The sequence below is a fragment of the Geotalea toluenoxydans JCM 15764 genome (assembly GCF_001311985.1).
Taxonomy (GTDB): Bacteria; Desulfobacterota; Desulfuromonadia; order Geobacterales; family Geobacteraceae; genus Geotalea; species Geotalea toluenoxydans.
In genome coordinates, this window is record NZ_BBCJ01000011.1 from 1 (window position 1) to 56,530 (window position 56,530).

Below are 56,530 nucleotides of genomic sequence, written 5' to 3' on the forward strand. Positions count from 1 at the left end.
ACAGGGTAGAGGGGTAAAGCAAGGCGGTAGATGAGGTCAAGGAAGGAGTCGTGCCGGTTTTCCTCTAGAAACAACGATCCGTACTGGTTTACCGGGCCGTAGAGAAATGCATCCTCCATGACAGCTTCGTCTTCACTGTAATATGGCATGAGCATTTCCAGGGCAAGGCAGAGGCCCTGCCCGGTGGCATCCTCAGCCAGATAAACCAGCACCTCGTCCTGTCCGGCCCCCCCATGTTCATCGCTTTCAGGGCAGACGACACCCGCCGGAATGACGATGACCTGCCCATGACGGGGGTCGAGGCCGTAAGGCCATCCCCTTTCAACGAGGAAACTTTCGATCTCCCTGTACCCCTCCGCTTGCAGCGGTTCCAGATCCCGATAAAACTCCACCTGGAAAAGCTCCCGGTTGGCAGCCAGCTCCTGAAAGGAGATAAAGTCATCCTCGCTGGCAGCAGGACGCTGGTTCCGCTTTTCCGTATTGTTTACTACCAGCCTCAGTTGAGGTCTATTTTCGTTATTGTCCTTGCTCATAGAGTGTTAATCCCGTTTGTTGGTAGTTGTCGCCTTTCAGACCATACTTTTTATATGTCACGGTGTCAAGCCGATGTAACCGGATGGGGATGGGAGAGCAAAAAGCGGGATGGTGGTTGAATTAGTTTCCTCTCATATTATACTATCTACAGTTTGGAAACGAGAGGATCATTTCTATAAATACCAGATAGATGCCGAAAAGGGGGATGATTATGAAAGGAAGCGATAAGGTCATCGAACACCTGAATGCCAGGCTGGCCGAGGAACTTACGGCCATCAACCAGTATATGGTCCATGCGGAAATGTGTGAAAACTGGGGGTATGACCGGCTTTACAAGGCCATAGAAGGCCGTTCCATGGTCGAGATGAAGCATGCGGAAAAGCTGATAGCCCGGATCCTTTTTCTCGACGGAAGGCCGATCGTCAGCAATTTGAACAAGATGAACATCGGCGCCGAGGTGGAGCTGATGCTGCGCAACGACCACGCTTACGAATTGGAGGCGATTCACGGATATAACGACAGCATCAGGGTGGCTGTGGAAGAAAAGGATAACGGCACCAGGGATCTGCTCCAGTCCATCCTGGACAACGAGGAAGAGCATATCGATTGGATCGAGGCGCAGCTGGATCAGATTCAGCAGATGGGACTGCAGCAGTACCTGGCCGAACAAACCGCCTGAATTTTTAACTTATTAGTCTAAGAGAAATTTCACTGTCCGTAAATGCCGTTGCATTTATGGACTTTTTTTGTTCCGCCTCAGCCGCTAACGTTCCAGCAGGATTTCTGAAACAGCCTTGTCAGAAGCGTTTCACACCCAAATCATTTTTTTGCAGGAGCTTTACAAGGCAGGGTAAAATGGTAAAATCGTATTTAATAAATTTTTAATAATTAAGTGAATGCTGACTGAGTTTGGGGAGGGAATTAAAGCAAGATTTGATTTCGCCTGACACCCCATTTAGACCAGGATTTCACGCTGCACTACCCATTCATTGCCCACACGTCTCTCCAAAATCCGTACCGCAGATAGTTTAGCCGGCTGTCAGAGGTTTGTGGAATGGTGGTTCTTTCAGCAATGAAAGAACCTCACCAATATTGTGGCTGATTCTGCAAAAAAAGTGGAGACGGGATGGGTTTGTCAACCATGCCGCAGATATAAACGAAAGGAGCTGTTATGGGCAAATTGGAGGCGAAAGAACGCGTAATTTTGAAGTGGCCGAAGTTCCTGATTTTCATGCAGTTAATGCTGATTGCCGCAATTGTGTCCTTTGGATCGGATCCAAGCGGCGCGCAAACGGATGTACCCGGTAATAAAAGTTACGACAGCGCAAGGGAACGCCTGCGAGAGCGTGCCGTGCGGGTGCAAGAGCACAGGAAGGCACGAGTGACTCAGGCTCAAAGGGAAGCTGCGGCAACTCGGGCTAAGGCGGCTCGCGAGAAAGGGTCCTCCCGGAAGAGAGCCCCTGTCCAGGCGCCTCTAGAGCAGGGCGGAAAGGGGGGCGCAAAATGAAGAAGCTCACTTTTGTTTTGCGGACCATCCTGACCTTGGCCATAGCCGTACTTACCACCCCGATGGCCCTCGCCGCATCCGATGCCCCCCACTACTTCAGCCACCCGAACTATGCCAACAGTCCGTTGCCGATCATCCCGGGGACATGCTCGGTTGCAGCGACCACCTGTAACGCCGACTCCGATTGTCCAACCGGCGAAACCTGCAACGGTGTGCTTGTCTCCGGCGGAATTCGAAAGTTCAAGGACCGACTGCCGGGCCTGGGGGCTGACAAGGCTAACAATCTGGGCCAGTACATCCCCGTGGCCGTCCCCGACACCACCACCTATCCCGGCTCGGATTACTACGTTATCGAACTGGTTGAATACACCGAGAAGATGCACACAGACCTACTCGCCACCAAGCTCCGCGGTTACCGGCAAGCCAATGCGGCAGGCGGACCGACTCCGCCCCATTACCTGGGACCGGCGATCGTTGCCACTAAAGACAGGCCCGTGCGGATACTCTTCCGCAACCTGCTTCCCATTGGTGCGGGGGGCAACCTGTTCCTGCCGACCGACACGACGGTCATGGGCTCGGGGATGACGGCCGAAGGTCACATGATGGGGCCGGAGGCGGACCCGCAGAACCCAATGTGCAGCGAGGGTGGGATGATGAAAGCGCAGATGGTCGCCGACGGCCATTGCTATGCGGAGAATCGCGCCACGCTGCACCTGCACGGCGGCATCAGCCATGGATCAGCGACGGCACACCGCACCAGTGGACCACTCCTGCAAATGAGAATACACAGTATCCAAAGGGGGTCAGCGTCGTTCCGGTTCCCGATATGCCCACTCCCGGTCCCGGCGAGATGACCTTTTTCTACACCAATCAGCAGAGCGCCCGGCTCATGTTCTACCACGACCATGCCTGGGGGATCACCCGTCTGAACGTCTACGCTGGGGAAGTCGCTTCCTACATCATCACCGACGATATGGAGAAGAAATTGCTTCCTGCTGCAGTGGGCAACCCTGCGGGGCTCGGGATACTTCCCGGAGCGGCCGAAACCATCCCCCTGTTCATCCAGGATAAGACTTATGTGCCGAATGCAGCACAGCTCGCCCTGCAGGACCAGACCTGGGACACGGCCCGGTGGGGGGGGGAGGGGAGTTTCTGGCTGCCGCACGTCTACTCGCCCGCTCAAAATCCGGGCGACAGCTCGGGCGTCAATCAGTATGGCCGCTGGGCCTACGGCCCCTGGTTCTGGCCACCCACCAGCATCGAGCACGGACCGATTGCCAACTCCTACTTCGACCCAAACTGCAACCCGGACGAGACGTGGTGCGAGCCGCCGCTGATGCCCGGGGTCCCGTACCTGTCCATGGGAATGGAGTCGTTCCATGACACGCCGGTCGTTAACGGCACGGTGTACCCGACGATCGAGTTAGACCCGAAAGCCTACAGGTTCCGGGTTCTGAATGCCGCCAACGACCGCTTCTTCAACCTGTCCCTCTACAAGGCTGTCGACGCCAACGGTGCTCTGTGCAACATTGCCACCAATCCCACTCCGGCAGCCGAGAGCACAGGTGTGGCGTGCACCGAAGTCGCCCTGAATCCCACCGAAGTGGCCGCCGCTCTGGAAGACACCACGATCTTTCCGACTCCCGTCGCGGGGACGGAAGGTCCGAACTGGATCCAGATCGGTACGGAAGGGGGCTTTCTGCCAGCTCCGGTCGTCATCCCTCCGCAGCCGACCACTTGGGTGAATGACCCGACGGTGTTCAACGCCGGAAACGTGGACCAGCATTCGTTACTCCTTGCACCGGCCGAGCGGGCGGACGTGGTAGTGGATTTTTCCCAGTTCGCCGGTCAGACGCTCATTCTGTACAACGATGCACCTGCAGCCTTTCCGGCGCGCGATCCGCGTTACGACTACTACACCGGCAATGCCGACCTGACCGATACTGGCGGGGCGCCTTCCACCCTTCCCGGTTACGGCCCCAACACCCGCACTGTCATGCAGATCAAGGTAAAACCAGGAACCGGAACACCTTACAACCTGACCGCGCTCGAAACGGCGTTTAAAGCTGAGAGCCTGGGAGGAATCGGGGTATTCAGGAACGGCCAGAACCCGATCATCGTCGGGCAGGGGGCCTACAACTCCGCATATGGCGCCACGTTCCAGAACAACGGGCCGAATGCCGGCCTGGTACAGATCTTCGATACCTCTTTCAGCTTCAAAACTTGCGGGAGGAGCTGCCGGGCTTTCACTCACCTTCCCGCTGCAGCCGAAGATGATCCAGGACGAGATGGGCGAGGCCTTCGATCATGAATACGGGCGCATGAGCGGCTTCCTGGGAGTCGAAACGCCCAACGCCCAGGCCGGACTGCAGAACATGATCCTTTACCCCTACACGAGCCCGCCGACGGAAATTCTCGACGGAGTCGAGCTGCCGGCCGGGGCAGAGGTTACTCCCATCACTACAAACAGTGACGGGACGCAGATCTGGAAATTTACCCACAATGGGGTGGATACGCACCCGATCCACTTCCACCTCTACGACGTACAGCTCATCAACCGGGTCGGCTGGGACGGGATCATCCGGAAGCCTGACCTCAACGAACTCGGCTGGAAGGATACCGTCCGGATAAGCCCGCTGGAAGACACTATCGTGGCATTGAGGCCGATCATTCCCCGTGTCCCCTTCGATCTCCCCAACAGCATCCGTCTTATCGATCCGTCGATGCCGGAAGGGGCGTACCTTGCCAACACGACCGCACAGGAAGCGGCCGGTCTCCCCATCTTCGCTTTCGACCCCAACGGAGAGCCGATCGACATCATCAACCACCCTGTCAACTTTGGCTGGGAGTACGTCGTCCACTGTCACATCCTGAGCCATGAAGAGATGGATATGATGCACTCCGTAGCTGTGGCGGTAGCGCCGAAGGACCCGTCCACTCTGTCTGCAGCAGTTGCAGGCGCCGGCAATGGACGGCGCGTGGATTTGAGCTGGTCTGACAACTCCGCGAACGAGACCGGCTTTATCGTTCAGAGAGCCGCCAGCAGCGGTGGTCCCTGGGCTACCGTGGCAACGGTGGCGTCCCCGACCGGCTCAACAAAGGGTACGGCGACCTACTCGGACATCATCGGCAGCATGAGCGGGACGTTCTTCTACCGGGTGCAGGCCGACAACGTGGTGGGCGACACCTGGGACTACACGGATCCCGCATTGAACGAAGGAGCCGCCTTCCCCACCAAGACCGTGTACTCCGGATTTTCGAACACGACGAGCATCATAGTAGCTCCTGCGCTGGCGGCGCCTACCAACCTCACGGCGGCGATCACGTCTGCAACGCAGATCAGGCTGAACTGGACCGATGCATCAGATAACGAGACGAGCTTCGCGGTCTGGCGTTCCGTCAATGGCGCGGCTGCCACACAGATCGCTACCGTCACCCGAACTGCAGCCGAGTCCACGGCGACGGGTGGCGCCGTAACATTCTACAACAGCGGGGTGACAGCCGGAAACACGTACGCGTACTACGTGACAGCCGTAAATGCTGCAGGTTCGTCGGCCCCATCGAACACGGCCACCGTGAACTTCGCCGCTCCGGCGGCTCCGGCAGGTTTAACCGGGGCGGCAGTAAGAATTACAGGCAACAACACGCAGGATAGTGTCACGCTGAACTGGACAGACAACGCCGACAACGAATCGAGATTCCAGATCCAACAATCACTTTCCTCCACATTCGCCGGCGCGACTACCTTCACTGTCGGCGCCAACGTGACGACCTTCAGCCAGAACGTGTCACGAGCATTAAATTACTATTACCGCGTCCGGGCGACCAACGTCGTCGGTAACTCCGGCTGGTCGAATGCAGTGTTCGTAACAACACCATAGGGTGTGCCCCAGGGGAGGGAGCAATGCCCTCCCCTGGGATTCCCGGCTCGGGTGCAGTCGGGTGGCACTGGTTTTTTTCCATGAAGCAGAAGAGGAGCTTCCGGTTCGATCCGAAGTTTTCTGACCTTAAACGGGACGTACAGCTTATCAAGGTCGATCTCAGTCTCTCGTCGTCAAGCTTTTAAGATCGGTGAAGAATCTGGCCTCATCAATCCTGCCAAGGCAGGAAATTCGAAAGGAGGTAACCGAACCAATGGTCGAAAAACCAAGATTAAAAGCAGCTGTCGCCATGGGAGCATTGATTTTGCTCCTGCAGGGAATCGCCTATGCCCAGCCCGATCCTGTCAGCACGCTTCTGGATCCAACCACCATCCCGAAATACGTGACTCCACTCGTCATCCCGCCGGTGATGCCGAAGAGTACCACCCAACCTGGTTTTCCCGCCGCCGACTACAACATCGCCGTGCGGCAGTTCAAACAGCAGGTCCTGCCGGCTCCATTTCCCCCGACTACCGTGTGGAGCTATGGCCGGGCTCAGGATGTGCTGCCCGTGGATTTCGTCGCCCCGGTCCCCCGTTCCAGCAACATTTCCTTCAACTACCCTGCCTTTACCGTCGAGAACATCTCGGCAGCCTGACCAAGGTGCGCTGGATAAATGATCTGGTGGACCCGGAGACGAAAAACTTCCTGCCGCACCTGTTCGCCGTCGACCAGACCCTGCACTGGGCCAATCCCCCGGCGGCAGGGTGTACGATGGGCCCCAACCGGACCGACTGCAATACGGACAATCCGGCGCCTTACACCGGTCCGGTGCCGATCGTTACCCATGTCCACGGCTCCCATGTGAACATGGAGAGCGACGGCTATCCCGAGGCATGGTGGCTGCCGGCAGCGAACAATATTCCGTCTACTTATGCCAGGCAGGGTTCAAAATTCAATCAATTTAATAGCTTGAACCGTGTGCCGGGTTCGGCTTACTACGGCTATGAAAACAATCAGCCCGCCGCCACCCTCTGGTACCACGATCATGCTCTCGGCATGACGCGAAACAACGTCTATGCCGGCCCCGCCGGTTTCTGGCTGATCCGTGGCGGTGCAAACGGTGACGCCAAGGTCAGGGATAATCTGGGGAACCTGGCCAAACTGCCGGATGCGGCCCCCAGAGGCAACGAGGACCCGAACTTTGACAGCCAGGTCCGTAAGAAGGTTCGTGAGATCCCGCTGGCGATCCAGGACCGCTCCTTCAAAGCTGACGGCTCCCTGTTCTACCCGGATTCGCGGACCCTCTTTGACGGTTTCCCCGGTCCATTCATTCCCGACAATGGCTCCGACATTTCTCCCATCTGGAACCCTGAAGCATTCTTCAACACCATCGTGGTCAATGGATCTACCTGGCCGCAACTGGAGGTGGCACCAGCCAGATACCGGTTTCGCCTGCTGGATGGCTGCAACTCGCGAACTCTCAACCTGAGCTTGTTTATCGTGCAACCCGACGGGACAGTAAATATGGATCCCATCTATGAGATCCCCTTCTTCCAGCTCGGCGCCGAGCAGGGGTTCCTGCCCAAGGTGGCGATGATCAAAACCGGCTACGCCACCCCACTGCCCGGTGACGGCAATATTCCCGAGACTCTTGTTCCCGCCCCCGACCCACAGCAGGCCTTGCTGCTGGGCCCTGCCGAGCGGGCCGATGTCATTGTCGACTTCACCGGGCTGCCGGAAGGCACCGTGGTGCGCATGATCAACACCGCTCCCGATGCCCCCTTCGGCGGTTTCCCGGATACTCCTGCGGACCCGGCAACCACCGGCCAGGTGATGCAGTTCGTGGTGAAGCACGCATTAACCACGTTTTCCGACAGTTTGACTACTCCCCCGAAGAATCTGAAGCTCCCGGCGGAAGCTCCCCTGGGGGTAGCGACCAACACCCGTCCTCTCTCCCTGAATGAGTTGAGTTCACAGGTGGTCTGCGTATCTGTAGACGGAGATGGCAATTTCATTTTCAACGGAGAAATCGTCGTGGTCCCCCCCAATGCCCCTTGCCCTGAAGGCACTGCCCCGTTCGGCCCCCGTCAGGCACTGCTGGGCATCCTGAGCACTGAAAACGGGATAACCGTCGCCGTGCCGAAAATGTGGAGTGAGTCCATTACTGAAACTCCGCTGCTGGACAGCACGGAGGTCTGGGAAATCTACAACACCACCGTCGACGCCCATCCCATTCACCTTCACCTGGTGAGGTTCGAGGTGGTCAACAGGCAGGACTTTGATGCAGACTTCAATCCGGTCGTCGGCACGGTGACTCTGCCGAATGCCGGCGAGACCGGGTACAAGGACACGGTTTTAGCCTATCCGGGGCAGATCACCCGCATCAAAGCTAAATTCGACGTCCCTGGCGAGTACGTATGGCATTGCCACATCGTCGAACACGAGGATAATGAGATGATGAGGCCTTACCTGGTAAGGTTCGATCCGGATTTCCCGGATTTAAACCGAGACGGAAAGCTGAGTTTTGCCGATCTCGTTCCTCTTCTTGCCGAATTTCTCAAGCCGGTCAGAAATCCGGCATTTGACCTCAACGGTGATGGCAAGGTAGACCAACTTGATACCAGGTTTTTAATGGCTGCTATCCTGAATTGCTAGTATTTACGGCGGGCGACTCCAATTAGGAGTGCCCGCCGGCTGAATACCTTTGGGTAATTGCAATGCGTTCAGGAGAGTAACTAAAATCGTTGCCGATTACATGATCAGTCGCCTGAAGTCTTCGGCCGGTATCGGCCGGCTGTAGAGAAAACCCTGCATCTGATCGCAATGGTTTTGGTGTAGAAATTCCAGCTGATCCGCATCCTCCACCCCTTCGGCAATTACCTCCAGCTTGAGATTGTGGGCCATGGCAATGATGGTGGCGACTATGGCCTTATCGTTGGGGTCGGTATTGACGCCGAAGATGAAGGATTTGTCGATCTTCAGCTTGCGGATCGGCAACTTTTTGAGGCAGCTGAGCGAAGAGTAACCGGTGCCGAAATCGTCAATGGCAAAACCCACCTCCATGCCGGTCAGAGTATTCAGGCTGGGAATGGTATACTCTATATCCTTCATGGCTGTCCCCTCGGTGATCTCCAGTTCAAGGAAACGGGGGGGCAGGCCTGTGGCATTCAAGACCCTCCGTACCTGGTCCACCAGGTCCGGCCTGCGGAACTGCTTGGACGACATATTGACCGTCACATTGAAAGAGCGGTACCCCTGATCCTGCCATGCCTTGTTCTGTGCACATGCCGTTTCAAGCACCCAGTCGTCGATATCGGTTATGAAACCTATTTCCTCTGCCATGGGAATGAAGTTACCAGGTGACAGCAGCCCCAGTTCCGGGTGCAGCCAGTAGACCAGTGCCTCCGCACCTGTTACCTGTCCTGTATCCATCGCTACCTGGGGCTGGTAAAGTACGACCAGCTCATGCCGTTCCAGTGCTTGCCTGAGCCTGTTTTCCAGGGTCACCCTTTCCAGAGTCCGCGTATTCAAGGCAGGATTGTAAAACTGGTAGTTGTTTCTTCCCTGTTCCTTGGCATGATAGAGGGCGATGTCCGCATTCTTGAGCAGCGTCTCCGCATCCTCTCCGTCCGTGGGATAAAGCTGATGCCGATACTGATGGTTATGTGCAGCTGGTGGCCTTCTATGGCAAAGGGTTTGTTCATGGAAGAGAGAATCTTGTTGGCAATGGCCGTGGCATCTTCCGGATGGGCCATTTGAGTGATGAGGATATTGTATTCATCTCCCCCGATGCGAGCAACCGTGTCTGTTTCACGTACGCATTCCTTCAGACGTCCGGAGATGAGCTGAAGAATTTTGTCTCCAGCAGCATGGCCCAGGGAATCATTGATGGATTTGAACCGGTCCAGATCCAGGAACATCACCGCCTGGATTTCGTTGTAGCGATGCCCCTGGCTGATGGACAGGGCCAGATGGTCCATGAACAGCATTCTGTTTGCCAGGCCGGTGAGGATGTCATGGGTGGCCTGGTAACGGATCTCATCCTCCATCCTTTTGCTTTCGGTAACATCCCTGACGATGTGAATGGAACCCATGACGTTGTTCCTCTCGACGAAAGGAGAAGAGCTTATTTCCACATCCAGGGAATACCCCCACTTAGTACGGATGTTGGTGCTTAATTTATCCAGGGCTTCCATGGACTCCCTTTTCTTCAGTTCCCCCTGGATCCGTGGAATTTGTTCTTCCGGCACCAGGTCCACCATGTTCATGGCTACGAATTCGTCAAGCCCATAGCCGAACAGGTCCATGGCGCGCCGGTTCACATTGATGAATTTCAGCTCCCTGTCGATTATGAAAATGGGGTCGTTGGCATTCTGAAACAGGTAACGGTAACGTTCCTCCGATTTCTGCCGTTCCTCATAAAGGAGGTAATTTTTCAGTGTCATGCTGAGGGTTTTTGCCACTTTGTGGGCGAAGTCGTACTGGCTGTCGCTGAACCAGGAACCGGGGCTGTGGTAGTGGAGAGAGACGGCGCCGATGATCGAGTCACCGGAAGTTAAAGGCGCCTCGATCAGAGACCGGATATGGTAATCGTTAATGAAGCGTCTGTTTGTCTGCTCGGTGACCAGAATATTCTGTTGCCCATCCAGTTGAAACCTTGAGAATGCCATTTCTTCCGGATCGTAGATCTCGCCGATAACTATTCTTGGCAGCCCCCAGGACGATATGATCTTCCATCGCTCATTTTCCAGCTGGTAAATGACTGCTGAATCAGCCTTTATGGCATGGCCGGCCTTTTCCAGGATGCGCTCCATGATGACCTGGAAATCCAGGGACAGATCCACAAGCTCATTTATCTGGTTGATCGCCTCACTGAGTTCCTTTGCCTTGCGGATGGTTTCCTCGGCTCTTTTCCGTTGAATGGAATAGCGGATGGATCGAGTCAGAAGGCTTGCATTGAACTGCCCCTTGATCAGATAATCCTGTGCCCCCTTTTCCACCGCCTCAAGTCCCATTCCTTCATCATCCAGCCCGGTGAGGAGGATGACAGGGGTGTCGACATTTTTCTCCTGTATTCGTGCCAGGGTAGCGAGCCCCTGGCTGTCCGGCAGCCCCAGGTCAAGCAACACCACATGAAACTGTTCCGCAGCAAGTACCTTGATGCCTTGGGCGAGACGTCCTACCTGCTTTACCGAAAATCGGGTATCTTCCCGTTCGGCGAGCATTTCCTCGATGAGGGCCAAATCGTAAGGGTTATCCTCGATCAGCAGAATTTTTATTTTTTCCATAGAAGACCCATGGCTGAAAAATTAGTGTCTGAAAGGAAGCTTTACCGTTGTAAACCAAAAATCTTCTATTGCCTTGACCACACCCATGAACTGTTCGAAATCGACCGGTTTCGTCACGTAGCAGTTTGCATGAAGGCTGTAGGATTTAAGTATATCCTCCTCGGCTTTGGAGCTGGTGAGTACGACGATGGGAATCCATTTCAGGTCAGGGTCCGATTTTATCTCTTCGAGTACCTCTCGCCCCCCTTTCCGCGGCAGATTCAGATCCAGCAGCACCAGATCAGGGAGTTGCCGATCGGCATACGAGCCCTGCCGGCGCAGATAGTTCAATGCCTGGACCCCATCACGAACCACATTCAGGATATGGCGGGTGGCGCCGGTACCTAGTGCCTCACGCACAAGTTCCACATCTCCCGGGTTATCTTCCACCAGCAGAATATCGATGGCGCTGCCGATATCTTTTTTCACCTGACCCTCCAGTCAGTGCGGACAAACGGGACCATCGCTCTCCCGGCAGGCTTTTGCATACGAAGTTTCACTTGTATTGACTCGGCCTTCGGCTGCCACTTTCGAGGAGCCTCGTTTCCTTCAATGATCCATGACAATTGTTCGTCAGCCTGCCAGCGTATATAAATAATATTAGCACAACTTAACGTTTTGACAGGAAGAGGGTGGTGGGGAAATGGCGCTGTGATAATATTTTTATAGGACTTTGGACAGAGGAGCAAAAATGGATGGTAATTCTGCCTGCATATTGTTGATTGAGGATAACAGTGGTGACGCACTCCTTATTATCGAAATGCTCTCGGAGTTTCCCGGTCGTTATGAAGTGACCAGAGCAAGCCGCTTCTCGGCAGCCTTCGAACTGTTGGAAAGAAATAGCTTCGACCTGGTGATCATGGACCTCAATCTGCCGATGGGAACGGGATTGAATCCATGGGCAGAATCAGGGAGAAATCGGCGCTGCCGGTCATAGTCATGACCGGCTTTTTTGATGAACGACTGGCTGCCAGGGCTGCCGCCGAAGGGGCAGGATCATTTATCGTCAAAGGCAATGTTGACGCCGTTGAGCTTGATGTCACCATTCAAAAATGTCTGAAAAAGAAGGACCATTCCTGAAAAGCTCATTTATGCAGAATGCCCTTCATGACTGGGATAGTGAATAAAAAGGTCGTCCCTTGGCCAAAGACCGACTCAACCCAGATCCGGCCGCCGTGGCGCTCGACGATTCTTTTGCACAGCGCCAGGCCGATACCGGTTCCCGAATACTCGTCACGGCTGTGCAATCTCTGGAATATCTGGAAAATCCGTTGGTAATGTTCCGCTTCGATGCCGATGCCGTTGTCTTTGACGGCAAACAGCCATTCCCCATGCTGCTTCTGAGCCGAAACGGTGACGACCAGCGGGATATCCCGCCTGCGGTATTTGATGGCGTTGCCGATCAGGTTCTGGAACAGCTGCAGCAGCTGGATTTCGTCACCGAAGACGGTCGGCAGCCCTTCTCCATGTACAGCTGCGCCGCTCTCCTTTATGGATGCATCAAGGTTGGCAAGGGCCTCTGAAAAGACTTTACCGGTGTTGACCGGGCTGAATACTGCCCCGCGGGTTATCCGCGAATAGGCGAGCAGCCCTTCGATCAGACGTTGCATCCGCTTGGCGCCGTCCACGGCATAATGGATGTAGGAGTCAGCCTTTTCGTCGATGTTTCCCCGATATTTATTTTCCAGCAGTTGCAGATAGCTGGCGATCATTCGCAGCGGCTCCTGCAGGTCGTGGGAGGCCACGTAGGCGAATTGGGCAAGCTCCAGGTTGGAGCGGGACAAATCGGTCATGGTTTTCCTCAGGTCTTCTTCAGCCCGCCTGCGGTCGCTCATGTCAAGGGTGGTGCCGATCAACCGGAGCGGACCACCTCTGTGGTCATAGAAAACCCTGCCACGGACCGCTATCCAGCGTTCCCTGCCGTCCTGGAGCCCGAGCGTCCTGAATTCCGTGCTGATGCTGGTTTCCTGCTCCAGCGACTGGCGGATCAGCTGGTCTACCTTTGCCCGATCCTCCTCGTGTATTCCACTCAGAAATATCTCATAGTCGACGGGTGCATTGCAGGGAAGGCCGAAATGGCGTCTGGTGGTTTCCGACCAGCGCAGCACCCCTGTTTCCGGATAAAAATCGAAGGTGCCGATGTCGGCAGATTCCACGGCCAGATTAAGGGTGGCCACCTTGTAGTGAAGCTCTTCCTCCACTACCTTTTTCTCGTTTATATCCAGCACGTAGGTCAGAAAATGCAGCGGCTTACCCTGTTCATCGGTTACTATGGAACAGTTCAGATACCCCCAGACGATTTTGCCATCTTTGCGGATGAATCTCTTTTCCATTTGGAACGACTCGATCTCGCCGCTTTTGAGGCGCAGAACCTGCTTCCAGTCCTCCTCAAAATCGGCCGGATGGGTAAAATCCCTGAATGGCCGCCCCAGCAGTTCCTCTTCCCGGTAACCGAGGAAACGGCAGAAGTTGGGTGTGACCTTCTGCCAGCATCCCTCCAGGCTCACATGCAGCGGCATTACCAGGGCGATTTTTTCTGCCTGGGCAAGCCGCTCATAGGTCTGACGCAATGCCTGTTCCGCTTTTCGCCTTTCGGCAATCTCCTCTTCTGCCTGCTTGCGGCGGCGTTCTGCCTCCTGGGCGCTGGCCTCGGCCATGGCCTGCGATCTCCGGGAGATATGCCCGATGCCGGTGATCAGCAGAGAGACACACAGAAAGCCGATGCTTCCTACCAGAGGGATGGTCCAGCTTGAATACAGGGATATTCTCGGTTCGATGAAAAGCCAAACCGCACTGACGAAACTGAGGAGAATTGCGATCAGTGATGGTCCTGGACCGGCAAAAAACGCTGTGGCGGTAATGGCCACATAAAATGTGGAAAAAGGGAATTCCCTGCCAGGCAGGGATCGAGCGCCAGTCGGACAAGCAGCGCTGCAAGTGTAAAGCCGACGGCAAGACCGTATCTTGCCTTGGAAGTCTTCGCATATTTGGGCATATCTTTCCTGTAGTGCAAGGTTTTTCAGGAATCACCAAGGGTAAAGTAAAAGGTAGCACCTTCTCCTTCTGCCCCTTCGGCAGACACCCGGCCGCCATGACGCTGAACTGCTTTTTTGACGACGGCGAGGCCCATGCCGGTGCCGGGAAACTCGGATTCCAGGTGAAGCCGCTGGAAAGGTTGAACAGCCGGTATAGCTGATCGGCGGCGAAGCCGGCGCCGTTATCCTGGACAAAATAAATGGTCCTGTCCCCCTCCTGTCTTGAGCCGAAGCGGATAATCGCCGGCTGTGCGTCTTTGGTGAATTTCCAGGCATTGTCCAGCAGGTTCCTTAGCGCTGCCTGCAGAAGCTGACGGTCGCCGATAACTTTAATCTCCGGGGCCACTTCCACCTGTGTCTGTCTCTCTGGCTGACTCTCCTGAAGTTCCTGGAGAATAGCTGTAGCCATAGCGGAGAGGTCAACCGTCTCTTTCTTCATTTCAAGCCGGCCGATCCGGGACAGAGTGAGGAGGTCGTCAATCATGCGCCCCATCCGCGCCACTCCGGACATGATCATCTCCAGGTATTCAAGCCCCTGGCCTTGCAGCCGGTCCCCGTATTTTTTCGACAGGAGATGGGCAAAACCGAAAATATTGCGCAAGGGCGACCTGAGATCATGGGAAATGGCATAATTAAGCGAGCCCAGCTCTTGCTGCGCTTCCTGAAGCTGCAAAGTCCGCTCTTCCAGCTGTTTTTCCAGGCTTAACACCTGTTTCCTCAGCTCTTCCACCTGCTGTTTCTCAGCTTGGTCCATACTCTCTCCAGTTCCGTCCGATGTTCGTTTCTTCTTTTGATAATTATATAATACTTATTATAATATTTATATGGGGTGTGGAAAACCCCGTATTAATTGCAAGCAAAGGAGGTACATGAAAATCCTTATCGTCGATGACAATGAACAGTACCGGAAACTTCTGTCTGCCATCTTTGTGGACAGGGGATGGGAGGCGATAGATGCTCCCGAAGGCAACAAAGGCATGGAACTGCTCAGGGAACATATCCCCGACGTGATCCTGTCGGACATCATGATGCCGCGCATGGACGGTTTCCAGTTCCTGCGAGCATTGAGAACCTCTGCTTTCGGCGATATCATTTTCATCTTTTACACATCCACCTACACCAAGGCCAGTCACCGGATTTCGCGCTGTCTCTCGGTGCTGACGCCTATATTGCCAAGCCTTTGGACCCGGAGGATATCGTACAGGCTCTGATGGATATCCTTGACCGAAAAGAGCTGAGGCCGAAGCGGCGGGAGTTGCCGAGCGAGGAGGAATTTCTCCGTCTGCACAGCCTGTTTCTCTCGGAAAAGCTCATGGAAAAGACGGAGGAGCTTAGAAAGGAATCGGTTGAGCATCGCCGGGCCGAAGATGAACTCATGCAACTCAGGGAAAAGGAACGGCAACGGCCGGGCGGGTATGGGCTGAGGCCCGGAACAGTCGGACAGGGGGGGACGGAGATGACTCCCCAGACAATCCTGTCGGTTGAGATCGATGACCAGGTTTACACTCCCTTGAGCAAGATTGAAACCATCTGCGAATCTCTGGCCAGGGGTGGGTTTCCGGACAGCGAGGGGGTTCGTCTGGTGGAAAAGATCTGCCTTTCCATGCATAAACTGCGAAACCTGGTAACAGAGCTCGAAAGGAATTTTCTTCTGCCGCGCAGCGCCGTCCTTGCCCCAATAAGACGCATCCAGATAATGATAGATGTCCTGAAAAAGGATTATGCCGACTTTGGCGCATCAATGGGATCGAGCCTGATCGAGATGGAAGGTCAGCTCAGGCAGTTTGCCGCCTTTGTGGAAGACCTTCTGAAGCTGGGTAACGTGGCAAAGCAGACTTTAAAAAATGAAACAGTAAATGTAACCGGACTTGCAGTGGACATCCTGGCCAAGCTTCGGCAGTCCGCTCCGCACCGCCGGTCCGAATTCAGCGTTCAGCCAGGCATGACGGTGACTGGTGATGCCCTGTTGCTGAGAATGGCCCTGGAACAGCTATTGGAAAATTCCTGGAACTTTACCGCAGAACGGGATGAAGCGAGAATTGCCGTAGGCTGCAAGGCTGAGACCGGCAGTAAGCCTGAGTTCTACATCCGTGACAACGGCATCGGTTTTCCCAACGATAAGGCAAAGCAGATTTTTAACGCCTTTGCCAAGGCCCATGAGCCGCCGAGGACACTTGGCAACGGTATCGGTCTCACCCTGGCAAAGGCAGCCATCAGACGCCATGGGGGAGATATCCGGGGCCATGGGGAACCAGGCCGCGGCGCGGCTTTTTATTTCATGGTTTGAATAGGCACTTTCTGCAGCTTGACCATGGCTGGCCCATTACCCTGCCTGCTGCTTATCCATTCCTGGCAGTTGGAATGGTAAAAAAGAAGGTCGACCCTTCACCCGGTTCCGATTCCACCCATATTTTGCCACCATGGCGTTCGACGATTTTCTTGCAGGATGCCAGGCCGATGCCGGTTCCCTGGTATTCGTCCTGGGCATGCAACCGCCGGAATATCTGGAAAATCTCGTCGAAATATCCACTTTCAATGCCTATGCCGTTGTCCTGCACGGAAAACAGCCATTCATTACCCTCCTTCCGGCTGACACATGTATTTGGGGGGGGACATCCTTTTTGCGGTACTTAAGCTATTGGCCAGGAGGTTCTGGAAAAGCTGCATCAACTGTGTCTCATCTCCTTCACTACGGGGAGGGGGGCACCGGTGATTCTGGCGCCGCTTTCACTGATTGCAGTATCCAGGTTGGCCAGGGCTGCTGCAAAGGATTTATTGGTGTCCACGGGCATCAATCTGATGCCGCGGGAAATGCGCGAGTAGGTGAGAAGCCCTTCAATCAGTTTCTGCATCCGGTTCGTGCCATCGACGGCAAAATTAATATAAGTCTGCGCCTTCTCGTCCAGACTTTCCTTGTATCTTCTTTCCAAAAGCTTCACGTATCCGGCCACCATCCGTAACGGTTCCTGCAGGTCGTGGGAGGCGATGTAGGCGAACTGCTCCAGCTCCCGGTTTGAACGTTCCAGCTCATCCATGGCTGCCTTCAGGTCTTCTTCCGCCTTTTTACGGTCCGTGACATCGAAGATGACGCCGGTCATGCGCAAGGGTTGCTGCCTGCTGTCGCAGAAAACTCCCCCCCGGCCCATGATCCAGCGCAGGGAGCCGTTATTCCAGTTGACACGGAACATTGCCTGGAATTGTCTGCACTGGGCGAGGGCCTGATCCGTTTCCTCCATAACCTGGTATCGGTCATCGGATGAAGCAATGCCAGGAACTCTTCATAGGATCCGGGGGGGCTATCGATGCGAGAAGGGACAGGTATTGATTGGAGAAGGTGCTTTCCCGTGTCTGCAGGTTCACATTCCACATGCCGATGCCTGCCGCGGACTGGGCGAGAACCAGCCGGTCTTCGCTAACGCGCAGTCTTTCTTCATTCTGCCGCAGGGCGTCCAGTACTCTTTTTCGTTCGGAAATATCCCGTACCACTGCCAGAAGGCGGTCTTTGCCGCCGAGTATCACCTTTTTCAGGCTTACTTCGACCCAAAATTGGGTGCCGTCCTTGGCGAGCGCCAGCCATTCCACCAGCTGGGGCTCGCCGGATGCTGCGCGGCGACCGACCTCCATGGCCCGTTCCTGGGTATAGCCTGCCGAGCAGGCGCTCAGCTCTCCTATGTCCAGGCGCATAATTTCATCGTATCGGTATTTGTACATTTCCAGCACCCTTTGGTTTACGTCCAGGATAGCTCCGGACTCTGCACACTGGATGAAGAAGCCGTCGTTGGCAGAATCGAAGATGGTCCGGTAGTTTGCCTCCGAGACTCTAAGGCTTCCTCGGCCTGTTTACGGTCATGGATGTCCTCGACTATGGCAATTAACCTTGCGGATTTACCTTCGGGGTCACGGCACTGGGTGGCGCTGACCCTTACCCAGATGATGCTGCCGTCCTTGCGGATATTGCGTTTCTCGATGAAAAAGCTGCCGGTTTCACCTTTAAGCACCCGATTCATTTCAGCCAGATTTTCTTCCACATCGTCAGGATGGGTAACCTTCATGAAGGTGAAATCGGGCTGAAAGATCTCTTCCCGGTCATAACCGATTATGCGGCAGTAGGCCTGGTTTACCTCCTGGAATCGGCCATCAAGTCCAAGTATGGCCAAACCGATCGGGGCATTGGCAAAGAACTCCCTGAACATTTCTTCGCTTTCCCGGAGCCTTTTACTGAGGCTTTCCAGCTCGGCGGCATGTTTTTCCACCACATTACGGGCTTCAATATGTCTGATGGCCAGAGAAGTGAGCTGGCAGAGCTGGGTGAGCATGACTTCATCTTCCTCGGTGAATTCCCCATGCCGCTTGTGGGAAACCAGGATCATGCCACAGGCTTCGCCTCCCGTGCCCTCCAGTCTTGCACCCAAAAGTCCCTTCAGCGGCGCATGTCCTTCGGGCAGCCCCCACCACTCCGGATGATTTTCCAGCTCCTTTTGGGTAAAGCGGATGGTGGATGATTTTTGCAGAAGTTCCATGTAGACGCCGCCACGGTTGACGGTAAAGGTGATATCCGTAGGGCAGGGGGATAATGGGGCATCATAAGCGAGGGCACCAATAGTGATGCTTCCTTCCTTGTAACCATGGCCTGAGGTTGCTACCTGTGCGTCGGTGACGGCAATGGCTCCTTCTACGGCACGGTTGAGGGTGCCTGAATGGTTGTCTCGCTGAGGACAGCCGACGAAACGCCTACCAGAATCATAAGCCGGTCAAGGGTCTGCAGCACCTTCTGCTCATTGGCACGGGCGGCTTCCTCTGCATTTATTCGCTCCTGGAGCAGCAGGGCGTTTTTCAGGGCCAGGGTTATGGTGGATGCTGCCTTGTTGGCGAAGTCCACTTCCCTGTGGGAAAATTTCCGCTCGGGATGATGGTAATGGATGGAAAAGTTGCCGACCACCTTTTCACCAATGGTCAGGGCCACGTCAAGCAGGGCGTTTATGCCGTATCGCTCAATGAACCTGTTGTTTGCCCGGCTATCATGGCGAACATCGTTTATGACCACAGCTTGCCCCTGGCTGGCTGCCTCTATGGAAAAGGAAATCTCCTCGGCCCTGATCTGCCTGTCCTGCAGTTCTCCAGGAAACCCATAGATGTATTTTGCGGTCCAACCATCCCCTTCCGGCAGGTAAATGACTGCCGATTCAGCACCTATGGCCCGCGCAACCTCTACCACCACCTTTTTCATGATGCTGTCGAAATCCAGTTTTGAATGGATCAGCACATTGATGTGGTTCAGGGCATCGCTGTATTTGCTGCCGGCAATCTCCCGCTGGTCGTGCTCCTTGTCTTGATTGGCCATTGCATCCTCTTTGGCAAGCTGGTTATGGGTGTTGTCGGCCCCCTGGGCTAGGAATTCGGTCCGGAATCGTGAAGAAAAAGGTCGAGCCGTTGCCGGGCACGGACTCGACCCAGATCCGGCCGCCATGGCGCTCTACAATTTTCTTGCATGAGGCAAGACCGATGCCGGTACCGGGATATTCTTCCCGGGCGTGGAGCCGCTGGAAAATCTGAAAAATGCGGTCGAAATATTGTTTCTCTATGCCAATGCCGTTGTCCCGCACCGAGATGACCCAGGCATCTTCCGTTTGCTGTGCTGAAATTAGGACAAGGGGCTGAACATCCTGCCGTCGATACTTGATGGCATTGCCGATCAGATTCTGGAACAGGATGAACAGCTGTATCTTGTCTCCCCAGACCACCGGGAGATCCGCGGCCCGGATAGCGCCTTCGCTCTCACTGATGGCGGTCCCCATGGCCTTTACCGCATCCGCACAGACCATATCAAGATCCACCTGCTGAAATTCAACAACGCGGTTGATCCGTCCATAGGCGAGCAGATCCTCGATCAGTGTCTGCATCCTTTTTGCCCCTTGTATGGCATAATCTATATATCTGTCCGCCTGTTGATCGAGCTGCCCCCTGTACCGCTTTTCCAGCAACTGGACATAGCTTGCCACCATCCGCAACGGTTCCTGCAGGTCGTGGGACGCCACATAGGCGAACTGCTCAAGCTCCCTGTTGGAGCGGATCAGTTCCTCAAGGGTCCTCTTCAGTTCATCTTCCGCCTGTTTCCTTACCGTATAATCATGGGTGATGCCCATAAGTTCCTTGACCTGACCGTTCTCTTCCATCAGGGGCACATAGGTGACGTGGAAGTGACGGCTGCCTTCCGGGGAAGGGAGTTCCAATTCCAGATTCTGCACCTTTGCCGTTTCTAACGCCTTTTCCAAAACGGGGCGCCACAGCTTGTACAGTTCCGGCCATATTTCCGAGTCCAGCCGCCCAACCAGCTTCGAGGAGGGCAGGCCGGTGGCACTGATTGTGGCGGGATTCACATACTGGATGCGTAATTGCTGATCACAGATGGCGATCATGTCGGGAATATTTTCCAGGGCCAGGCGAAATCTTTTTTCACCGGCGCGCAGGTTGTCCGCCATTTCCATTATGACGTGGCGCAACCGGCAGACCTCCAAGGGGGCCAGGGGATCTTCAGGTGCTTCCTGTGGGGTGCTTCCCATACCTGTGGTCGTCCGTTCCAGTCGCTGCAGTGGAAGGGCAATGGTGCGTGCCACCATGTATGCGGAGAGAAAAGCCAGTGCCAGAGCCAGGAGTGAAAAGCTTATTTCACGGACCAGTGCTTGCCGGAGCGGTCCGAATGCCACTTCAACCGGCTTTCCTGCTCCCACCACCCAGCCCAGATCCTGCATAGCACCCGCGCCGAAACCCATTCGCTCTTGCGCAGCACCGGTACTGCGATTCCCACCTGGGGCGTTCGAGTTTTCAACGCCGCTTGCAGAATGGTATCCATCTTTCTCCAACCGGACCGATCTTCCCAGGCAAGTTTTTGATAGATGCTGTGGTAGACAATGACGCCCTGGCTATCGAAGATGGCATAGGCGCCTTTGCCGAGACGGCGTTGGGTGAGGGTCAATTCGCCGAGTCGCTCAGGCTCTATGGCAGCTACGACAACCCCGTGCAGCTTGCCCTGGTCATCGCGGCAAGCTGTGGCAATGGTGAAGGTCGGTGCCTGGACCTTTATCCCCCTGCTGCTGAGATCGCTGATGCTCCATTCAGCTCCTGTGACGATTTTGATGAAATAAGGGAGAGCAGAAAGATCTTTTCCCTCGAGTACAGGCTGACTGGAAGCAAGGATGACCCCTTGGGGGCTCACCCAGTTAAAGCTTCGTATGGAAGCATGCTGGGTGGCGGTAATGGTCATGAGCTCCTGGCCTTGGGTAATACCGGCGGTGAAAACATGCGGATTGCCTCGCCGATGGCATGATTTTTACGCCATACTCCCTCCACATATCCGGAGAAGGCCATGGCAACGCCCTGTGCCACCTCCAGTTCCGTGTTCATTGCCTGCGTCCGTTGTGTCTGATACCGTTCATTGTAGATCCATGTCAAAAACAGCCCTTGGGGCAGCAGCACGAGGATGATGAGCAAAAACAGCCGCGCCCTGATTCCTGCCGGCAGCAGTTTGGCAAATCCCCTTTTTTTTGCTGATGGGATAAAAGGATCTTTCCGTTTCACCCGAGGGCATTCTCCCTTTTACAGGTCATGTAACAATTAAAAACTATTATAATTTTACCCTCTGGCCAAACGATAACAACGGCTTCCATTTGGAAGGCGCGCAGTTTCTCTCTGGATAAAAAAACGGGTTTGCTATATTATCTTCATTTAATAAGCTGGTATTTAACCGGGTGGGGTTTATGGGAGGGCTTAATGGCTGATATGGATTACCTCTGCACTTATCTTAACCTTTCTGATGCGGACATTGCGGCTTTATATGAACGTGCCGACCCTGAAGAACTGCAGAGGGATATTGCGATCATTGCCTCCAGTCCTGTGGTCGATGGGCTGATGCAGACGGTCGGTGGCCTCTTCGCGGTGCTGAACGAGTCACGGCAGATACTCGCTGCCAATGACACCTTTTTAAAGAGTACGGGAGTGAAGGATGCTCTTGAGGTGATCGGCTTGCGGCCAGGAGAGGCGATCCACTGTGTTCATGCCGGCGATTCCCCTGGCGGTTGCGGTACCGGCAGGACCTGTGCCAGTTGTGGTACGGCCATAGCCATTGTCGTCAGCCTCTTGCGAAGGACCGGCCAGGAGAGAAAATGTGTGGCAACCGTCTGGCGTAATGGCGGCACGGCTGATATCTGTCTGAATGTCCGGGCAACGCCCTTTTACATCAGTGGGCGATGTTTTCTGGTGCTCATGCTCCAGGACATAAGCGAACAGGAAAATTGGGCGGAAATTCAGTCAATTTTTTTCCACGATATACGCAACATGGCCACCGGACTTGTGGGGGCCAGCGAACTGCTGGCCTGCTCCGGTTATGCAGGTGGGCCATTGGCGGAATCGGTGCACCGCCTTTCGTTGCGACTGGAAAGTGAGCTGAGGATACAGCAGAACCTTATTCAGGTTGAAACCGGCGCTTTCCAGCCTGAACTCAGGCCTGTGGCCATAGCTGAAGTGATCGATTGCCTGAGAGACGTCTTCATTTCCCATCCCATGTCAATGCATAAGCACATTCAACTTCCGTCCACCGTCGATGGAAGTATTGCCACTGACCTGCCTTTGTTGTTGCGGGTGCTGTCCAATATGATTACCAATGCTCTGGAGGGGAGCGATGACGGTGATGAGGTGAGGTTATGGCTGGAGGAGGGTGAGGGGGATGTTACCTTCTGCGTCTGGAACAGTCAGCCCATTCCCGACCAGATTTCGGGCCGGATCTTCCAGCGCTATTTCAGCACCAAGGCCAAACATGGCCGGGGCATAGGAACCTTCATGATGAAGTACCTGGGGGAAAGGGCCCTTAACGGCAAAGTGCGATTTACATCCTCTGCCGAAGGAACCATTTTTCGCTTTACCGTGCCCAGAGCGTAAAGGCCCATGAAACCATGTGGGCATACTAGGAGTCTGTCGGACTTAGAATGAATCGGCTGCGAAAATGGCAAATCGGTCCGGATCTCCGTAAATTTTCGACAAATAGGTCCACTATTCGCTCTCAAATTTCCAAATATCCGTCCTCGATTTTCCATCCTCTCGCTTCGATCCCTAAGTCCGACAGACTCCTAGGCTTTTTCCCGCAGTTCCCGGATTATCTCCAGTTGACGCTGATAGATGAAAACGGAAAGGATCCGTTCCGACTCTGACGTGTGCTGAAACATCATGGCGCAATCGTGGGGTGGCCCGGGACCTACTCGCACCACTTTAGCAGGCACATCTATCTCCACCACCTTTCCCTCATTCATGATCTTGATATGCAGGCTCAGGTCTTCCGCTGCTTCCAGGTCTGCTCCAAGGAGGGTCGTCAGGCTGCACCCCCCCAGGGAAATGTCTCGGACAACGCCGGGGATCGTTTTGCCGTCAGCGTGCAGAATGACATTCAGGGGAATTCGCAGCTTGACCCTGACGGTGTTGCGCTTGTCGATCAGGACCTCGGCGTAGGAAAATTTACCCAGTGAAACCAGCTGGTGGGGCAGGTCCAGGTATATCAACTGCCCCATAACGCTCATATTGAAAAACGGGGCTTGGATAATGGTTTCAGTACCGTTAGCGATAGCCGCTATCTGCAGAGGGGTTGCCTGGAACTCGATATTTTTCCCCTTTATGTCGAAAATAGTGGCGTTGTTGCAGATGGGAAGTTCCTTGTAGATGTTGAGGAGAGAGAACAGGGCGTTGGGTTCCCGTGCGAAAACATCGCGGAAAATGGCAAGAATTGCGGCTTCGTCATCACTTTTAGAAGAGAGGATGACCTCCCTGTAAGCAGTTAATGTCATGGTTATTCCTGGTCTATGGGTTCTTGGCGTTTGCGGTGATATCTCTGTGCATATTACACCTTTGCCTTAAGCAGCCTGGTATAGGCATCGCGGAGCGTTTCCACATGCTCCTTGTCTGCGTTCATCAGTGCCTTGAACATTGCTTTCAAGCCTTGATCCGTGAATTCCGAAATGGCATGCATGTGCATGTTTGCCAGCTTTTCCTCAAGCTTGATGGCCGATCTCAAGGCATCAAGGATGGTTGGCCTGTTTTTTCTGACACTGTCATAGATTGACTGGATCACCTTAAGCATGTTCTGTGCTGAGTAGAAGTCTATTTTCACGCTCTGGACGATGTTTTCTTTTCTCATGTTGATAGCCATGACAAATTGCTGGGCATGGTTCAGCTCTTCCTGGCATGTCTTGAACCATAGGTTGGAAATCACCGGATCATCGGCGAATATCTCGGAAAAATATCTGTAGATCTCCGCACCATGAAGTTCCACATCCCGGCACAGTTCAAGTATTCTTACCGTGTTGAAGTCTACTTCCTTGCCTTTGCCCATAGATCACCCCAAGGCCTTTATCCATATTTATCGGCACGAAAGATAAAAATTAAAAGTCAAATACGATAATTTTTCAGAGGTAAAGCAAAGCGTGTAAAGGCAGGTAAGCTTGGTATACTTTACAGGTATTTTTCCACCTGAGCGATGGAGGGAGCTGTGAGGGTTGCCATTCAAGTCATCATTGGTCTGCTTCTTGTCTTGCCATGCCACATTACAGTCCTTGCTGCGGGAATGCCGGCCGTGGAACGCCAGGAGCTTAAAGTAACCCTTGTGCCGGACCGGCATCTCCTGAAAGGGGAAAGTCTCGTCACCTTTGCAGCCTCTTCCGGGCGGGTATTCCTGAACCTTTCCTCTGCTGCCGCCATCGACACGGTCTCCGTGGCCGGAAAAGAGGTGCATTATACCTTTTCCGGCGGCGCACTTGCCGTCGATCTCCCCGGAGGGGGGCAAAGGCTTCGGCTACGGTGTATATAAAATACCATGCAGCCTATGCTGCCAAGGTGCCGGAACGGCCGGTAAGCAGCGAGGATCCCACCTATGGCGTGACCGGCGCCATTACCTCTGCCGGAGTCTTCCTCGGCAACGATGCCGGCTGGTATCCGGCGCCCCAGGTATTGCCGGGGTATCGCAGGACAGAGATCTTTGCCCCGGCAGGGATGGAGGCAATTACTTCCGGCAAGCGCTTGAGCGTAGTACAGCCCATAATGTATCGCATTCCGTCTGGGAAGAGACCAGGCCGGTGGGGGAGCTTTCCATGTCTGCCGGGCCATACGTCATCCAGGAACGGCAATTGGGCCATCTGGATATCTATACCTACCTCTACCCGCAAAATGCCGGACTGGGCAAAAAATATCTGGATGCCGCCGTCAAATACATCGGCATGTACACAGAGCTTTTTGGCCCTTACCCCTTCGACAAATTTGCTGCCGTGGAGAATTTCTTCCCTACCGGTTACGGCTATCCGTCTTACACGCTTATGGGTGGTACCGTCATCCGCTTGCCGTTCATCGTCGACACGAGTTTTCCCCATGAGATCGCCCACTGCTGGTGGGGGAACGGGGTGCAGGTCGACTACCGGGAAGGAAACTGGTCCGAAGGTCTTGTCACGTATCTGGCCGATTACCTCCTGGAAGAGAAAAAATCCCCTGCCGCTGCCAGAGATTACCGTCTGCGCCTCTTGAGTGATTATTCCTCCCTGGTCAAAGCTGATCGGGACTTTCCCCTGCAGAAGTTCATGGTCGAGTCGATCCTGCTTCCCGTGCCATAGGCTATGGCAAGGGAGCGATGGTGTTTCACATGGTCAGAACCAGGATCGGCGACAGGGCGTTCTTTCGTGCTCTTAAAACATTGAACAAAGATTATTTATTCAGAGCAGCAACCTGGAGCGACTTTATCCGTGCCTTTTCCAAAACCTCGGGGCAGGACCTGGGCCCTTTCATGGGACAGTGGCTGACCAGATCCGGCGGGCCGGCACTCTCCTTTGACAAGGTCACCCGCAGGCGCAAGGGGGGAGGGTGGCAACTATCCGGTACCATTGTCCAGGAAGCCTCCCCGGTCTATGAGCTTACCCTGCCGCTTCTGGTTGAGACCGAACGGGGGAATGTCCAGAGGAATCTTGTGTTAAGTAAGAAGAGGACGGCTTTCAATCTGCCGGTCCGCTACCGTCCCAAAAGGATCATTCTTGATCCTGGCGCCGACGTCTTCCGCATCCTCTCGGCCGAAGAACTTCCACCGACGGTAAACCTGATCAAGGGGGCAAAGGATGTTGCCCTGGTGGTGACCGACAACTGTCAGGCGGATGAGGGGACACTTCATGACCTTCTTGAATCCATGGGGCAGGGCGGGGCGCCGATAGTAACCGAGAAGAACCCGGGGAAAGTACGCCTTGCCGACCACGATCTCCTTTTCTGCGGCGTTCCGCAGCAAAAACATCTCTCACTGGATTTTCCCGCGGGGATCAAGGCCGCGCCGAAAGAATTCACCATAGATGACATCCGCTACAAGGATTTTTACGACCTGCTTTTCGTCGTTACGCAGCACCCGTTGGCGGTGGGCAAGCTGGCAGCTCTTTTGCTCCCCCTTTCCCGGGATGCGGCACAAAAATATGCCCTCAAGATTACCCACTATGGCAAGTACGGCTATCTTGTCTTCAGCGGTGGAGAAAACAGGCGCAAAGGAACATTTTCCCCTTCCGGCAATGTGGTGGAGTTCCGGGACAAGCAGTGACGGCGCCGGCAATGCTTAAAAGGGGGCAATCCATATTCAGATCCTTGAGCTGTCCGCCCCTCCTGCCGATAAGGTAAGGCAAATGGCCGGAAAGAAAGCCGGCGAAGATCTGTGGAGGTGGAAGGATGGGAGAATTCTATGTTCCGGTAGCAATTGAGAGCATTGAACCAGAAATTTTTCCTGACGTTGCCCTGTTTTTGAAAAGCGGCAACAACTATGTGCTGTATAAGAGCCATGGACGAAATTTTGATCGGGAAGATGCCGCCAGGCTCATGGGCAACAGCGTTGACTGTCTCTATGTGAGGCCGGCTGACCTGGAGGTTATCACCGACTACATGGAAAATAATGCCGAGCGGTTATTGAAGAGCGATACATTTGACAGTAAGACCAAAGGCAAGATCATTTACCAGACCTCCATCAATTTCGTCGGAGACCTTTTTCAACATCCTGAGAAGGTGGAGGATTTTGACCGGAGCCGGCGCCTCATCGAAAATCTTCTGCTCTATCTGTCCAATGACAAAGAAGCCTTGCGCTCCCTGGAAACGGTCATGTCCTATAACTACCATACCTTTGTCCATAGTCTGCAGGTGACGGCCCTTTCAATTCTGCTCCATTCGGAAGTTTATCTTCTTTCACGTGACGAACTGGAAGACGTGGGCATCGGCACCCTGCTCCATGATTTCGGAAAGATCTTCGTTCCCCAGGAGATCCTGAACAAGTCCGGGAAGCTGACGGAGACTGAAATTGCTCAGTTCAAGAAGCATCCGGAGGAGGGGTACCGGTATCTGAAGGAGAAAACACGGCTCAGTGAAGTTTCCCTGGACGTCGTCCGCTTTCACCACGAGCGGAATAACGGCACTGGCTATCCCAATGGCCTCAAGGCAGCGCTTATTCCGCGCAGTGCCCAGGTTTGCGCCCTCTGCGATCTGTATTGCTCGCTGACCATAGATCGTACCGGTCGCAAGGCTCTGCCCCCCCACATCTCCATCAACATAATCAGGCAGGAGATGAAGGACTCCTTTAACAGCAGGTTGGTCGATGCCCTTGAGGCTCTTGTGTGTGTGGAGGAGATGAGCATGCCACTCTAGATTTGACCTTATGGGCTTATGCAGCTATATTGCGCAAAAAGTTCTTTGAGGTGGAAATGTCGCAACGAGCCATGCTTTGTCCACGCTGCCGGCGCCTGATCGGCAGCAGCGAATCCTCCTGTTCCTGGTGCGGTACTCCGCGACCCAAAGGCCTGTGGCGCATATCTGCCTGGACCAGGGGCGCCCTTGACGGGGACTGGCTGGTCAAAGCCATAATAACTGCCAATATCGCTTTCTATCTGCTTTCTCTGCTCATGGGGGGACTCCAGCCGACAGGGAACCCGTTCAGCATGCTGTCACCCAACCAGACAGGCCTGATGCTCATGGGCGCAACCGGTACCATTCCCATCGACCGTTTTGGCCGCCTCTGGTCCCTGGTTTCCGCCAACTATCTCCACGGCGGCATCCTCCATATATTTTTCAACCTGATGGCCCTGCGCCAGATTTCTCCCTGGGTGATTCAGGAATATGGCTCCAGCCGCATGTTCATCATCTACACCCTGGGGGGTGTCTGTGGATTCTGGGTCTCATACATCGTCGGTGTCCCTTTTACCATCGGCGCCTCGGCGGCAATCTGCGGTCTGATCGGAGCCTTGCTCTATTTCGGCAAAAGCCGGGGTGGAACCTACGGCGCAGCCGTTTACCGGGAGGTGAGCGGTTGGGTGGTGGGGCTGGTCCTTTTCGGGCTGGTGATGCCGGGCATCAACAACTGGGGACACGGCGGCGGGATCCTTGGCGGCATTGTGCTGGGAAAGCTTCTCGGCTATGGGGAACGGCGCCGGGAGAATTCTTTCCATCATCTGCTGGCGCTTATCTGTGCGGTGACAACAATTGCGGTGCTTGGCTGGGCGGCGTTCACTGCTGTCATGATCAAAGGCGGCTCTTGACGCTTTTCATCCGGCAAGCGTTTCCCAAAACTGCAAAGAGCCGGCTGAAAAACCAGTCGGCTCTTCTTTTCAGTCATTAAACCTTTCTTTTGCGAAAATTACATTGAACAGCAGGCTTTTTTTATCTATTAATGGGGAAGATCAAGACGAGGGGGAAATGGTGAAAAAGTTGCTGATTATGCTGGTGTTGGTCGCATCCTCTGCCCAAGGTGAAATTTACGCCTGGAAGGATTCAAAGGGGACCACTCACTATACGAACAGTACGGTTGAGATTCCAGCCCGATACAGGGCGAAGGCAAAGGTATTGAACCTGGGCCCGGAGCAAAAGGATCAGCCTTCTAATCAGCCGGTTCCTTCGTCGGCTCCGGCAGCTGCACCTGCTGCTCCAGGCGCGGGTGCACAGTTGCAGGCCGCACCGCCCGGTCCGCCAACGGTGGCAGTTCCGGCCCGGACGCAGAGAGAGGAACGCAGGCGCGGGGCAAGACGATTGAGAAGTACCATCGAGGAGGAATAGACCTTAGATCTTTTCCACCGTGACCAGGAAGGGGTTGAAAAGGCCGGCCTGGTGCAGAAAGTCCATGGTGACGCTGTAGCCATGGCACATGATGCTGCCGAGTCCATATTCCTTTTCCAGATAGATGAGAAAGGGAAGGTTGCCGGACAGGGTGAAACCGAAGGTGGCCGCCAGGGCCAATGCCGACCGGGATTCAAACTGCTGTCCCAGGTCCCGGCTTGCTGCCAGGTAGTGCATGGGAAAAGCGACCGCCTGCCGGTCAAGACTCTCCATAAAGGCAATTTTTTCGGCTGGGGAGAGCAGGGCAAAGTCAGTAGCGCACCAGACATTATCCATGGTTGAGAGTAATGAGCGGCATGAAAAAGGTCTTTGCCCATAGACGCCGCAGGCCCTGTCGTCGGTGAGCAGCGGACAGAAGCCGATAGTTTTGCGCTGCATGCTCAGGTACGATTTCAGGTCCGACACTCCCGCGATGTGCTTCAGAAGCTTCTCGGCGTGGGCTTTAATCAGTGCGGTCTGTGCTTCCGTCAGGATTTCCGCCACACAGAACGCTTCGCTATAGGTGCTGTTCACGGCCAGATTGCAGCATTCGCAGCATCCTTTCCCGCAATGGATACGTTTGCCGGAATTGCTGTACTCCTCGATGCAACGCAGGGTCAGGCTGTCGAACAGCTCGTACTGCCTCCTTATTTCTTCCCGCAATATCTGCCACTGGTTCTGTTTTGCCATGCAGAGTCTAATGGGAGGGGAACGGCGGGTCAAGAGAAATCAGATTCATTTCTGTGCTGTGGATACATCTGAAAAACAACCTTGTCCTTGAAAAAACCTAATGCTATCCTATGGCGTCTGGAGGAGACGTTTCACAAGGACCTTGACTACTTTGTGGAGTTCCTGTAGCGTTAATAAAATAACGTTTGCAATGCAACAAGGAAGGGTGGAGGAAAGTGATGAAAAAGAAGACGGTCCTGGTCGTGGATGACAGCGAGATCGTGGTGGCCATGGCCAGCGATGCCCTTGAAGAGGGTGGTTTCACGGTTATTACTGCACCCAATGCAAAGGCTGCGGATAAATACATTCACTCCGAGAAAAAACCGGATTTGATTATTCTCGATGTGATGTTGCCTATCCTCGACGGGGACAAAAAGGCAAAAATGCTCAAGGACAATCCCCAGACCAAAAGTATTCCGATCCTTTTGCTCTCATCGAAGCCGGCGGATGAACTGGCCCGCCTGGTAACCGATTCCGGAGCCGACGGATTCATCCGCAAGCCTTTCATAGCTCGCAACATGGTGGATAAGGTTCGGGAGATGTTGAGCTGACAACAGGATTGGCGTCACCTGTAAAAAAGGCATAAAAAAGGACCAGGCATAACAAGCCGGTCCTTTTTTTTATTTGCCGCCTTTCTTCAAGGTGAATGAAAAGGTCGATCCCTCTCCCGGGATGCTTTTTACCGAGATCATGCCGCCGTGAGACTGTACAATGTGCTTTACTATGGAAAGTCCGAGACCGGTTCCCCCCTTGTCACGGCTTCGCGCTTCATCGACACGGTAAAAACGTTCAAAGATCCGGGGCAGGTCCTTGGCTGGAATACCCAGGCCGGTGTCAGTCACGGATATTTTCAGCATTTCTGCCTCATCCTCGGCAGTGACTGTTACCTTGCCATTGTCAGGGGTGTATTTGATCGCATTATCCAGCAGGTTGACCAGTACCTGATCCAGCTTCCCCTTGTCGGCAAGGACAAATTGGCTTGCCTCGACAGTCTCTATATCCAGGGTTATTCCCTTGTCAGTTGCCCTCTGATTGAGAAGGGACATTGCCTGCTTTACTGCCGACCGGAGGTTCAGGGGGTGAGTTTCAAGAAGGACCTTGCCGGACTCAAGCTCGGACAGGGTCAACAGGTCGGCGATAAGCTGATAGTCGCTCCGCATGATTATGTATTACTTGAATGAACCTGCGTGCCCGGTCGGGGTCACTTTCCAGAGCACCAGCCAGGAGGGTTTCTGCATACCCCTGGATGACGGAGACCGGGGTTCTCAGCTCATGGGAGACGTTGGCCACAAAATCCCGACGGGTAGCGGCCAGCCTCTTCAGGTCGGATATGTCGTGAAAAACCGCCACTACTCCAGTAAGTCTGTTGCCGTCAATGAGCGGTACCCAGTGGGTCAGGATATTGCCGTCCTTTTCCCCGTTCAGACTCATCTCTTCCTGCCGTTCGATACCATCGGCCATGATCTTTCTGTAGGCGGCATGGAGGGCTGGTTGCCTGCTCACCTCGATCAGGGGCCTGCCTTCAACATCTTCATCGACGGAAAACACCTTGCGGAAGGCCGGATTGACCAGGGTAATAATGCCTTGGGCGTCTGTCACCATCAACCCCTCGCCCATGCCGCGAAGAATAGTGTCAAGCCTGTTTCTTTCTGCCAGAATGCTTGACAACTGGGCCTCGATCCTCTCCGACATGTCATTCATCACCACGGCCAGTTCTCCCACCTCATCGCTGCTTTCCCTGGGAACCCTGAGACCGTATTCTCCCTTGCCGATTCTGGCTGCGATGGCGGATATGGTGCGCAGGGAGCGTGAGGTAATGTTGGACATGACGTAACTGAAAAAGAGGGCTGCCAGGACTGCCAGGAATAAAGCAATGCCCAGCATCAGGTGCATGTGGGAACGTGCTTTCTGGAGCTGGGCCAAGGGCAGGGCGAGTCTTAAAGTAGCCGTTTCCCCATTTTTAAGGGCCAAGGGGCGGGCAACATATAGCATGGGCATCTGCAGGGTCGATGAATAACGAATGGCGGTACCGGTGCCATCTTTTAGCGATGCCTGTACTTCCGGTCGATAAAGGTGATTTTCCAGGTCTTTGAGCTGAACGGGGCTGACTTCGGAATCACCGACTACCTGACCGTCGCTGGAGATGATGGTGACCCTGGCCTTGATCTCTTTGCCGACAGTTGCAGCAATGGCAGGTGCATCCCGGTGCAGGTTTTCTCCTGACTTGTCGGCCATTAGGGCAGCCAGCTTTGTTTCGCTGATCAGGTTGTTTCTGATTTCCGCCAGCACGTATCTTTCCAGGGCATTGTTAAGATATGCATAAATGATTGCCCCCATGAGCAGAACCAGGCAGAGGTAGGAGAGCATCAGTTTCAGGCGGAAGCTTGCTCTCATTGCTCCTCCATCTTGTAACCGAAGCCCCTGATGGTCTTGATCATTTCTCCTGCCTGCCCCAGTTTGGTCCTTAGCCTTGTCACGTGGGTATCTACGGTCCGTGTGTCACCCACGTAGTTATACCCCCAGACGTCCTGGAGCAGCGTTTCTCTGCTCTGCACCCGGCCGCGGCGTTCGACCAGGTTGAGGAGCAGCTTGAATTCGGTTGTAGTAAGGGTAATTTCTTCGTCTTCAATGAGAACCTGGTGACGTTCGGTATCCATATGCACCGGGCCTATGACCAGTTTGCAGGCTGGTGCGGCGGGAGCGGCACGCCGCAGAACGGCTCTGATCCGCAGAAGCAGCTCCCTGATGGAGAACGGCTTGACGATATAGTCGTCGGCTCCCACCTCGAACCCAACAACCCTGTCGATCTCTTCACCGCGCGCTGTCAGCATCATGATGGGAATGGTGGCGGTTTTTTCGTTTTTCTTAAGTATCTTGCAGATTTCTGTGCCCATGAGACCAGGCAGCATCAGATCGAGTAGTATCAGATCCGGCAATTCACTGCGTGCCGTTTCGAGTCCCGAGGTCCCATCGGCTTCCCGCAGGCAGCGGAAACCTTCCTTTTCCAGGTTGAAGGCTATCAATTCTGCCAGATCCCGCTCATCCTCTATAACAAGGATCGTTTTCATAGTCCCCTCACTTGTGTCCCGATCGGTTAATCATTCCTTATAATTCCGGCTCTTTTGGCACCTGGCTGCGTTGCGTCTCCTTGGTTTAGGCACTGCCAGGCCTGCGTCGCCGCGCCTTGCCAGGAACCAAAATCCCTCAGAACTCTTGCGGTGAACTTAACCGCCACGGGACACTAGCTATTGCTGATGGTGCTGTTCCACAAACGCTGTTGATAACACCTGTTGATAATATGTGAATTGGGGAAAAAAGGGTAATGATAAATAGTGTCTGTAACAGAATGCCGAAGAAAGCGGCAGCAAATCTTGATAAGTTTATAGCCTTAAACTTCTTGACTTGTCATAAATGCTGTGATAAGTGGTAAATCCCTTTTTAAATCAATAAGTTAAATTGATTAAACTTGTGTTTGATATGGTTAAACAGGAGGATATTATGTCGACCCAGCTTGATTTTACCATTGGTGGTCTACTGGACCACATCGCCGCCACCTATCCTGATAACGATGCCTTGGTTTACCCTGAGCTGGGCTTGCGCTACAGCTATCGACAGTTCAATGAAGTCTGCCGCCAGGTGGCCAAGGGCTTTTGAAGCTCGGCATCCGGAAGGGAGAGAATGTGGCCATCTGGGCCTACAACGTCCCGGAGTGGTAATACTCCAATTTGCCACGGCCAAGATTGGTGCTGTCCTGGTTACGGTTAACACCGCTTACAAATCGGCAGAACTTGAATATCTTCTCAATCAGTCCGATTCAACTACGCTGTTCCTGGTCAAATCGTGGAAAGATACGGATTATGTGGCAACCCTGGGAGAAGTGGTGCCAGAGCTGGCTACAGCCGATAATGGACGCGTCCATACGCCCAAACTTCCTTTCCTGAAAAACCTTGTTTATATTGGTGATGGGACCCCTTCCGGCATGCTTAATTTCCATAGTCTTGTGGAAGGGGGGAAGGATGTCAGCGATGCTGAACTCGCTGCTGTAGAGTCGACACTGGACATCCATGACACCATAAACATGCAGTATACTTCAGGCACAACCGGCTTTCCCAAGGGTGTTATGCTGACTCACCACAATCTGGTCAACAACGGTTTCAACATCGGCGAGTGCATGAAATTTACAGAACGGGACCGTCTTTGCATTCCTGTACCGTTTTTCCACTGCTTCGGCTCTGTTCTGGCAGTTATGGCCAGCGTCACCCATGGCACGACAATGGTGCCTGTGGAACTCTTCGATCCGCTGAAGGTGCTGCAGACCATTGAGAAAGAGCGCTGTACGGCGGTTCATGGTGTTCCCACCATGTTTATTGCCGAATTGGAGCACCCGGACTTCAGCAAGTTCGACCTCTCGACCCTTCGTACCGGCATTATGGCTGGGTCCGTCTGCCCGATCGAGGTCATGAAACGGGTTGTCAAGGACATGAACATGAGAGACATCACCATTGTTTTTGGTCAGACCGAATCCTCTCCCGGTATCACCCAGAGCCGCACCGATGATCCTGTCGAATTGCGGGTCGCAACTGTGGGAAGGGCGCTTCCCGGTGCCGAGGTAAAGATTGTCGATATAGAAACCGGCGCAACTCTGCCGCCTGGAAAGCAGGGGGAGCTGTGTGCCCGGGGCTATATGGTCATGAAAGGTTATTACAAAATGCCGGAGGAGACGGCCAAAGTCATCGACAGGGACGACTGGCTGCATACCGGTGATCTGGCGGTAATGGATGAGAGCGGCTATTGCAAGATTACCGGCCGGATCAAACAGATGATCATCCGTGGCGGCGAAAACATCTATCCCAAGGAGATCGAAGAGTATCTCTATACCCATCCGAAGATCTCCGACGTGCAGATATACGGTGTGCCTGACCGCAAATTCGGCGAACAGGTCATGGCGGCGGTCATTCTCAAAAAGGGTGAAATCATGACTGAGGATGAGGTGAAGGATTTCTGCAGAGGCCGGATTGCCAACTATAAAATCCCCAAGTATGTCAAGTTCGTCGACAGCTATCCCATGACAGCCAGTGGCAAGATTCAGAAATTCAAGCTGCGGGAGATGGCAATCAAGGAACTGCAGCTGGAAGATGCCAAAGGCTGATAGGCTATTCACGGGCGAATACCGTTATAAAGGAGCATAGTGTGAGGGAAACGGCGCTGGGTGTAATATTTTTTCTTTTTATTCTCTGTTTCATTGCCATTATCGTTGAAGAAACGTTTCTCGGTGGGCGAAAAAAGCGCAAGCTGCTGCGTGAGGCAAGGGAAAAACAGCATGTGTCACAACATTAATTTCAAGGAAGTGTAAATGCGACTTACACCGGCAACAGAGCTTGAGTATCGATATAAAAAACTTCAACACCACATGGCAGCACAGGGGCTCGATGCGGTCATAATACTGCAGAATGCGGACCTGTTCTACTTTACCGGCACCATCCAGAACGGCAATCTGTATATTCCAGTTGAGGGTGAGCCTGTTTACATGGTGAGAAAGGATTTAATGCGGGCTCGCATGGAATGTGGCCTGAAACATGTTGTTCCCTTCGGCTCCATGAAGGATATTCCCTCCGTCCTGGCCGCCCACGGCTACCCATTACCTGCTAGCGTTGGCATGGAGCTGGACGTCCTTCCCGTGAATTTCTTTGCCCGCTACGAAAAAGTCTTTCCAGAGGCCAGATTCAGCGATGCCACGCCAATTGTACGCAAGGTCCGCATGATCAAGAGCCACTATGAGATACATCTCCTGCAGGATGCGGCTGAACAGGTGGACAGGGTCAATCGCCGGGTCAAGGATGTGCTTCGCGAGGGGATGACCGATCTGGATCTTGCTGCCGAGCTTGAATATGTGGCACGGAAAGAGGGGCATCAGGGATTGGTGCGCATGCGGGCCTTCAATGGGGTGATGCTCTTCGGCCATGTCTTTTCCGGCACCGATGCGGCTGTGCCTACCTATCTGGACACACCACTTGGTGGGATGGGGCTCAATACCAGTTTCAGCCAGAGCGCAGGCTACAAGCGGATCGAAAGGAACGAGCCCGTCATCGTTGATTTTGCCGGCTGCTGTGATGGTTACCTGGTGGATCAGACCAGGATCTTCGCCATCGGTCACCTGTCTGACAGAATGAAAAAGGGCTATGATGACATGCTGAAGATACAGGCAAGGATGATGGAGTTGGTACCCGAGAGACCCTCGTGGGGGCTCATATACGAAGAATGTCTGGCTCTTGCCTTCAAATTGGGGTATGCCGACACCTTCATGGGAAACAAAGGGGCACAGGTCAGCTTCATAGGGCACGGCTTGGTGTCGAAATCGATGAGTATCCTTTTATAGCCAAGGGATTCGACGATATGGTCATGGAACCTGGAATGGCCTTTGCTTTTGAACCTAAGGTGGTTTTTGCCGGAGAAGGTGCTGTCGGCATCGAAAATACCTTCTATCTCACCGAGTCAGGTCTTAAACAGCTGACCTTTTCCAGTGAAGAATTGACAATCTTATGAAAATAACTTAATTGCATATTTTTTTTGTTGAAATCTGCACTGCGGGGTGATATAAGTCTTAGCCAAATTGTATACAGTATATTTTATAATGAGCAGCAGAAGTTTTATCGTGTCTTTCTCCTGGCTGTTTCCTGTACTTAATTATTCGTTGCAATCTAACCCAAATTGCCAAGTTTCTTAGCTTTCAGTGCATGAAAGGAGGTAGTAGCTGCCAGGCAACTTTCGGTTGTAATGTTCATATCATTTAATTTATCACCCCAAAAGACAAGGAGAGCAAACACCATGGCACTTAAGGACACCCTGAAGCAGAAGATTGAAGCCCACCGTCCCCGGACCACCAGGCTGACCAAAGAATTCGGTAAAGTAATAATCGATCAGGTGACGATCGACCAGTGCATTGGCGGCGCCCGCGACATTCGCAGCCTGGTTACCGATATTTCCTATCTTGATCCGCAGGAAGGCATCCGTTTCCGTGGCAAGACGATCCCTGAGACTTTCGAAGCACTGCCGAAGGCTGCCGGTTCAGCTATCCTACAGTTGAGTCCTTCTGGTACTTCCTTTTGACTGGTGATGTTCCTACTCAGGCTCAGGTAGATGAGGTCGTTGCCGAGTGGAAAACACGCCAGAACGTGCCCTCCTATGTCTTTGATGCTATCCGTGCCCTGCCGAGAGACAGTCACCCCATGGTAATGCTTTCTGTTGGTATTATGGCCATGCAGAAGGATTCCAAATTCGCAGCTTTCTACAACTCAGGCAAGTTCAACAAAATGGTAGCTTGGGAAAGCGTGTATGAGGATGCCAGCGACATCGTTGCCCGTATCCCCATCGTTGCTGCATTCATTTATAACCTGAAGTACAAGGGTGACAAGCAGATCGCTATCGATCCGAAACTCGACATGGGTGCAAACTTCGCCCACATGATCGGTCAGAGTGACCAGTACAAAGACGTTGCCCGTATGTACTTTATTCTCCATTCCGACCATGAGTCCGGCAACGTCTCTGCCCACACGACTCACCTTGTTCATTCAGCTCTGTCCGATCCTTACTATGCATATTCCGCAGGCCTCAACGGTCTTGCCGGCCCGCTCCACGGCCTTGCCAACCAGGAAGTTCTCGGTTGGATCATGGAATTCCAGAAAAAGCTCAATGGTGCCGAACCCACCAAAGAAAACGTTACCAAGGCGCTGTGGGATACCCTCAATGCAGGCCAGGTCGTTCCGGGATATGGTCATGCCGTTCTCCGCAAAACCGACCCCCGTTATACAGCACAGCGTGAGTTCTGCCTCGCCACCCCGGGCCTGAAAGACGATTCGCTGTTCAAACTGGTAGCCATGATCTTTGAAACCGCCCCCGGTGTTCTTACCGAGCACGGCAAGACCAAAAATCCTTGGCCGAACGTCGATGCACAGTCCGGCGTTATCCAGTGGTACTACGGCGTCAAGGAGTGGGACTTCTATACTGTTCTTTTCGGTGTTGGTCGCGCTCTTGGCTGCATGGCGAACATCACTTGGGACCGTGGTCTCGGCTACGCAATCGAGCGTCCGAAATCTGTTACTACCGACATGCTCGAGAAGTGGGCTGCTGAAGGTGGTCGCAAGTTCTAAACCGGTTGTAGATATGGTGGAAAAAAGGGAGATGCTTCGGCATCTCCCTTTTTATTATGATCAATCGTTGCAATCAGAGGCGAACCACAGCTACAAAAGCCTCTTTATGCATCTTTTTCGCTGAATACCTCGGCGCTAAAGATGTAAATATCTGTTCCCTCTTTCCAGCCTTCCTGTTTCAGTCCTGCCTTGAGGCAGGTCTGCCGGAGAAAGGTCTCGCGATCCCAGCCGAACTCAACTGCAACCTGGGGTAGCAGCACGCCACGGGAAAAGTTCTTTTCTATGTATAGACCATGTTTTCCCACTTCAATCTCTTCCGTGGAGGAGATCTTTTGTAATGGGGAGAGCACCGAGATCTCCAGATCGTAATCGGCCAGGTCTTCGTCTTTCATGGGGTAAAAGCGTGGATCGCGGGTTGCGGCAGAATGGCCATTTCTTGAACCAGTTGAAACAGCGGCTTATCCGAGATAAAATTACCAATACAACCGCGCAATGTTCCTTTCGCTTTTATGCTGACGAAGCATCCGGCCTGTGTGAGGAGACCCTTGTCCGATATTTCGAGCCTGGATATTTTGCCATCGGTTATAAATTCGTTAATTGTATCCCTTGCTATTTTCAGGAGAGCCTTCTTTTCGGCAGCGGAAAGTTTGGAGTTGTTCACGGTGGTTTCCTTGTTATCAGTTGATAATTGGCTGTCAATGTAATATATTCGGCGAATATTTACAAGGTTTAACGATGGGGGGGCTAATGGCCAAACGTTATAGAATGCTGATTGACGGAGAATGGCTGGGGGATGACCGTACCGGTATTGAGGTGATCAATCCGTTTGATGATTCATTGATAGGGTTGGTCCCCGAGGCAACTGCTGAAGATGTGGAGGCTGCCATCATTGCTGCTGCTAAAGGTTTCGAGCGGATTTCCGCTATGCCTGCCCATAAACGTTCCGATATTCTTGAGAAAACAGCTGAATTAATTCTTCGGGACAAGGATGAGATCGCCGGGATAATCGCACGGGAAGCCGGAAAGTCTTGGAAATATGCTGTCGCCGAGGCCGAACGAAGTGCGGAAACTTTCAAGTTTGCAGCCATCGAGGCAAAGGCAAGCCATGGTGAAATTGTCCCAATGGATGCATCTGCAGTTTCTGCAGGGCGTTTCGGCTTTTACATCCGTACTCCTATCGGTATTATTGGAGCCATAACTCCTTTTAACTTCCCACTGAACCTGGTGGCCCACAAGCTTGCCCCGGCCATTGCTACTGGCAATGCGTGGTGCTGAAGCCGGCTACCAAAACGCCGCTTACCTCCCTCAAGCTTGCCGAATTGCTGATGGAAGCAGGCTTGCCTGCAGGAGCCCTTAATGTCTTGATCGGCAGTGGATCGACTGTCGGAAATCGTCTGGTGGAGGATGACCGGCTTGCAATGATCACCTTTACCGGCAGTCCCCCTGTTGGGCGTGGAATCAAATCCCGAAGCGGGCTGAAAAGGGTGACCCTGGAGCTTGGCTCAAATTCACCGACTATCATCGAAGAAGACGGTGATGTGGATAAAGCCGTATCGAGATGTGTCGTCGGGAGTTTTGCCAACTCAGGGCAGGTCTGCATCTCCGTGCAGCGTATCTTTGTTCATAAAGATCGCTACGATGAATTTATTGCCAAATTTGTCGAGGCGACCTGTGCCCTTAAGGTCGGGGACCCCTTTGACAAATCTTCGGATATCGGTCCCATGATAACGACAAAAGAATTGAATCGGGCACTGGAATGGCTTGAAGAAGCAAAAAATCTCGGTGCTGTGGTGGCAGCGGGTGGCAATGCGATCGGAAATTGCTGGAACCGACCATTCTTACCGGCGTTACCAGGGAGATGAAGGTGATGTGTTCCGAGGTTTTCGCTCCCATTGTTTCGGTGCTGCCCTATGACACGTTCGATGAAGCGTTGGAGATGGCAGATGACTCGGTTTACGGCCTTCAGGCCGGTATCTATACCCGCGACATTAACAAGGCATTCAAGGCAATCAAAAAGCTGGATGTGGGGGGCGTTATCATCAATGATGTGCCCACCTTCCGTGTGGATCACATGCCCTATGGCGGTAACAAGGAGAGTGGCCTTGGCCGTGAAGGGCTAAAATATGCCATGGAAGAAATGACAAATATAAAAATGGTCTGCATCAATCTATAGTCTTTCAGCCCCTTTCATCGTGCCTGTAGGGTTTTAGAATATATATTTTAAACAGTTAAAAAAATCTTGACTTTTGAAATTTTAATAGTATATTTGCGCTTTGTTGTGACCGAAAAAACCATGCGCCATGCGCACAAGAATGGTAATCAAAAAAGAAAAGAGGTGATATCGTCAATGAAAAAACTGATCTCTTTGGCACTGTGCCTGGCTTTGGCTCTTGCTTTCGCCGCTGGCTGCAAAAAGAAGGAAGAGGCTCCTGTTGAGCCCGCAAAAACTGAAGCTCCTGCTGCTGCTCCGGTTCAGGAACCTATGACTGCTAAGTCTGCTCCTGCAGCTCCTGAAGCAACTCCGGCAGCTCCTGCTGAGAAGAAATAATTTTTCTTCAGTCAGTTTGGATCCAAATGGCCTACAGAATCTAGTTCTGTAGGCTATTTTCATTTATGCCTATTAAGTTCATTGACATACCTGAGACAAAATGTTATTGAAAACGGTCTGTTTACTATAATGCTAGGGAGGAAAGAATGGAAAGAACATTTGCAATTATTAAACCTGATGCCGTGGAAAGAAATGTCACCGGCAAAGTTCTCGATAGGATAGAAGGGGCAGGATTCAAAATTGTCGGCATGAAAAAGATCCACCTGACAAAACAAGAGGCCGAGGGTTTTTACTATGTCCACAAGGAGCGTCCTTTCTTTAATGACCTCTGCACCTTCATGTCCAGGAACCCGGTTATCGTGCTTGCTCTTGAAAAAGACAATGCCATTGCCGCCTGGCGTGAATTGATGGGCGCCACCAACCCTGCCAATGCTGATGCCGGAACAATCAGAAAGGATCTTGGTGTCAGTATCGAAGAAAATACCGTTCATGGGTCCGATTCCCCCGAATCTGCTGCATTTGAGATTCCGTACTTTTTCAGCTCCCTCGAACTGGTTTAGTAGGTTTTAAAATAAAGTAAGGAAAAGAGCCCTTCGACCTGAGGGGCTTTTTTATATTTGTAATGGAAAAAGTAGATATAAAAAACTTTACCCTGTCCCAGCTGGAAGCCCACATTACCGGTCAAGGCAAGGAGCGGTTCCGGGCCAGACAGATTTTCAAATGGCTTTACCAGCAAAATACCACCTCATTCGCCCAGATGACCAATCTCTCCAAGGATTTCAGGGCTGAACTGGAAAAAACTGCCCGGATCAGCAACCTGGAAGCGGAGGTGGTGGAGTCTTCTGCCGACGGGACAAAAAAGTATCTCTTCCGTTTGTCAGACGGCAATGCTGTGGAATCGGTGCTTATCCCCGATGAAGATCGCAACACCCTTTGCATTTCCAGCCAGGTTGGCTGTGCCATGGGCTGCGAGTTCTGCCTTACCGGCACATTCAGGCTAACGCGAAATCTAACCACTGCTGAGATTGTCAACCAGGTCTGCGCCGTCAAGCGGGAGGAGCCTGTTCGTAACATCGTTTTCATGGGGATGGGCGAACCCTTGGCCAATCTTGAAAATGTCATCGGTGCCCTGCGCATTCTGACCGATCCGGATGGTTTTCAATTCTCAACCCGCAAAGTGACCTTGTCCACAGCCGGCCTTGTACCCGAGATGGCAGAACTGGGGGCAGCGGTTACGGTAAACCTTGCCATTTCCCTGAATGCCACTACCGACGAGGTCCGTGACAGGATCATGCCGGTCAACCGTCGCTATCCCCTGAAGGAACTTCTTGCCGCCTGCAAAGCTTTTCCTCTCCCTTCGCGACGCTGGATAACTGTTGAATACGTGATGATCAAAGGGGTCAACGATTCGCTCGACGATGCAAAGCGCCTGGTGAGACTCATCAGCACATTCCCATCAAAGGTGAATCTGATACCATTCAATGAGCATGAAGGCTGTGATCTGAGGACACCGACGCAGGACTCCATTGACCGGTTCCACAAATTTCTTCTCGATAAGCATGTGACGGTCATTACCCGCTCAAGTCGGGGCAGCGATATTTCCGCAGCATGTGGGCAGTTGAAAGGGCGACTGGATAAGGTGACGGCAGGAAGCATTTAGCCGGTTTCGTTGTTATTGGCTGCAATTAATTCAAGGAGGCGGTATGAGCGAACAGGTAATAGGTATAATTGGCGGTAGTGGCTTTATGAGCTGGATGGGCTGACCGATGTACAAAGTGTTTCCATGACAACCCCATTTGGAGATCCTTCCGACGATTTTATTACCGGTACTCTGGACGGAGTGCGGATGGTTTTTTTACCACGCCATGGCAAAGGGCACCGGCTCCTGCTTCAGAGATCAATTTTCGTGCAAATATATACGGAATGAAAAAGCTGGGCGTGACACACCTGATTTCCGTTTCAGCGGTGGGGAGCATGAAGGAAGAAATCGTTCCCGGCCATATTGTCATACCTGATCAGTTTATAGACCGCACCAATGTCAGCCGTGTCAATACCTTTTTCGGCAATGGCATTGTCGCCCATGCCCAGTTTGCCGATCCGGTCTGCTCCGAGCTTTCGGGCAGCCTCTATACCGCAGCTCAGGCCGTAGGCGCGACTGTTCACCGGGGGGGAACCTACATCTGCATGGAGGGCCCGGCATTTTCAACTCGGGCAGAATCTGTCATGTATCGTTCTTTTGGCGCTCGATTATCGGAATGACCAATGTCCCCGAAGCCAAGCTGGCCAGGGAGGCAGAAATCTGTTACGGAGTTATCGCTCTGGCTACCGATTATGACTGCTGGATGAATCCCATGAGGACGTATCCATTGATGCCATACTGGAAATAGTCCGAAAGAACGTTACCATGGCAAAGGCCATAATCAAAAATGCCGTCGGCCGTATTGGCAGAGATAGAAAATGTAGTTGCGCTTCTGCCATGCAGTATGCGGTTATCACCGACAGGGCAGTGATTCCCCCGCAAACGAGGGCGAATCTGGATATCATCATCGGAAAATATCTCTAATTTTTCCTGGGAGTCATAATATGGGTATCAAAGGATCAAAAATAGCTTTATGGGTTTCCGCAGTAATGCTTCTGTTGATAGGATGCTTTTTCGCCTATACCTGGTTTGCTTTGACCTGGAGTTACTCAAGCGGGGAACGTGCAGGTTACATCCAGAAATTTTCACGTAAAGGATGGCTGTGCAAGACATGGGAAGGTGAACTATCCATGGTTCCCGTCCCGGGCGCAGTGCCGGAAAAGTTCCTTTTCAGCGTACGAGAAGAAGCTGTCGCTCAGAAGATCACCAGTTCCATGGGAAAAAGAGTATCCCTGGTTTACGAACAGCACAAGGGAGTGCCAACCAGCTGTTTCGGCGAGTCTGAATATTACGTGACAGCAGTCAAGATCACTGAATAACCTTTGCCATAGCTTTTTACATGAGGGCTGCTCAGTCTTGGGCAGCCTTTTTTTATTCACACGTTTCTTTATTGACCGGGAAGATGGGCCGCTACTGACGGAAGTAGCGGCTTTTTCTTTACTGGTAAGAGAACGGCTGATTTGCTTATGGCTGATGTTGATAGAATATTTTAATATGACAACTATTTTCTCGATCCCAAAGGGGGAATGTATGAACCTTGAGATGCACGCCGTAAAGATAGACATCCCCGACGGATGTAACCTTATCCTTGGACAGACCCATTTCGTCAAAACGGTGGAGGATCTCTATGAAATCATGGTTGCCACGGTACCGAAAGCGCGTTTCGGCATTGCATTCACAGAGGCATCCGGACCTTGCCTGATTCGCACGGAAGGAAACGATGACGAACTGATTCACAGTTGCGTAACGAGCATGCAGGCCATCGGTGCCGGCCATGTTTTCTGCATTATCATGAGGGAGGCTTTTCCCATCAATGTCCTGAACCCCATAAAAAACTGTCCTGAAGTCTGCCAGATCTATTGCGCTACGGCCAATCCGCTACAGGTAATAGTCGCTTCAACGGACAAGGGCTGGGGAGTCGTTGGTGTTATTGACGGATTTCCGCCAAAAGGGATGGAGACTGACGCTGACCGTAATGAGCGGCGGGCTCTGCTGCGAAAGATGGGCTACAAACGGTGAGGATGGATACTGCATCAGCTAGAGGTCTATTATGATTGTTGATAAATCAATGGCCGTGCACCGTGAAAGGATGATCAAGGAGCATCTGATCGCCAGGGGCATTAGCGATGAGGCGGTGTTGAAGGCGATGGGCGATGTCCCGCGGGAGGCTTTTGTCATGGAAGGAGAGGAGCTCCTTGCCTATGAGGACTACCCATTGCCCATCAGCCACGGTCAGACCATTTCCCAGCCATATATAGTTGCGTATATGACCGAATCGCTGGAACTTTCTTCAGAAGACACCGTTCTGGAGATAGGTACCGGTTCTGGTTATGCTGCAGCTGTTTTGAGTCGCATCGTCAGGAAGGTTTATTCGGTGGAGCGGATCGCGGAACTGGCAACAAGCGCCCGTCAGCGACTGATTAAATTGGGGTATGACAATATTGAAATTATGGCAGGCGATGGTTCACTGGGCTGGCCTGAACATGGGCCATATGATGCCATTGTTGTCACAGCCGGCGCTCCCGAGTTACCCAAAGCCCTTTTGCAGCAGTTGAAGGTTAGCGGCCGACTAGTGGTTCCGGTCGGTTCCTCCCAGACACTGCAGATGCTGGTGAGAGCCAGACGGAAAAGTGGATCGGACTTCACAGTTGAAGAGCTATGTGCGGTGAGATTTGTCCCTCTTTATGGTGCTGAAGGCTGGTAGATATCATCTCTTTTTGGACAAAAGAAACCCCGCTGTTACGCCGGGGTTTTGTCCTTAAGCTGCTCCCGAATACCGCATAAATTTTGAATTCTCTGCCCTTTGTGTTCATCATTTCCCCAGAAAACGCTTAAGGCTTCCTTCTCCAAAGGAGGGCTTGCACACCACGTCTGTACTGGGAAAATCATCAAGTTAATTATCGACAGGTTCCTCAAAATATTTCTGCGTATACCCGAGAGGTCCTTAAGATTAATTATATCTTATCTTTCCTCTTGGGAAAAATCAAGAGCTTTCTTTTTCATGAGTAATATTGACAACCATAGCCGGCAATGCCACTATCAGTTTCTTTCATAAATCAAAGGGAGTGTTTCAATGCTTGAGTTCAAAGTTTCCGCGCTGATCACTGTCGCCAGCTGGAGGGCTTCCTTCATGTCATTCTACCGGATGCTTCACCTTCGTATGTACGTAAACTCGCATCATCCGGTCATGTCCGTGTCAACGATCATCCGGCAGAAAGCTCTTCTGTCCTTTGTCTTGAAGATGTCATTACCATAAAGGAAAGCGGCAAAACAAAAGCACTGCTGCGTTCGGTGAGACCTGATCTGGAGATTCTTTTTGAAGATACCTGGATAGTTGTTTTTAACAAGCCCCCTGGATTGCCCATGCATCGAGCTGCAGAAGTTGATGACGTAAACCTTGTGGATGTGGGGTCACGGTTGCTGAACAGGCGGGATGGAGGCAATGGAAAACTCAGGCCAGTGAATCGGCTTGATCGTGGCACATCTGGTGCGGTCATTCTGGCCAAAAGTTCTACAGCTGCCGGAATGTTCGGCAGGCAGCTGAAAGAAGACGGTCTGGACAAGCTGTATCTGGCCATTGTCGATGGGAGACTGCAAGGGGAAGGTACCATCACTGTTCCACTTGGAGGAAAGGAGGCCGAAACACGCTACAAGACCCTTTTCAATGGACCCCGCCATGCCTTGGTTGCTGTCTATCCCATTACTGGACGAATGCATCAGATCCGTCTGCACTTCAAGTCGATAGGTCACCCCATTTGCGGCGATGTCCGCTACGGCGGTTCAATCTTAAATGAGCTGAGAGGTCATGCCCTCCATTCCTTCAGATCCTCAATCATTCACCCTGCAACGGGAGAGTCCATAAAGGTTTTTGCCCCTTTGCCCGAAGACTTTCTGCAGGTTGTGAAATCGATTGCTGGAGAGGAGTATATCCCATACTTCAAGCCCTGTCTGGTCTCCCTTGATCAAAAGCCGGTAAAGGTGAAGCCCTGTCTTTCCTTTATGTTGTTGACTTAATCATAACTTTACACTAATTTTCATTGAAAATATCGATTGTGAGGTTGAATAAAGCATGAGCACGAATGATGAAAAAGAGGAATTGGAATCGGCAGAAGAGAGCTTTGCCGACCTGTTTGAAAAAAGTTTTTCCGCACAGACCCGCCTGGAGCCGGGACAGAAGATAGACGCAAAAATCATGAAGATAAGCGGCGACTGGATTTTCCTCGACACCGGCCGAAAAGGGGAGGGGGTTCTTGAGAAAAAAGAACTTTTGAATGCTGATGGCGAGGTAACCGTTAAAGAAGGTGAAACCATCACCACTTGGTTTTTGGGTATGGTAAACAATGAGTTGCGCTTCACTACAAAGCTGGGAAGTGGCGCGGCAGGAAAGTCACAACTGGAAGATGCATGGAGAAACGGAATTCCTGTTGACGGTCATGTGGAAAAGGAGGTCAAGGGAGGATTTGAGGTCAAGATCAGCGGCAGCACTCGCGCCTTCTGCCCTTACTCTCAGATTGCCATGCGCAGGCTCGACAATGCGGCAGATGTCATCGGAAAACATCTGTCTTTCAGAATAACTGAATATGGAGAGAATGGCCGGAACTTGGTCCTTTCCCACAGGGCAATATTGGAAGAAGAGGCGGCAAAGCAGAAGGAAGCACAGAAGGAAATCCTCAAGGAAGGGATGACCGTGAGGGGTACCATCACCTCCATCCGTGATTTCGGCGCCTTCGTATCCATCGGCAGTATTGAAGGACTGCTTCCCATCTCTGAGCTGGGCTGGACCAGGGTAAAGGATGTAAGCGAGGTGCTTTCCGTGGGCCAGAACGTGGAAGTGGTCGTAAAGCAGATCGATTGGGAGCACGACAGGATTTCTTTCAGCCTCAAGGATACCCTTGCCGATCCTTGGGATAACGTGGCCGCCAACTACCCTGAAGGCTCTTTTCATGGGGGGCAGGTAGCCGCTTGGCTCAGTTTGGCGCGTTCGTTACACTTGCTTCCGGCATCGACGGGCTGATTCACATCTCAAAGCTTGGCGCCGGCAAGCGTATCAACCACCCCAGAGAAGTACTGAAAGAAGGAGAAACCGTCGAGGTCAAGATAGAGAGCGTGGACAGGGAAAACAGGCGTCTGTCACTGTCACTTGCTGAAGTGAGCAGGGCAGTGGAAGAAGAAGAGCGGACGATCGAAGATTTCCGCCGTTCCTCTGCTGAAAGCGCAACAAAGACCATGGGCACCTTGGGCGATTTGCTAAAAGCAAAGCTGGAAAAGACAAAAAAATAGACTGAAATTTCAGGAGATGGCAGAATGGGCATTCTTGTGGTTGGTTCTGTGGCATTCGATTCGGTTGAGACCCCTTTCGGCAAGATGGACAATATTCTTGGCGGGTCAGCGACCTATTTTTCCACCTCGGCGAGCTTTTTCACCGATGTGAGTCTGGTTGCGGTCGTGGGTGACGATTTCCAAGAGGAACACATCGACTTCCTCCGGTCGAGGAACATAGATTTGACAGGGCTTTCACGGGTCAACGGCAAGACGTTTCACTGGAAGGGGAAATATGGTTATGACCTCAATGAGGCACAGACTCTCGAAACACACCTTAATGTATTCGAGAGCTTCAAGCCTGCCATCCCTGCCTTATATGCGGGTGCCGACTATCTTTTCCTCGCCAACATAGACCCTGAACTGCAGATGGAAGTCCTGAACCAGATGCAGAAGCCCCGTGTCGTTGCCTGCGATACCATGAATTTTTGGATTTCCTCGAAGAAGGAAGCATTGAAGAAGGTTGTCGAGCGCGTGGACATTCTCATCATCAATGAAGGAGAGGCACGTCAGTTTACAGGAGAAGCCAATCTCGTCAAGGCAGCGAAAAGCATTCTTGCCATGGGGGCGAAAACTCTTATCATCAAGCGTGGCGAATACGGGGTATTGATGTTCACCGATTCGACAATTTTTGCCGCTCCAGCCTATCCACTTGAGGAGGTGTTCGATCCGACCGGTGCGGGGGATACCTTTGCCGGCGGTTTCATGGGTTACCTGGCCAACACAGGTGACACATCTGAAGAAGGGATTCGCCAAGCAATCATTTTCGGCAGTGTGATGGCCTCGTTCAACGTGGAGGATTTCAGCCTCAATCGGCTTAAGACGCTGGATTACAAGGAAATTGAGAGCCGATACAGGAACTTCAAAAAATGACTCATTTTGAGGGGTTGAGCAGCCGATGAGGGATATAACTTTCAAGTATGCCCTTAATTGACAATACCAAGTAAATCTGCTAGGTTTCCAGATGCTAAGCTTGCTTTAATTGCCGTGTGGTGTTCATTTTCGGCCAAAACTGAAGGTATTATGAAGCGTTTTTTGTTTATGATTTGGGCATCGGCAGCTATCCTGCTCTCAGCTTGTGCTATGAGCCATGAGGCGAGAAAGCAGTCTTCCTATCATTACCAGATGGGGTTGTCATATCTTGGGGAAAATAACTTCACCAGTGCTCTGGTTGAATTTCCGAGGCGGAAAAACTGGATCCCAAGAACCCCGAGCTGCTCAACTATCTTGGAATGGTCTACTTTCGCAAGCATAAATTTGATATTGCAGAACAAAAATACCTCAAGGCACTGAAAATTCGCCCCCTATATTCAGAGGCGAGGAATAATCTGGCGGTAAATTATCTGGAAATGAAGAGATGGGACGATGCCATTACCCAGCTGAAGCTGGTTGCGGAAGATATCTTCTATCAGAACCAGGACACAGCTGCCGTTAATCTTGGGCTTGCCTACTTCGGCAAAGGGGATCACCAGCAAGCCCTTGCCGTTTACCGCGCCGCAGTAAGTTCCTATCCCAGGGACGCGCGGGTGCGGCTGAATCTCGGTCGGGTCTATTTCGCCCTGGACAAGGTGGATTGGGCGATAGCAGAATATGGCAAAGCATTGGAACTTAGCGGCAACTATGCCAATGCCCACTATTTTCTGGCGTTGCATATATGAAGACAAAAGACAACAAGGCTGCAGCTGCAGCCTTCAGAGAGGTTATCCGCATTGCCCCCGATTCCGAGATAGGGCAGTTCGCTCGGGAGTATGTGGATATGCTGAAGTGAGGGATCCCTTGCCTGAATCAGGTTCAGCAGTCATGAGCAGAATCGAATTGGGTTTATATCTGCGCGAGGCCCGAGAGTCCAAGGGATTGCAGCTTGATGATGTCGCAGCAACTACGCGTATCAGCAAGAATTATCTCATTGCCATTGAAGCGGGCGATTTTGAAAAGCTCCCCAATGCCGCCTATGTAAAGGGCTTTCTGAGACTGTATGCCAGCTTCGTCGGACTTTCAGGCGATGAGGTTGTTGCCATCTACGAAAGAACAGGCGATCAGGCTAAAGAAGCAGAGGAAGGAAATTCCTCTACTTCCACTCCATACAGTGCTAAGCCTGTAAACCGCGGCCGTTGGATCCTGCCGCTGGTCTTGTTGATTCTTGTTGTGGTCGCGGCTGTTTTTATACGGGAAAATGAAGAGACAAAAGTTACCAGCCCTGCACCGGCAGTACAGCCACAGCCTGTTGCCCCGGCTATACCGCCGCTGCCAATACAGCCTGCGCGCTCATCGGCTCATTCGGAAATGGGCAGTGTTTCAGTTGCGCCGACTGTGCCCGCTGGCGGTGCTGCACCGGTTGCCGCAGAACCCAGGCTGAAAGGGGTTTTTCTCAAATTAAAGTGCAACCAGGACAGCTCATTGAATATTACCATCGATGATAATGTGTCGCAGCATTACGACCTTAAATCCGGAGATATAATAGAGTGGAAGGGTGAAAACTCTTTCGCACTCGATCTGGGCAATGCAGGCGGGGTTGAAGCTGAATTTAACGGTAAAATGCTGAAACCTTTCGGTGCTGCGGGGGCACCGGCTCATGTGGTTCTTAAGGCTGATGATGCACAATGAAACTAAACTCCCACGGAGTTTTCTCAAGGAGAATGTAGTATGCAATTGGTAGCACGCTGCCGGAAGTGTGGACGGGTCATGAAAAGCGAGCGGGTAGACAGTTACCGCGTAAAGATGACATGCAGCTGCGGGTTTTCCGATTTTCGTACTATTACGGAGAAGATCAAGACGGTGAATCCTTTTTACCATAAGGCAGGATTCACTCCCTTTCTCGAAAGCGAGAAGGGGAAGATGGTTCTGACCATGCAGAAGGCCAACCGTGAACACTTGGAGATCATATCGCTGGAAGAGATCAGCATGCTCGTGTCCTCTGATTTTCAGCTGCCCCAGGTTCTGCAGCGAGTATGTGAAAAGGTGGCGAACCAGCTCAAGGTAAGCGTTTGTTCCATATATCTGATGGAAGAAGGACAGCTTGTCCTGGCAGCCACCTTTGGATTTGACCCAAGCTTTATCGGCAAGATCAGGATCAATATCGGCGAAGGGATCACCGGTGCAGTTGCGAAAGACAGGCAGCACATTTCCTTGAGCAATGCCTCGGTGGATCCAAGATACAAAAACTTTCCGGAACTGCAGGAAGAGAAGTACAATTCAATGCTTTCTTTCCCCATTGCAGATAAACAGGAAGTTTTCGGGGTAATAAACCTCAACTCCACGTCCATGAAGACCTTTACTAATGATGAAATATACTTCATATCAATTATTGCCAATCTAATCCTCACTGCTGTTAAATTGCGGCAGAATATGGCCGCGAGAAAAACCTCCTCCAATACCTGAGTAAGGGTGCGCACTCCTCATTCCTGCCGGAGTAGCGCCCAAATCCACCGTCAAAACCTTTTTAAGCTCCTGTTAACCTGCGACTTGACAGGGGTCAACTCCATGTTAGACTGGACAGCAGCTCATTAATCCAAGTGGAGTAATATGTTGATACCAATGAAAAATCCAAAGAGAATTCTGGTCGTTGATGATGAAGAAAATGCGAGAATCGGCCTTTCCAGATTGTTAGCAAAGGAAGGTTTCCTTGTTGAAAGTGTTTCCAATGGCTTTGAAGCTCTTAATTATCTGCGTCAGCAGGAGGTAAACCTTATTGTAACCGACATCAACATGCCGGAGATGAATGGCATTACCTTTCTTAAAGAGCTGAACAAGAGTTTTCCCAAAAGCAATGTTATAATGATCACGGCATATGGTGGCGTTGAGTCTTACATAGAAGCCATGAATCTCGGCGCATTCGAATACATAAATAAGCCGGTAAAGATCGAAGAGCTGAAATCAATTCTGAAAAAGATCTTCAAGGAAACCAGCCATTGAAATGTGTTATGTAAAGGAGGGGATATGACACGCCTGGACAAGATTCTCTTTGCTACCGATTTTTCGGAAAACTCGGAACATGCCTTTGAATACGCATATTCCTTTGCCAGAAAATTTGAATCCCAGCTGTTAATTCTTCACGTGATAAACGAACCTGTGGATTTGAGAGGCTTTTATGTTCCCCATGTTTCCTTCGACAATCTGGAAAAAGAGATTGAGGAAGGAGCGGAAAAGATGATGGAGAAATTTTGCAGAACCAGAATCAAGGAAGAGCTGAACTATAAATCCAGTATAGTCATGGGCATACCCTATGAAGAGATATTGAAAAAAGCCGAAGAAGAAAGCGTATCTCTCATCGTCCTGGGTACTCAGGGCAGAAGCGGCATCGACCACCTTCTTTTCGGCAGCACTGCCGAGCGAGTCGTGAGGAAGGCGAAGTGCCCTGTTATGACCGTGCGTCTTCCCTGATCCTCATCTCATTATAACTATAGATTAATCTGAAGGGCAGCTTTGCTGCCCTTCTTTTATGCAATGAAGAAAATCTGCCTATTAAGTTTCTTATTAAAATCAATCAAAAAGCTTGTCAGTTCAAAATTGTTGGGGCTATAATTTCACGATCAATTTCATTTGGATGAGGATATGGCAAAGGAACTAAGACAGCAAAGCGGCAAGGTATTGATCATAGATGATGAGAAGGTCATTCTGGACTTGACTTCCATCATTTTGAAAAACCGCGGATACACTGTATTCACTGCTGTAGATGCGCCTTCCGGTTTCGAGATAATAGAGCTTCCCAGCCGGAGTTGGTGCTTCTTGACTACATGATGCCTGACATTGACGGCCTTACCGCTTTAAAAGAGATCAAGAAGCGTTTCCCCGAGACCTATGTCATCATGTTTACCGGCAAGGGCAGCGAGGAGATTGCCGTAGAGCTCATGAAGCTGGTGCTTCAGACTACATTCTGAAGCCATTCAATAATCAGGATCTTGCCGACCGCATCGAAAATGTCCTGAAGATTCGTGGCTTTGAGATGAAAAACCGGGAGCTGCTCCGTGAAAAGGAAATGCTTCTGGCAGAGATTGAGGCATGGAACCTTGAGCTTGAGGCGAGAGTTCATGAGAAGAGCGAGGCGCTGCAGAAAGCCCAGGCTGAAATTGTTCAGTCCGAGAAGCTGGCCACCTTGGGCTATTTATCTGCCGGCATGGCTCATGAAATTAGAAATCCGCTGAATTCCATTTCTTTGTTTGTCCAATTGATCAAAAGCGGCATGGATGACCCTGAAAAGCTGGAATATGTGGATAAAATAGTCAAGGAGATAGATCGTATCGATGGCATCCTGCGCAAGCTGCTTGACGCTTCCAAACGGCCGAAATTTGAGATCAGGGACGTCCTGATCCATCAGGTAATAGATAACACCCTTGAGATATTCAGCCCGCAGATCCAGCTGCACAAGATTACGGTCAACCGGGATTACAGGAATATTCCCCCGGCCATAAAGGCGGATCCTTCAGAATTGGAGCAGATATTCACCAATCTTTTCCTCAATTCCATCAACGAAATGGCATCCGAAGGTACACTTGGCGTCTTTCTCGATTATGACCAAAAGTACATTACCATCAGGGTTTCCGATACCGGCACCGGCATCCCGGCTGAAAACGTACCCTATGTGTTCGACCCGTTCTTTACCACCAACAGCCGCGGTACCGGGCTTGGACTTTCAGTTGTCCTGCGCATTGTCAAAAACTACAAAGGCAAGATCGAAGTTGAGAAAAGTGATGCCACCGGTACTACTTTCTGTGTCAAACTCCCCCTTTAGATTTCTAAAATAGGCCTGTTTGTCCTTTTCTTTTCAGCGGTATTTTTGTATTATGGCGACAGCCAATCCTGGGAATGACCGTTCGTTGAAGTTCTGTTTTTGAGGTTTTGATGGAAGCTGCCAGAGGCAAAATCCTTTTGATCGACGATGATCCCTTTTTCCTTAAGATATTATCTGATTCATTCCAGGAAACCGGTTTCACGGTGATTACTGCCAGTGATGGAGTGGAAGGGGTAAAGGCTTACATAGAAAACACTCCTGATGTTGTTATCAGCGATTTGATCATGCCGCGCATGGGTGGCGTCAGTACCTGTATGGAAATATCCAGGCGTGCAGCAGACAATGAACCGGTTATCATTCTTCTTACCTCCATGTTTCATGGTGCCCCACACGAGCATGAGATCCCGGAAATGGGAGCCAAAATCCACATACCCAAATCTACCAAAGCCCTTGACATAGTGATTATCGTCGAACAGCTGCTTGACCGCAAAAGACAACAGCGGCTTATCCAATAGCTTTCCCCATGCCCTTCCTGCTACGTAACCTCACACTTAATCTTGGGGAAAGTGAAGAACTCCTCCCTGCCATTGTCTGCGCCAGATTTTCCCTCCAGCCAGAGGACATTACTCGCTTTGCCGTAATCCGTAAGGGGATTGATGCAAGGAAAAAGCCTCGCATAAAACTTGTATATACCATCGAGTTTGCTGTAGCTGACGAAGAGCTCTTCAAATTGTCCCATCAAGGGGGGGACCTTGAGTATGTGGTTGAAAAGAAGCCTCCTGTTTTTGAACGCGTGGCTGGCGACAAGAGGATAGTCATTGTCGGTATGGGGCCGGCAGGACTGTTTGCCGCCCTGCGCCTGGCGGAATACGGATTGACGGCGACTATCGTTGAGCGTGGCAGGCCGGTGGAAGAGCGACTGAAAGATGTACAGTCCTTCTGGGACCAGGGGGAGCTGAATACCGCCAGCAACGTCCAGTTCGGCGAGGGGGGGGCGGGAACCTTCTCCGATGGTAAACTGACCACCCGGCTGAAGGATCAGAATATTCGCTATGTTCTGGATAAGTTCGTGCAGTTTGGTGCACCGGAGGAGATTCTGACCTCTGCAAAACCGCATATCGGTACCGACCGCCTGCGTTGCGTGGTAACGGCCATCCGGCAGTTTCTCACCGAGCGTGGCTTTTCCATAGGCTTCAGCAGTCGGTTGACCGACATCGTGACAGATAATGGTAGGATTACCGCTCTCAAGATCAACGACACCGATGAATTACCCTGCGATGTTCTGGTACTGGCGCCCGGACACAGTGCCCGTGATACTTATGCCATGCTCAATCAACGACAGGTGGCCATGGAACAGAAACCTTTCGCCATCGGTCTGCGGGTGGAACATCCACAGGAATTGATCAATGGCATCCAGTATGGGATGCCTTCCCATCCGCAGCTTCCGGCTGCCGACTACGCCCTTGCCTATAACGATACCAAAACCGGCCGTTCCGCCTATTCATTCTGCATGTGTCCAGGTGGTGTCGTTGTCGCCGGCGCTTCCGAAGAAGGTGGGGTTGTCACCAACGGCATGAGCGGCTATGCCCGTAATTCCGCATTTGCCAACAGTGCACTGGTGGCTACTGTGCAGACCAGTGATTTCGACGGTGGCCATCCCCTTGCCGGTGTAGAATTTCAACGCAGGTGGGAGCGCCGCGCATATGAGGCAGGCGGTGGTAATTATCTGGCCCCGGCCCAGAATCTCCTGGCGTTTCTCGGTCAGTCTAGGGGCGGGAGAGTCACATCTACCTACCGGCCCGGTATCTGTGAAACGGACCTCTCTGAAGTTCTGCCAAAGGCGGTTCACGATACCCTCAAGGATGGCATTCGCTTCTTTGAACGGAAGATGCGTGGATTCATAACCGCTGAAGCGAATCTGACGGGGGTGGAAACGAGAACATCCGCCCCCCTGCGCATTCTGCGCGATCAGGACCTGCAATCCACCAGTGTTCGTGGCCTCTACCCGGTGGGTGAGGGGGCGGGGCATGCCGGTGGAATTATGAGCGCCGCCCTTGACGGTATTCGCGCTGCAGACATTATTGCCCGGCTATAGCATAAGTCGCGCCGGCATGGCGCCGGTAACCATAGATTTTCCAAAAGGGGTGCACCTTGAAGAAATTTGTTTCTGAAATAAAGGATCGCGATCAGGTGGATTCCGTTTTTCTGGTCAAGGAAAAGATCACTGCCATGGCCAAAAACGGCAAGCCTTACCTGACGTTGCGCCTGATGGATAAAACCGGCGAGGTAGATGCGAAGATCTGGGATAATGTGGATCAGATCAGCATGCTTTTCGACAAGGACGATTTCCTGTCGGTCCGTTCCAAGGCATCGGTTTACCTGGGGAAGATGCAGCTGATCATTTCCGAGCTGAGCAAAGTGCCGGAGGAGAGCGTCACCCTGGTGGACTTTCTGCCGGAGACGGAACGGAACATAAAGGAAATGGAAAACGAGCTCTTCTCCCTGGTCGAATCAGTCTCCGACGTCAATCTAAAGAGCCTGCTCAATGCATTCTTCAGGGATACCGAGCTTTTCTCCCTTTACCGGGTTGCTCCGGCGGCAAAAGGGATGCATCACGTATACCTGGGTGGTCTTCTGGAACATTCCCTTGCCGTAGCCAAACTGGTAGACAGCATTGTTCCCCTGTATTCGGGGCTCAACCGCGATCTGCTCATAACCGGTGCGCTGCTCCATGATGTGGGCAAGGTGAGGGAGATGACCTACATGCGCGCCTTCGATTATACCGATGAAGGCAAGCTTATCGGCCACATCACCATCGGCGTCGAGATGCTGCAGGAGAAAATCATGACCATCACCGGTTTTCCCGTGGAACTGGCCATGCTTCTCAAGCACATGCTCCTTTCCCATCATGGCCAGTACGAGTTCGGTTCCCCGAAACGTCCTAAAACCATCGAGGCTACCATTCTCAATTACCTGGACGACCTGGATTCTAAGATCAACGGCATCAGGACCCACATCAAAAAGGAAA

General features: G+C 52.3%; 55 protein-coding genes and 11 pseudogenes (1 of these 66 cut by a window edge). 43 read left to right on the forward strand and 23 right to left on the reverse strand.

Annotated features, from left to right (window positions below):
• On the reverse strand, positions 1-533 hold a 533-nt coding region (locus tag JCM15764_RS08595; protein WP_054694703.1), incomplete at its 3' end, for a hypothetical protein.
• A gap of 212 nt (positions 534-745) precedes the next feature.
• Here JCM15764_RS08595 and bfr point away from each other — a divergent pair.
• The 6 genes from bfr (at position 746) to JCM15764_RS08615 (ending at position 8,559) form a co-directional block, all read left to right on the forward strand.
• Entirely contained in the window at positions 746-1,213 is a 468-nt protein-coding gene (bfr, locus tag JCM15764_RS08600) for a bacterioferritin (RefSeq protein WP_012648650.1), read from the forward strand.
• A gap of 824 nt (positions 1,214-2,037) precedes the next feature.
• Positions 2,038-2,895, forward strand: a complete 858-nt coding sequence (locus JCM15764_RS22500; RefSeq protein WP_243688622.1) for a cupredoxin domain-containing protein — start codon at positions 2,038-2,040, stop codon at positions 2,893-2,895.
• On the forward strand, positions 2,868-4,352 hold the full coding sequence (locus tag JCM15764_RS22505) for a cupredoxin domain-containing protein (protein ID WP_243688623.1): 1,485 nt from the start codon (positions 2,868-2,870) through the stop codon (positions 4,350-4,352). The genes JCM15764_RS22500 and JCM15764_RS22505 overlap by 28 nt, the downstream gene beginning before the upstream one ends.
• Positions 4,315-5,922 carry a multicopper oxidase domain-containing protein gene (locus JCM15764_RS22510; RefSeq protein ID WP_243688624.1) on the forward strand — a complete coding sequence of 536 codons (1,608 nt, stop codon included), beginning with the start codon at positions 4,315-4,317 and terminating at the stop codon, positions 5,920-5,922. Before JCM15764_RS22505 ends, JCM15764_RS22510 begins: the two co-directional genes overlap by 38 nt.
• Before the next feature lie 253 nt (positions 5,923-6,175).
• Positions 6,176-6,559 (forward strand): cupredoxin domain-containing protein, encoded by a 384-nt coding sequence (locus tag JCM15764_RS22515; protein WP_243688625.1) that lies wholly within the window; start codon positions 6,176-6,178, stop codon positions 6,557-6,559.
• Positions 6,560-6,564: 5 nt separating this feature from the next.
• Positions 6,565-8,559 (forward strand): multicopper oxidase domain-containing protein, encoded by a 1,995-nt coding sequence (locus JCM15764_RS08615; RefSeq protein ID WP_243688626.1) that lies wholly within the window; start codon positions 6,565-6,567, stop codon positions 8,557-8,559.
• A 96-nt stretch (positions 8,560-8,655) separates the two neighbouring features.
• Here JCM15764_RS08615 and JCM15764_RS08620 read toward each other — a convergent pair whose 3' ends face one another.
• The 3 genes from JCM15764_RS08620 to JCM15764_RS08630 are packed head-to-tail and all read right to left on the reverse strand — an operon-like array spanning position 8,656 to position 11,660.
• Entirely contained in the window at positions 8,656-9,435 is a 780-nt protein-coding gene (locus JCM15764_RS08620; RefSeq protein ID WP_054694711.1) for a putative bifunctional diguanylate cyclase/phosphodiesterase, read from the reverse strand.
• A complete protein-coding gene (locus JCM15764_RS08625; RefSeq protein WP_054694714.1) occupies positions 9,432-11,192 on the reverse strand; it encodes a diguanylate cyclase domain-containing protein in 1,761 nt (586 codons plus the stop codon). The genes JCM15764_RS08620 and JCM15764_RS08625 overlap by 4 nt, the downstream gene beginning before the upstream one ends.
• Positions 11,193-11,213: 21 nt before the next feature.
• Complete coding sequence (locus JCM15764_RS08630) at positions 11,214-11,660, reverse strand: response regulator (RefSeq protein ID WP_054694718.1); 447 nt, start codon at positions 11,658-11,660, stop codon at positions 11,214-11,216.
• 262 nt (positions 11,661-11,922) lie between these two features.
• On the opposite strand from JCM15764_RS08630, the gene JCM15764_RS08640 reads away from it, so the two are divergent.
• Both JCM15764_RS08640 and JCM15764_RS22520 read left to right on the forward strand, forming a co-directional pair.
• On the forward strand, positions 11,923-12,168 hold the full coding sequence (locus JCM15764_RS08640) for a response regulator (protein ID WP_054694724.1): 246 nt from the start codon (positions 11,923-11,925) through the stop codon (positions 12,166-12,168).
• Positions 12,129-12,311, forward strand: coding sequence for a hypothetical protein (locus JCM15764_RS22520; protein WP_243688627.1), 183 nt, complete (start codon positions 12,129-12,131; stop codon positions 12,309-12,311). The genes JCM15764_RS08640 and JCM15764_RS22520 overlap by 40 nt, the downstream gene beginning before the upstream one ends.
• Before the next feature lie 5 nt (positions 12,312-12,316).
• Here the strand turns inward: JCM15764_RS22520 and JCM15764_RS08645 are convergent, their stop codons facing one another.
• The 3 genes and pseudogenes from JCM15764_RS08645 to JCM15764_RS28055 all read right to left on the reverse strand — a co-directional run.
• Entirely contained in the window at positions 12,317-13,888 is a 1,572-nt protein-coding gene (locus tag JCM15764_RS08645; protein ID WP_054694727.1) for a sensor histidine kinase, read from the reverse strand.
• Positions 13,889-13,939: 51 nt separating this feature from the next.
• Positions 13,940-14,098, reverse strand: a pseudogene (locus tag JCM15764_RS28050) (hypothetical protein); the annotation flags it as partial.
• A 319-nt stretch (positions 14,099-14,417) separates the two neighbouring features.
• A pseudogene (locus JCM15764_RS28055) lies at positions 14,418-15,020 on the reverse strand (sensor histidine kinase); the annotation flags it as partial.
• 115 nt (positions 15,021-15,135) lie between these two features.
• On the opposite strand from JCM15764_RS28055, the gene JCM15764_RS08655 reads away from it, so the two are divergent.
• Together JCM15764_RS08655 and JCM15764_RS08660 are read left to right on the forward strand one after the other, a co-directional pair.
• Positions 15,136-15,477: a response regulator gene (locus JCM15764_RS08655; protein ID WP_054694733.1), complete on the forward strand. Its 342-nt coding sequence runs from the start codon at positions 15,136-15,138 to the stop codon at positions 15,475-15,477.
• Positions 15,477-16,553 carry a sensor histidine kinase gene (locus tag JCM15764_RS08660; protein WP_054694736.1) on the forward strand — a complete coding sequence of 359 codons (1,077 nt, stop codon included), beginning with the start codon at positions 15,477-15,479 and terminating at the stop codon, positions 16,551-16,553. Before JCM15764_RS08655 ends, JCM15764_RS08660 begins: the two co-directional genes overlap by 1 nt.
• 52 nt (positions 16,554-16,605) lie before the next feature.
• On the opposite strand, the pseudogene JCM15764_RS08665 reads toward JCM15764_RS08660, so the two are convergent.
• The 8 genes and pseudogenes from JCM15764_RS08665 to JCM15764_RS08700 form a co-directional block, all read right to left on the reverse strand.
• Positions 16,606-16,842 (reverse strand): annotated as a pseudogene (locus tag JCM15764_RS08665) (sensor histidine kinase); the annotation flags it as partial.
• Between the two features lie 90 nt (positions 16,843-16,932).
• A complete protein-coding gene (locus JCM15764_RS08670) occupies positions 16,933-17,502 on the reverse strand; it encodes a sensor histidine kinase (RefSeq protein ID WP_054694742.1) in 570 nt (189 codons plus the stop codon).
• A gap of 13 nt (positions 17,503-17,515) precedes the next feature.
• Complete coding sequence (locus tag JCM15764_RS08675) at positions 17,516-18,061, reverse strand: PAS domain-containing protein (RefSeq protein WP_369412289.1); 546 nt, start codon at positions 18,059-18,061, stop codon at positions 17,516-17,518.
• Positions 17,995-18,930, reverse strand: a complete 936-nt coding sequence (locus tag JCM15764_RS08680) for a GAF domain-containing protein (RefSeq protein ID WP_243688652.1) — start codon at positions 18,928-18,930, stop codon at positions 17,995-17,997. The genes JCM15764_RS08675 and JCM15764_RS08680 overlap by 67 nt, the downstream gene beginning before the upstream one ends.
• 8 nt (positions 18,931-18,938) lie before the next feature.
• The gene (locus JCM15764_RS08685) at positions 18,939-19,607 is read right to left on the reverse strand and encodes a GAF domain-containing protein (protein ID WP_054694750.1); all 669 of its coding nucleotides are present in this window, start codon (positions 19,605-19,607) and stop codon (positions 18,939-18,941) included.
• A gap of 22 nt (positions 19,608-19,629) precedes the next feature.
• Entirely contained in the window at positions 19,630-21,015 is a 1,386-nt protein-coding gene (locus JCM15764_RS08690; RefSeq protein WP_243688629.1) for a sensor histidine kinase, read from the reverse strand.
• Positions 20,928-21,527, reverse strand: a complete 600-nt coding sequence (locus tag JCM15764_RS08695) for a cache domain-containing protein (protein ID WP_054694755.1) — start codon at positions 21,525-21,527, stop codon at positions 20,928-20,930. Before JCM15764_RS08695 ends, JCM15764_RS08690 begins: the two co-directional genes overlap by 88 nt.
• A complete protein-coding gene (locus JCM15764_RS08700; protein ID WP_054694759.1) occupies positions 21,524-21,841 on the reverse strand; it encodes a hypothetical protein in 318 nt (105 codons plus the stop codon). The genes JCM15764_RS08695 and JCM15764_RS08700 overlap by 4 nt, the downstream gene beginning before the upstream one ends.
• A 192-nt stretch (positions 21,842-22,033) precedes the next feature.
• Here JCM15764_RS08700 and JCM15764_RS08705 point away from each other — a divergent pair, with 192 nt between their 5' ends.
• Positions 22,034-23,197 carry a sensor histidine kinase gene (locus JCM15764_RS08705; protein ID WP_054694762.1) on the forward strand — a complete coding sequence of 388 codons (1,164 nt, stop codon included), beginning with the start codon at positions 22,034-22,036 and terminating at the stop codon, positions 23,195-23,197.
• Positions 23,198-23,385: 188 nt separating this feature from the next.
• On the opposite strand, the gene JCM15764_RS08710 is transcribed toward JCM15764_RS08705, so the two are convergent.
• Entirely contained in the window at positions 23,386-24,093 is a 708-nt protein-coding gene (locus JCM15764_RS08710; RefSeq protein ID WP_054694765.1) for a PilZ domain-containing protein, read from the reverse strand.
• 53 nt (positions 24,094-24,146) lie between these two features.
• Entirely contained in the window at positions 24,147-24,638 is a 492-nt protein-coding gene (locus JCM15764_RS08715) for a ferritin family protein (RefSeq protein ID WP_054694768.1), read from the reverse strand.
• Between the two features lie 156 nt (positions 24,639-24,794).
• Between JCM15764_RS08715 and JCM15764_RS22525 the strand changes: the two genes are divergently transcribed.
• Positions 24,795-25,112 carry a hypothetical protein gene (locus tag JCM15764_RS22525; protein WP_243688630.1) on the forward strand — a complete coding sequence of 106 codons (318 nt, stop codon included), beginning with the start codon at positions 24,795-24,797 and terminating at the stop codon, positions 25,110-25,112.
• A gap of 61 nt (positions 25,113-25,173) precedes the next feature.
• On the opposite strand, the gene JCM15764_RS22530 is transcribed toward JCM15764_RS22525, so the two are convergent.
• Positions 25,174-25,341 (reverse strand): hypothetical protein, encoded by a 168-nt coding sequence (locus tag JCM15764_RS22530; RefSeq protein ID WP_243688631.1) that lies wholly within the window; start codon positions 25,339-25,341, stop codon positions 25,174-25,176.
• Between the two features lie 51 nt (positions 25,342-25,392).
• On the opposite strand from JCM15764_RS22530, the gene JCM15764_RS22535 reads away from it, so the two are divergent.
• The 5 genes from JCM15764_RS22535 (at position 25,393) to JCM15764_RS08735 (ending at position 29,353) form a co-directional block, all read left to right on the forward strand.
• Complete coding sequence (locus JCM15764_RS22535) at positions 25,393-25,905, forward strand: M1 aminopeptidase family protein (RefSeq protein ID WP_243688632.1); 513 nt, start codon at positions 25,393-25,395, stop codon at positions 25,903-25,905.
• Between the two features lie 29 nt (positions 25,906-25,934).
• Complete coding sequence (locus tag JCM15764_RS22540; RefSeq protein WP_243688633.1) at positions 25,935-26,864, forward strand: M1 aminopeptidase family protein; 930 nt, start codon at positions 25,935-25,937, stop codon at positions 26,862-26,864.
• Positions 26,865-26,989: 125 nt separating this feature from the next.
• Positions 26,990-27,952, forward strand: a complete 963-nt coding sequence (locus JCM15764_RS08725) for an HD-GYP domain-containing protein (RefSeq protein ID WP_054694771.1) — start codon at positions 26,990-26,992, stop codon at positions 27,950-27,952.
• 56 nt (positions 27,953-28,008) lie between these two features.
• Positions 28,009-28,839: a rhomboid family intramembrane serine protease gene (locus JCM15764_RS08730; protein ID WP_012648627.1), complete on the forward strand. Its 831-nt coding sequence runs from the start codon at positions 28,009-28,011 to the stop codon at positions 28,837-28,839.
• A 157-nt stretch (positions 28,840-28,996) separates the two neighbouring features.
• The gene (locus JCM15764_RS08735) at positions 28,997-29,353 is read left to right on the forward strand and encodes a DUF4124 domain-containing protein (RefSeq protein WP_054694774.1); all 357 of its coding nucleotides are present in this window, start codon (positions 28,997-28,999) and stop codon (positions 29,351-29,353) included.
• Between the two features lie 3 nt (positions 29,354-29,356).
• Here the strand turns inward: JCM15764_RS08735 and JCM15764_RS08740 are convergent, their stop codons facing one another.
• Positions 29,357-30,082 carry a hypothetical protein gene (locus JCM15764_RS08740; protein ID WP_054694777.1) on the reverse strand — a complete coding sequence of 242 codons (726 nt, stop codon included), beginning with the start codon at positions 30,080-30,082 and terminating at the stop codon, positions 29,357-29,359.
• A gap of 218 nt (positions 30,083-30,300) precedes the next feature.
• Here JCM15764_RS08740 and JCM15764_RS08745 point away from each other — a divergent pair, with 218 nt between their 5' ends.
• Positions 30,301-30,672: a response regulator gene (locus tag JCM15764_RS08745; protein ID WP_054694780.1), complete on the forward strand. Its 372-nt coding sequence runs from the start codon at positions 30,301-30,303 to the stop codon at positions 30,670-30,672.
• A 69-nt stretch (positions 30,673-30,741) separates the two neighbouring features.
• Here JCM15764_RS08745 and JCM15764_RS28060 read toward each other — a convergent pair whose 3' ends face one another.
• From JCM15764_RS28060 to JCM15764_RS08755, 3 genes are read right to left on the reverse strand one after another with little or no spacing between them, the layout of a single operon-like run.
• Positions 30,742-31,281 carry a sensor histidine kinase gene (locus tag JCM15764_RS28060; RefSeq protein WP_369412285.1) on the reverse strand — a complete coding sequence of 180 codons (540 nt, stop codon included), beginning with the start codon at positions 31,279-31,281 and terminating at the stop codon, positions 30,742-30,744.
• Positions 31,229-32,515, reverse strand: a complete 1,287-nt coding sequence (locus JCM15764_RS08750; RefSeq protein WP_369412287.1) for a histidine kinase dimerization/phospho-acceptor domain-containing protein — start codon at positions 32,513-32,515, stop codon at positions 31,229-31,231. The genes JCM15764_RS28060 and JCM15764_RS08750 overlap by 53 nt, the downstream gene beginning before the upstream one ends.
• Positions 32,512-33,189 (reverse strand): winged helix-turn-helix domain-containing protein, encoded by a 678-nt coding sequence (locus JCM15764_RS08755; RefSeq protein WP_054694783.1) that lies wholly within the window; start codon positions 33,187-33,189, stop codon positions 32,512-32,514. The genes JCM15764_RS08750 and JCM15764_RS08755 overlap by 4 nt, the downstream gene beginning before the upstream one ends.
• A 430-nt stretch (positions 33,190-33,619) precedes the next feature.
• Here JCM15764_RS08755 and JCM15764_RS08760 point away from each other — a divergent pair.
• From JCM15764_RS08760 to JCM15764_RS08770, 4 genes and pseudogenes are all read left to right on the forward strand, one after another.
• Positions 33,620-35,270: pseudogene (locus tag JCM15764_RS08760) on the forward strand (AMP-binding protein).
• Positions 35,271-35,311: 41 nt separating this feature from the next.
• The gene (locus tag JCM15764_RS22545) at positions 35,312-35,458 is read left to right on the forward strand and encodes a hypothetical protein (protein ID WP_012648620.1); all 147 of its coding nucleotides are present in this window, start codon (positions 35,312-35,314) and stop codon (positions 35,456-35,458) included.
• Between the two features lie 16 nt (positions 35,459-35,474).
• A pseudogene (locus JCM15764_RS08765) lies at positions 35,475-36,664 on the forward strand (M24 family metallopeptidase).
• A gap of 282 nt (positions 36,665-36,946) precedes the next feature.
• Positions 36,947-38,268: pseudogene (locus JCM15764_RS08770) on the forward strand (citrate (Si)-synthase).
• 104 nt (positions 38,269-38,372) lie between these two features.
• Here JCM15764_RS08770 and amrA read toward each other — a convergent pair.
• Positions 38,373-38,854: pseudogene (gene amrA, locus JCM15764_RS08775) on the reverse strand (AmmeMemoRadiSam system protein A).
• Between the two features lie 179 nt (positions 38,855-39,033).
• On the opposite strand from amrA, the pseudogene JCM15764_RS08780 reads away from it, so the two are divergent.
• The 21 genes and pseudogenes from JCM15764_RS08780 to JCM15764_RS08875 form a co-directional block, all read left to right on the forward strand.
• Positions 39,034-40,441: pseudogene (locus JCM15764_RS08780) on the forward strand (aldehyde dehydrogenase family protein).
• 66 nt (positions 40,442-40,507) lie between these two features.
• Positions 40,508-40,816: a hypothetical protein gene (locus JCM15764_RS08785; protein WP_230198984.1), complete on the forward strand. Its 309-nt coding sequence runs from the start codon at positions 40,508-40,510 to the stop codon at positions 40,814-40,816.
• 146 nt (positions 40,817-40,962) lie between these two features.
• Positions 40,963-41,376 (forward strand): nucleoside-diphosphate kinase, encoded by a 414-nt coding sequence (gene ndk / locus JCM15764_RS08790; protein ID WP_054694785.1) that lies wholly within the window; start codon positions 40,963-40,965, stop codon positions 41,374-41,376.
• Positions 41,377-41,438: 62 nt separating this feature from the next.
• The gene (rlmN, locus tag JCM15764_RS08795) at positions 41,439-42,476 is read left to right on the forward strand and encodes a dual-specificity RNA methyltransferase RlmN (protein WP_054694788.1); all 1,038 of its coding nucleotides are present in this window, start codon (positions 41,439-41,441) and stop codon (positions 42,474-42,476) included.
• A gap of 43 nt (positions 42,477-42,519) precedes the next feature.
• Positions 42,520-43,379 (forward strand): annotated as a pseudogene (gene mtnP, locus JCM15764_RS08800) (S-methyl-5'-thioadenosine phosphorylase).
• A 65-nt stretch (positions 43,380-43,444) separates the two neighbouring features.
• Complete coding sequence (locus JCM15764_RS30605) at positions 43,445-43,774, forward strand: DUF8785 domain-containing protein (protein ID WP_500778428.1); 330 nt, start codon at positions 43,445-43,447, stop codon at positions 43,772-43,774.
• A gap of 211 nt (positions 43,775-43,985) precedes the next feature.
• Positions 43,986-44,474 (forward strand): adenosine-specific kinase, encoded by a 489-nt coding sequence (locus tag JCM15764_RS08810; protein ID WP_054694791.1) that lies wholly within the window; start codon positions 43,986-43,988, stop codon positions 44,472-44,474.
• 31 nt (positions 44,475-44,505) lie between these two features.
• Positions 44,506-45,159 (forward strand): protein-L-isoaspartate(D-aspartate) O-methyltransferase, encoded by a 654-nt coding sequence (locus JCM15764_RS08815; RefSeq protein ID WP_054694794.1) that lies wholly within the window; start codon positions 44,506-44,508, stop codon positions 45,157-45,159.
• Between the two features lie 587 nt (positions 45,160-45,746).
• Entirely contained in the window at positions 45,747-46,469 is a 723-nt protein-coding gene (locus JCM15764_RS08820; protein ID WP_243688635.1) for an RluA family pseudouridine synthase, read from the forward strand.
• 55 nt (positions 46,470-46,524) lie between these two features.
• Positions 46,525-47,469: a S1 RNA-binding domain-containing protein gene (locus JCM15764_RS08825; protein ID WP_279384340.1), complete on the forward strand. Its 945-nt coding sequence runs from the start codon at positions 46,525-46,527 to the stop codon at positions 47,467-47,469.
• Positions 47,418-47,735: a S1 RNA-binding domain-containing protein gene (locus tag JCM15764_RS29465; protein WP_279384341.1), complete on the forward strand. Its 318-nt coding sequence runs from the start codon at positions 47,418-47,420 to the stop codon at positions 47,733-47,735. Before JCM15764_RS08825 ends, JCM15764_RS29465 begins: the two co-directional genes overlap by 52 nt.
• A 24-nt stretch (positions 47,736-47,759) precedes the next feature.
• Positions 47,760-48,676: pseudogene (locus JCM15764_RS08830) on the forward strand (PfkB family carbohydrate kinase).
• Between the two features lie 330 nt (positions 48,677-49,006).
• Positions 49,007-49,432: a tetratricopeptide repeat protein gene (locus tag JCM15764_RS28065; RefSeq protein ID WP_369412288.1), complete on the forward strand. Its 426-nt coding sequence runs from the start codon at positions 49,007-49,009 to the stop codon at positions 49,430-49,432.
• A 142-nt stretch (positions 49,433-49,574) separates the two neighbouring features.
• On the forward strand, positions 49,575-50,378 hold the full coding sequence (locus JCM15764_RS08840; protein ID WP_054694805.1) for a helix-turn-helix domain-containing protein: 804 nt from the start codon (positions 49,575-49,577) through the stop codon (positions 50,376-50,378).
• A gap of 39 nt (positions 50,379-50,417) precedes the next feature.
• The gene (locus tag JCM15764_RS08845) at positions 50,418-51,152 is read left to right on the forward strand and encodes a GAF domain-containing protein (protein ID WP_012648604.1); all 735 of its coding nucleotides are present in this window, start codon (positions 50,418-50,420) and stop codon (positions 51,150-51,152) included.
• Between the two features lie 144 nt (positions 51,153-51,296).
• Positions 51,297-51,686: a response regulator gene (locus tag JCM15764_RS08850; RefSeq protein WP_012648603.1), complete on the forward strand. Its 390-nt coding sequence runs from the start codon at positions 51,297-51,299 to the stop codon at positions 51,684-51,686.
• 24 nt (positions 51,687-51,710) lie between these two features.
• Positions 51,711-52,154: a universal stress protein gene (locus JCM15764_RS08855; RefSeq protein ID WP_054694808.1), complete on the forward strand. Its 444-nt coding sequence runs from the start codon at positions 51,711-51,713 to the stop codon at positions 52,152-52,154.
• A 171-nt stretch (positions 52,155-52,325) separates the two neighbouring features.
• A pseudogene (locus JCM15764_RS08860) lies at positions 52,326-53,502 on the forward strand (sensor histidine kinase).
• A gap of 110 nt (positions 53,503-53,612) precedes the next feature.
• Positions 53,613-54,017 carry a response regulator gene (locus tag JCM15764_RS08865; RefSeq protein WP_054694950.1) on the forward strand — a complete coding sequence of 135 codons (405 nt, stop codon included), beginning with the start codon at positions 53,613-53,615 and terminating at the stop codon, positions 54,015-54,017.
• An 8-nt stretch (positions 54,018-54,025) separates the two neighbouring features.
• Positions 54,026-55,597 (forward strand): NAD(P)/FAD-dependent oxidoreductase, encoded by a 1,572-nt coding sequence (locus JCM15764_RS08870; RefSeq protein ID WP_054694809.1) that lies wholly within the window; start codon positions 54,026-54,028, stop codon positions 55,595-55,597.
• A gap of 56 nt (positions 55,598-55,653) precedes the next feature.
• Positions 55,654-56,530: the 5' portion of a 3'-5' exoribonuclease YhaM family protein gene (locus JCM15764_RS08875; protein WP_054694811.1), read on the forward strand. Its footprint extends 239 nt past the window's final position; only the first 877 of its 1,116 coding nucleotides appear in the window; it begins with the start codon at positions 55,654-55,656; its stop codon lies off the right edge, out of view.

Excerpts from the sequence above, each read along its gene's own strand:
- JCM15764_RS22510 (WP_243688624.1), top strand. The coding sequence starts at position 4,315 with ATGATCCAGGACGAGATGGGCGAGGCCTTCGATCATGAATACGGGCGC.
- JCM15764_RS08740 (WP_054694777.1), bottom strand. The coding sequence starts at position 30,082 with ATGGCAAAACAGAACCAGTGGCAGATATTGCGGGAAGAAATAAGGAGG.
- JCM15764_RS22515 (WP_243688625.1), top strand. The coding sequence starts at position 6,176 with ATGGTCGAAAAACCAAGATTAAAAGCAGCTGTCGCCATGGGAGCATTG.
- JCM15764_RS08660 (WP_054694736.1), top strand. The coding sequence starts at position 15,477 with ATGGATATCCTTGACCGAAAAGAGCTGAGGCCGAAGCGGCGGGAGTTG.
- JCM15764_RS28060 (WP_369412285.1), bottom strand. The coding sequence starts at position 31,281 with ATGCGGAGCGACTATCAGCTTATCGCCGACCTGTTGACCCTGTCCGAG.
- JCM15764_RS08705 (WP_054694762.1), top strand. The coding sequence starts at position 22,034 with ATGGCTGATATGGATTACCTCTGCACTTATCTTAACCTTTCTGATGCG.
- JCM15764_RS22530 (WP_243688631.1), bottom strand. The coding sequence starts at position 25,341 with ATGGGCTGTACTACGCTCAAGCGCTTGCCGGAAGTAATTGCCTCCATC.
- JCM15764_RS08695 (WP_054694755.1), bottom strand. The coding sequence starts at position 21,527 with ATGACCATTACCGCCACCCAGCATGCTTCCATACGAAGCTTTAACTGG.
- JCM15764_RS08750 (WP_369412287.1), bottom strand. The coding sequence starts at position 32,515 with ATGAGAGCAAGCTTCCGCCTGAAACTGATGCTCTCCTACCTCTGCCTG.
- JCM15764_RS08640 (WP_054694724.1), top strand. The coding sequence starts at position 11,923 with ATGGATGGTAATTCTGCCTGCATATTGTTGATTGAGGATAACAGTGGT.
- JCM15764_RS08725 (WP_054694771.1), top strand. The coding sequence starts at position 26,990 with ATGGGAGAATTCTATGTTCCGGTAGCAATTGAGAGCATTGAACCAGAA.
- JCM15764_RS08855 (WP_054694808.1), top strand. The coding sequence starts at position 51,711 with ATGACACGCCTGGACAAGATTCTCTTTGCTACCGATTTTTCGGAAAAC.
- JCM15764_RS08645 (WP_054694727.1), bottom strand. The coding sequence starts at position 13,888 with ATGGCCGAGGCCAGCGCCCAGGAGGCAGAACGCCGCCGCAAGCAGGCA.
- JCM15764_RS08755 (WP_054694783.1), bottom strand. The coding sequence starts at position 33,189 with ATGAAAACGATCCTTGTTATAGAGGATGAGCGGGATCTGGCAGAATTG.
- JCM15764_RS08735 (WP_054694774.1), top strand. The coding sequence starts at position 28,997 with ATGGTGAAAAAGTTGCTGATTATGCTGGTGTTGGTCGCATCCTCTGCC.
- JCM15764_RS08810 (WP_054694791.1), top strand. The coding sequence starts at position 43,986 with ATGAACCTTGAGATGCACGCCGTAAAGATAGACATCCCCGACGGATGT.
- bfr (WP_012648650.1), top strand. The coding sequence starts at position 746 with ATGAAAGGAAGCGATAAGGTCATCGAACACCTGAATGCCAGGCTGGCC.
- JCM15764_RS08815 (WP_054694794.1), top strand. The coding sequence starts at position 44,506 with ATGATTGTTGATAAATCAATGGCCGTGCACCGTGAAAGGATGATCAAG.
- JCM15764_RS22540 (WP_243688633.1), top strand. The coding sequence starts at position 25,935 with ATGGTCAGAACCAGGATCGGCGACAGGGCGTTCTTTCGTGCTCTTAAA.
- JCM15764_RS08715 (WP_054694768.1), bottom strand. The coding sequence starts at position 24,638 with ATGGGCAAAGGCAAGGAAGTAGACTTCAACACGGTAAGAATACTTGAA.
- JCM15764_RS22520 (WP_243688627.1), top strand. The coding sequence starts at position 12,129 with ATGGGCAGAATCAGGGAGAAATCGGCGCTGCCGGTCATAGTCATGACC.
- JCM15764_RS22505 (WP_243688623.1), top strand. The coding sequence starts at position 2,868 with ATGCCCACTCCCGGTCCCGGCGAGATGACCTTTTTCTACACCAATCAG.
- JCM15764_RS08685 (WP_054694750.1), bottom strand. The coding sequence starts at position 19,607 with ATGGCCAATCAAGACAAGGAGCACGACCAGCGGGAGATTGCCGGCAGC.
- JCM15764_RS08865 (WP_054694950.1), top strand. The coding sequence starts at position 53,613 with ATGGAAGCTGCCAGAGGCAAAATCCTTTTGATCGACGATGATCCCTTT.
- JCM15764_RS08840 (WP_054694805.1), top strand. The coding sequence starts at position 49,575 with ATGAGCAGAATCGAATTGGGTTTATATCTGCGCGAGGCCCGAGAGTCC.
- JCM15764_RS22535 (WP_243688632.1), top strand. The coding sequence starts at position 25,393 with ATGTCTGCCGGGCCATACGTCATCCAGGAACGGCAATTGGGCCATCTG.
- JCM15764_RS30605 (WP_500778428.1), top strand. The coding sequence starts at position 43,445 with ATGCTTCTGTTGATAGGATGCTTTTTCGCCTATACCTGGTTTGCTTTG.
- rlmN (WP_054694788.1), top strand. The coding sequence starts at position 41,439 with ATGGAAAAAGTAGATATAAAAAACTTTACCCTGTCCCAGCTGGAAGCC.
- JCM15764_RS08825 (WP_279384340.1), top strand. The coding sequence starts at position 46,525 with ATGAGCACGAATGATGAAAAAGAGGAATTGGAATCGGCAGAAGAGAGC.
- JCM15764_RS08670 (WP_054694742.1), bottom strand. The coding sequence starts at position 17,502 with ATGGAGGAAACGGATCAGGCCCTCGCCCAGTGCAGACAATTCCAGGCA.
- JCM15764_RS08845 (WP_012648604.1), top strand. The coding sequence starts at position 50,418 with ATGCAATTGGTAGCACGCTGCCGGAAGTGTGGACGGGTCATGAAAAGC.
- JCM15764_RS08730 (WP_012648627.1), top strand. The coding sequence starts at position 28,009 with ATGTCGCAACGAGCCATGCTTTGTCCACGCTGCCGGCGCCTGATCGGC.
- JCM15764_RS08655 (WP_054694733.1), top strand. The coding sequence starts at position 15,136 with ATGAAAATCCTTATCGTCGATGACAATGAACAGTACCGGAAACTTCTG.
- JCM15764_RS08745 (WP_054694780.1), top strand. The coding sequence starts at position 30,301 with ATGAAAAAGAAGACGGTCCTGGTCGTGGATGACAGCGAGATCGTGGTG.
- JCM15764_RS08710 (WP_054694765.1), bottom strand. The coding sequence starts at position 24,093 with ATGACATTAACTGCTTACAGGGAGGTCATCCTCTCTTCTAAAAGTGAT.
- JCM15764_RS08870 (WP_054694809.1), top strand. The coding sequence starts at position 54,026 with ATGCCCTTCCTGCTACGTAACCTCACACTTAATCTTGGGGAAAGTGAA.
- JCM15764_RS08690 (WP_243688629.1), bottom strand. The coding sequence starts at position 21,015 with ATGCAGGATCTGGGCTGGGTGGTGGGAGCAGGAAAGCCGGTTGAAGTG.
- JCM15764_RS28065 (WP_369412288.1), top strand. The coding sequence starts at position 49,007 with ATGGTCTACTTTCGCAAGCATAAATTTGATATTGCAGAACAAAAATAC.
- JCM15764_RS22500 (WP_243688622.1), top strand. The coding sequence starts at position 2,038 with ATGAAGAAGCTCACTTTTGTTTTGCGGACCATCCTGACCTTGGCCATA.
- JCM15764_RS08625 (WP_054694714.1), bottom strand. The coding sequence starts at position 11,192 with ATGGAAAAAATAAAAATTCTGCTGATCGAGGATAACCCTTACGATTTG.
- ndk (WP_054694785.1), top strand. The coding sequence starts at position 40,963 with ATGGAAAGAACATTTGCAATTATTAAACCTGATGCCGTGGAAAGAAAT.
- JCM15764_RS08850 (WP_012648603.1), top strand. The coding sequence starts at position 51,297 with ATGTTGATACCAATGAAAAATCCAAAGAGAATTCTGGTCGTTGATGAT.